The following is a 54,328-nucleotide window of genomic DNA, read 5'->3' on the forward strand; positions in this document are numbered from 1 at the left end:
GGGGGGGGGGGTACCCCGGGTGGCGGGGGGGCCCCCAACCCCCGTGGGCGGGGCCGGGCACTGTGCCCGGCCCCGCCGTCGTCGTTAATACGCGAAACTAGTCCGCGGCAGCGAGCTGGCCGCAGGCGCCGTCGATCTCCTTGCCGCGGGTATCCCGGACAGTGGTGGGGATACCGGCGTCGATCAGGTGGTTGATGAATTCGGAGATGACCTCCGGCTCAGGAGAGGTCCAGATGGAGCCGGGCGTCGGGTTCAGCGGAATGGGGTTCACGTGCACCCAGCCGCGGCCGCGGGCGTTGAGCTTCTTGGCCAGCAGGTCCGCACGCCAGGCGTGGTCGTTCATGTCCTTAATCAGCGCGTACTCAATGGACACCCGGCGGCCGGTGACGCGGTAGTAGTTGTACGCGGCATCCAGCGCCTCGTCCACCTTCCAGCGGCTGTTGACCGGGATCAGCTCATCGCGCAGCTCATCGTCCGGGGCGTGCAGGCTCAGCGCGAAGGTCACCGGGATGTTCTCCTCGGCGAGCTTCTTGATGGCCGGGACCAGACCCACGGTGGAGACCGTGATGTTGCGGGCGCTCATGCCCAGGCCCTCGGGGACCTCGGCGGCCATCCGGTGCACGGCGTTCATCACGCGCTTGTAGTTGGCCAGCGGCTCACCCATGCCCATGAACACGATGTTGGTGACACGCTCGGCGTCGTGGCCGCCGTCGCGCCGCTTGCCGCCCAGGCCGCCTTCCTTGATCACCCGGTTGGCCTGGACAATCTGGTCCAGGATTTCCGCGGTGGACATGTTCCGGGTCAGGCCGGCCTGGCCGGTGGCGCAGAACGGGCAGTTCATGCCGCAGCCGCACTGGCTGGACACGCACAGGGTGATCCGGCCGGGGTAGCGCATCAGCACCGACTCCACGAGGGAACCGTCGAAGAGCCGCCACAGGAACTTAATGGTGTCCCCGTTGTCCGTGGTCAGGCGCTTGACCTCGGTGAGCAGCGGAGGGAACATTTCCGCGGCGATCTCGGCCCGGCGTTCCTTGGGCAGGTCGCTCATGGCCTCGGGGTCGGTGGTGTAGTGCTGGAAGTAGTGCACCGAGAGCTGCTTGGCGCGGAAGCCGGGCAGGCCCAGGGACTTCACCTTCTCCTGGCGCTCGGCCAGCGTCATGTCGGCCAGGTGCGCCGGCGGCTGGGATACGCGCGGCGACTTGAACTGCAGCAGCGGGCGGCCGTCCGGTTCCTTGGCCTGTTCCCAACCCTCCGTGGCAGGGCGGACCTGGGGTCCGGTGGCGGTGGGAAGCGCGCGGGCAGTGCGCGGCTTTTTGGCGGGGGAAGTTTCGAGGCTTGACATCGCCACTATTCTCGCACGGTTCGCACGTCCGGAACATTCCTTTTGCCCGTCAGCCACATCACGGAAACACCGTGGAAACCAGCCGCTCCTAGCGTGGAGCCATACCCGTTGGCCGCTGGAGGCAGCATGTCGGATTTGCGAGATTTTTCGGGAGTTTCCGGTTTCCGTCCCTACTCAACCCCGCACCTGAGAATCCGCGAAGTGCCGTGGAGCAACCCGGTGGGAGCGGACCTGCGCGAGGCCCAGCAGGCGGAACTCGACGCACGCTACGGGACCGCGGCACATGACCCGCATCCGCCCGGCGCCGCCGACTCGGCCGTGTTCCTGGTGGCCTATGAGCGCAGCACCGGCCAGCCCCTGGGCTGCGGCGGGTTGCGGCACATGGATCCGGCGACGGCGGAAATCAAGCGGGTGTACGTCCTGCCATATGCGCGCGGGTCAGGGGTTGCGACGGCGATCCTCGCGGCTCTGGAGGCGCGCGCCAAACAGATGGGGTACGCCGTGCTCACGGCCGAAGCCGGCTCGGCTCAGCCCGACGGGCGGCGGTTCTACGAAAACGGCGGCTACAAGGTGGTCCCGAATTTCGGCCCGTACCTCCGCTCCGAGGGGTCTACCTGCTACTCCAAGACCATCGGCGCCAGGATGCCCCTGTAGGTACGTGCCGGCCGCACCGGGGCGGCCGGCACGTGGCCTGTCCTAGTAGTCGACGCGGTCGGCCGCGGCCGTCCACGCATTGAAGGGTGCCATGGCGGGCGCGTCCGCCACGTCCAGCTGCTTCACCTGCATGGAGCGCTGCTCCAGCGGTGTTTCGAAGTATTCATAAAACGCGGCGTCGTCGAAGCCGGCACTGGCGGCGTCGTGCCGGTCCGCCGCGAAGACCACGCGGTCCACCCGAGCCCACAGCGCCGAGGCCAGGCACATGGGGCAGGGCTCGCAGCTGGTGTACAGCACGGCGCCGGTCAGGTCGAACGTACCCAGGGTGGAGCAGGCGTTGCGGATCGCGGTGACTTCGGCATGCGCGGTGGGATCGTTGTTGGCTGTCACCCGGTTGACACCTTCAAAGGCGGCACCTTCCGCGGTGACAATGACGGCACCGAACGGTCCGCCGCCGTCCGCGACGTTGTCGGTGGCCAGGCGGATGGCCTGGGCCAGGTAAACGCCGTCCGAAGTGTTGTCCATGTGGCTTCTCCTTGGGTCCTGATGCACTGTGACGCAGGTCTGCCAGGTAGATAACCGGGAGTTCCGGCCCGCCTTCGCAGGTGCGAGATTAGCAGTTTTCCGCACACAGCGGACATGGGCGGCGTCACAAAGGCGTATCTGTTTCCGGGCGGCGGCCGCCGGCTTCCCGGGCCGTCGCCCTGCGTTCCCAGCGTGAACCGGCGCCTTCGGAGGCCGCTTCGTCGCCCGGATTGAAGATCCCGCACCGCTCCAGGGAAAGGCACCCGCAGCCTATGCAGCTGTCCAGGGAGTCCTGCAGCACCTGGAGGCCGCGGATCCGCGCGGCGACCAGACGGGACCACCCGGCACTCATGGCCGTCCATTCCGCCCTGCTGGGAGCGCGGTCTGCCGGCAGCTCCGCCAGGGCATCACCGACCTCCTGAAGCGAAAGCCCCATCCGCTGCCCGGCGGAAATGACGGCCAGCCGGCGCAGCACGTGACGCGGGAAAAGCCGCTGGTTGGTGCTGGAGCGCTGCGAGCGGATCAGGCCGCGCTCTTCGTAATAGCGCACCGCCGGCACGGAGATTCCCGCCCGACGGGCCACTTCGCCAATGGAGAGCATCGTGCGCGGAGTTGCTTCATTCACCGGTTCAGTGTGGCAGTCCGCTGCATGCCTCCGGTATCTGTGACGCCTGTTTGACCTCAAGCGCACTTGAGCACGTTGGCTGGTGTCCTGAGCTTCCGCCGGGAAGCAGGAAAGGACCACAAAATGAACCGCAGGCAGGCCCGCTCCCGTCAAAAGTACGCATCGATTCCCCGGACCGTTCCCGGATTGGAGCCGGCACGCCGCTCCATTCGCACCGCTGCCTTCGGACCGGCCACTGGCTTCGCCCCCGAAACCGGCCGTGACGCCCTGGCCGGGCTCCTGCCCGAGGCCGGGCACCTGTTCTTCCCCTTCCGCTGACGCCCGCTGCTCCGGCGGCGGCCGGGCGGCCGGGCGGCATCGGCACTGCTGCCGCTGCCCCCCTCCTCCCCCGGGAAGCAGGTGTTCCGGATACCCGTTGTCAGCGGCAGTCTGCGGTGGGAACGTAAAAGCACCCGCCTCTGAAAGGACCGGTCATGGCACGCATGATTTTTCCAAACCTCCCCGTAGCGGACCTGAAAACCGCAGAAAACTTCTATCTGGGTCTCGGGTTCACCAAGGATCCCCAGTTCAGCAATGACCAGGGCAGCGCCATTGTCATTTCGGACAGCATTGTGGTGATGCTCCTGCAGCAGGACTTTTACCAGGGCTTCCTCCCCTCGGGCGACACCCCCCACCTCGCGTCCTCCGGCAAGGAAGTGCTGAACTGCATCAGCTGCGAGAGCCGCGACGAAGTGGACCAGATCATGGCCGCCTGCCAAGCGGGCGGCGGTGCAGTGTACGCACCGGCCGAGGAACGGATGCCGGGGATGTACAGCGGCTCCGCCACCGATCCGGACGGGCACGTCTGGGAGTTCTTGTGGATGGATCCCGCCAGCGCGGAGGAACCGGAGCGGACCTTTGAGGTATCCTCCAATGCCACGGTCCAGGAACAGAACCAGGCGCTCTAAAAACCGCGCACGGCCACACCGGAACGCGCGCCGGGCCCGGGACGGCAAGGCCGCCTGACGCCTCCGCTACTTCACGGCGCCCATGGACAGGCCGCGGACCAGTTGCTTCTGCGCCACCCAGCCGGCCAGGACCACCGGCAGGGATGCCAGGACGGAAGCGGCGGAGAGCTGGGCGAGGAACAGGCCCTCGCTGGTCATCTGCGACACCAGGAACACCGGGACCGTAGCCGATTTCCCGGCCGTCAGGATCAGGGCGAAGAAGAACTCGTTCCACGCGAAGATCACGCAGATCAGGGCGGTAGCGGCCAGCCCGGGGGCGACCATGGGCATCAGCACCCGCCACAGCGTCTTCATCAGCCCGGCGCCGTCCATCTGCGCGGCCTCCAGCACTTCGCCGGGAACCTCGAGGAAGAACGAACGCATCATCCAGACGGCGATGGGCAGGTTCATGGAGGTGTACAGCACCACCAGGGTCCACACGTTGTCCAGGACCTTCAGCTGCCCGGCAATAACGTAGATCGGCATGATGACGGCCACCACGGGCAGCATGCGGGTCGAAATAAAGAAGAACAGCACGTCGGAGGTTTTCTTCACCGGCCTGATGCTCAGGGCATAGGACGCCGGAACCGCCAGGGCAATCACCAGGATGGTCGAGACCCCGGTGGCAATGGCCGAATTGGCGAAGTAGCTGCCGGCTCCGCTGCCCAGCACTGCCCGGTACTGATCCAGGGTGGGTGCGAAAAAGAAGACGGGCGGAGACGACGCCGCGGCGGACTCCTGCTTGAAGGAGGTCAGCACCATCCACAGCACCGGTGAGAAGAAGATCAGGGCCAGCACCCAGGTCACGGTGGTGATGACCGGACCGGCGTTGAACCTGCGGGCCGGTTTCCGGACGGTGCGCCCGGACGGGCCGGTTTCCTCGCCGGCGGGAGTGGGAGCTGCAGTTTGGGTAGCCACGTCCTTAGTCCTTTACGTCGAAGCTTCGGAAGATCAGGCGCAGGGCGAGGGTTGCCACGATCATGGTGGCGATGACCACCACCACGCCCATGGCGGCGGCCTGGCCGACGTCGAAGCCCAGGAAGGCCCGCTGGTAGATGTAGAACGGCAGGTTGGCGCTGGCCGTGCCGGGGCCGCCCGCGGTCATCAGGTAGATCTGGTCAAACGTGTTGACCACGTAGATCGCGCCCAGCAGGACGCCCAGTTCGATGTAGCGGCGCAGCTGGGGAAGGGTGACCGAGATGAAGGTCCGCCACCAGCCGGCGCCGTCCACCTGCGCCGCCTCCAGCACGTCCTTGGACTGCGCCTGCAGGCCGGAGAGCACCAGCAGCATCATGAACGGGGTCCACTGCCACACCAGGGCCATCAGGATGGAGGCGATGGGGTGCTGCGACGTCCAGTCCACCGGCGGGACCCCCACCAGCCCGATCACCCAGTTCAGCAGGCCGTAGCTGGGGTTCAGGATGGAGATGGACCAGAGCAGTGAGCTGGCCACCGGCATGATCAGGAACGGGGTGATCAGCAGGGTCCGCACAATGCCGCGGCCGGGAAAGGACCGGTCCAGCAGCAGCGCGAAAACGATGCCCAGCAGCATCGCGAAGAACACGCAGCCCACGGTGAAAATGACGCTGTTCAACGCGGCACCGCGGAAGGTGGAGTCGCCGAAGATGTCCGCATAGTTGGACAGGCCGACAAACTGGTTGCCTTCGGGGCGCAGGAGATTCCAGTTCTGCAGCGAATACCAGATGGTGAACAGGAACGGGATCTGCGTGACCACCAGGGTGAAGATCAGCGCCGGCAGCAGCGGCATCCGTCGCCGCCATCCCTCGGCCGAGGACATCCCGCCGTTCTGCCGCTCTTCGGCGGCCTTTCGTGCCCGGACCTGCTGGCGGGCTACCAAGGTGGACATCAGCCGCCTCCGTCCTGGTAGCTTTCGGCCACCGTCGATGCGTAGCTCTGGGACTGTTCCAATGCCTCCTGAACCGTCTGCTGGCCGGCAATGGCGGCCGAAATCTGCTGCGCCACCCGGGTGCCCAGGTCCTGGAATTCCGGGATGCCCACAAACTGCAGCCCGGTGTACGGCACGCCCTGCACCATGCTGTTTTCCTGCGAGGCCCCGGCCATCGCCTTCAGGGTGGGCTCCGCGTAGGCTTCGGCGATTTCGGCGTACTCGGGGATCTCGTAGGTGGAGAGCCGGCTGCCCGGGGGCACCCGTTCCCAGCCGATTTCCGAGCCGACCAGCTGGATGTAGTCCTTGTTCGTCATCCAGGAGACAAAGTCCCAGGCGGCATCCTTCTGCTCGCTGGTGGAGGGAATGGCCAGCGACCAGCTGTACAGCCAGCCCGCGGAGTCCGTTTCCTGCACGGGCGCGGGAGCGTAGCCGGTCTTGCCCACCACCAGCGAGGAGGATGGGTCCTCGATGGAGGACACCATGGCGGTGGCGTCGTACCACATGGCCGTATTCCCCTGGCTGTACAGGGTCAGGCAGTCGCCGTAGCCGCTGGTGGCCGGGCCCGCCTGCCCGTAGTCCTGGACCAGCTGCACATAGTCGGTGACTGCCGCCTCCACCTCCGGAGAGTCCAGCGTCGCGTTCCAGTCCCCATCGAACCAGCGGCCGCCGTAGGTGTTGATCATGGTGTCCAGCGGAGCCATCACCTCGCCCCAGCCGGCCAGCCCGCGGAGACAGACCCCGCTCCGCTCACCCGCCGGGTCGTCCAGTGCCTCGGCAAATCCGCGGATGTCCTCCCACGTGGGCTGTTCCGGCATCTGAAGGCCGGCCTCTTCGAACAGATCGGCGCGGTAGGCCAGGAATGAGGACTCGCCGTAGAACGGCACCGAGTACAGGTCCCCCTCATAGCTGAGCGCCTCGCGGATGGTGGGGACGAAATCTTCGGGATCGTAGCCTTCCGTGGAATCCGCATAGTCCTGGAGATTGGTGATCCATCCGTTTTCGGCCCACATGGGAGTCTCGTAATTGGAAATCATCACGACGTCGAATTCGCCGCCCTGGGTGGCTACCGAAGCGGTGATTTTCGCCCTCGCCTCGTTTTCCGGAAGCGAGACAAAGCTGACGTCGATATCCGGATATTGGGCCTTGAATTCATCTTGGAGGGAGATGGCGTCCTGCATCTGCGGATTGGAGACAATGGCTACGACAATTTCCTTGTTGCCGTCCGCTTCCGCTCCGCCGCAGCCCGCCAGCACCAGGCCGGCCACCGCTGCACATGCCAGGACCGACCGTGTCCGGGAGTGCCCCCGGCGGCGGATCCGCCTGCTGAATCTCATATGTCACCTTTGCTCATTTGAGATGCCGGTACCGCTTGCGTTGGCGCGACACTACGTCCAGCGGTCCTGCCCGGGCAAGGCAACAGGTGAGAAAAAGGGAAAAGAATACGCAGCTACCCGGAAATTCGGGTATCCATCACCACTTCCGTGGCACCGTCGGCCGTTTCGGCACTGAGCCGGACGGTAATTCCGGTGATATCGGCCAGCGAGGACAGGTGGGTGCCGCCGCAGGGAATGCTCACCGTGCCGTCCGGCAGGTCGCACACCCACCGGCGCATTCCCGTCAGCAGTTCGGACTCCCGTTCAATACGCACTTTGGCTCCGGATGCCACCCATTCGGCAAGGGTGGCATTTACTTCTGTCTCCACCGCTGCAAGGTCCGCCAGCAGCGCCTCGGGCAGGAAGCCCTTGCGCCGCAGGGATTTGCCCAGCCGGTACACGTCCCGGGAACCGGATTCGACGATCGTGGATGTTTCGATGGCCAGGGCGTCGAAGTCCGGGTTGCCCGCGGCGTCGGGCTGGACGTCCTTCTTCCAGGCAGCGGCAAGCTGCCGGTTCAGGGCCAGGGACGCCAGGTGGCAGGCAGTGTGCCCGGCGGACAGCGCTGCCCGGTAGTGGCCGTCCACCCGGAGCTGCACCCGGGAGCCCTCCGCCAGCACGCTGCCTGCGGGCAGGACGTGCACCGCGAAGAAGGCCCACCCTTCGGCGCCCTTGCGGACCGGGATGTCCCGGCCAATGAACAGGGTGCTGCCGTCCGCGGCGCCCACCACGCAGTCCTCCACCGGCACTTCGGTGCCGTCCGGCGTCGTGAGCGTTGCCCGGTCCGCGCCCTGGTCCGGCCAGCCGGCATCCACCGGATGCACAGGTGTGGAATCCAGCAGTACCGCCAGCCGCCGGTCCGGCAGGGTCTCGGTGTACAGCACGGTGGCGGAACCGGAAACGGCGCCGGCGGGGTAGGTCACAACGGTATCGGCAGCAGGCAGATTCATCCGGCCAGCCTACCGAAACCGGCATCCGGGAATGTGAGGGCCGCCACTGGATTACGCGGCACGGCCAATGTGCGGTAAAGTCGTAACCACGCCGCGGGGTGGAGCAGTTCGGTAGCTCGCTGGGCTCATAACCCAGAGGTCGCAAGTTCAAATCTTGCCCCCGCAACCAAAGAAGAATCCCGATCCGGATGACCGGATCGGGATTTTTTGTGCCCTCCGCCGGTTCCCCGCCGGAAGCGTCCCGATCAGCGGGCTTGGTTGTTTCCATCACACCTCCTCGGATAGGTTGCGAGGACAATCCCGTTGCGGAGAGGTGGCCAAAGCGCTGATGGAAGCCCGAATAACCCTGCAAGTAGACGGAACACCGCGCACGCTGACGGTAGACACCCGCACCACGGTGCTGGATGCACTGCGGGACCGGCTGGGCGTCACGAGCCCCAAAAAGGGCTGCGACCACGGCCAGTGCGGCGCCTGCACGGTCCTGCTGGACGGACGGCGTGCCAATTCCTGCCTGACGCTCGCGGTGGCGCACGACGGCGCGGACATCATCACCGCCGAAGGCCTGGCCAGCGGCACTCCCGACGGCGAACTGCACCCCGTCCAGCGCGCCTTCCTGGAGCAGGACGGGTTCCAGTGCGGCTACTGCACCCCCGGGCAGGTCTGTTCCGCGGCGGGCATCATCGAAGAGGCCGCAGCCGGACATCCCTCCACGGCCACCGAAGACCTGCAGGCCGAGGGCGGGGTAGATCTCACCGATGCCGAAATCCGCGAGCGCATGAGTGGAAACCTTTGCCGCTGCGGGGCCTACGCCAACATTGTGGCCGCCGTCCGGCAAGCCGCTGAAGCCGCCGGTGCCCGGCGCGGCGGCAGCCCGGATCCCGGGCAGGCTGCGGTGGAGGACTCCCCCACGGCCGAGTCCATGCCCTCCCACCCCGAGGAGCGGGCATGATCCCCTTCGAGTACCGCCGCGCCGACGACGCCGCCTCCGCTGTTGCCCTGGTCAGCGCCGCCCCGGACGCCGCCTTCCTGGCCGGTGGCACCAACCTGGTGGACCGCATGAAGCTGGGCATCGCGTCACCCACGATGCTGGTGGACATCAGCAGGCTGCCGCTGGACACGGTGGATGTGCAGGACGACGGCCGGGTACGGATCGGCACCAACGTCCGCAACGCGGACCTGGCGGCCAACACCTACATCCGCCGGCGGTATCCGGCCCTGGCGCAGGCGCTGCTGGCGGGCGCATCCGGCCAGTTGCGCAACCTCGCCACCACCGGCGGCAACCTGCTGCAGCGCACCCGGTGCGTGTACTTCCAAAACCCCACCACTCCCTGCAACAAACGCGAACCGGGCACCGGCTGCTCCGCCATCGACGGATACACCCGCTACCACGCCATCCTCGGCGCTTCCGAGGACTGCGTGGCCACCCACCCCTCGGACATGGCCGTGGCCCTCGCCGCGCTGGACGCCTCTGTGGTGGTGCTCGGCCCCGCCGGGGAACGGATCATCCCGCTGAGCGAATTCCACCGGTTGCCGGGCGGCGAGCCGCAGCGGGATACCGTCCTGGCGCACGGCGAACTGATCACCGCCGTCGAACTTCCGCCCGCGCCGCCGCATTCCGCGTACCGCAAGGTACGGGACCGGGCGTCCTACGCCTTCGCGCTGGTCTCGGTGGCCGCGGCGCTGGAACTGGAGGACGACGGCGCCAATCCCCCTGTGATCCGCGACGTACGGATCGCCCTGGGCGGAGTGGCGCACAAACCCTGGCGGGCCCTGCAGGCGGAGGCGGTACTGCGCGGAGCGGAAGCCACGGAAGCGAACTTCCGGGCTGCTGCGGATGCCGAGCTGGTTCACGCCGAGCCGCTGCGCGAAAACGGCTTCAAGGTGCCCATGGTCCGCAACACGCTCGCCGCCGTCCTGCGTGACCTTGCCGGCGTGCCGGCACCGGAGGTGAGCGCCCCCGGAACGGATCACCCGGAGGGACCGGATGGCCCGGACGACGCCGGCTGGGAGGAGCTGACCCCATGACCAACCTGATGCCTGCCTCGGCCATTGGCACCGCGTACGAGCGGCTCGACGGCGAACTCAAAGTCACCGGCACCGCCCCGTACGCCTACGAACAGCCAGCGGAGCACCCGCTGCACCTGTATCCGGTCCTGTCCACCATTGCGCGCGGCACGGTGCAGCGGGTGGACACCGCCGAGGCGGAGGCGATCGAAGGTGTTTTCACCGTCCTGACTGCGGAAACTGCACCCCGGCTGGCGGATGCCTCGGACCGGGAGCTGGCCGTCCTGCAGGACAACGCAGTGGGCTACCGCGGGCAGATAGTGGCGGCCGTGCTGGCCGAGACCCCGGAAGTTGCCCGGCAGGCTGCCGACGCCGTGCGGGTGAGCTATGCGGCCGAACCGTTTTCCGCCCAGCTGCGCGGAGACGACCCGGCCCTCTATGCACCGGAAGAACTCAACGCCGGCACCCCCACGGACAGCGGCCAGGGCGATGCTGACGCCGCTTTCGATACGGCTGCACTGAAGATCGAGCAAACCTATTCCACCCCCGCCGAACACAACAACCCGCTGGAACCCCATGCCACCGTGGCGCAGTGGGACGGGACCCTCCTGACGCTCTGGGACTCCACCCAGGGCGTCCACGCGGTCAAGGGCACCCTGGCCCAGGTGCTGGGTCTCGAGGAGGAACAGGTCCGGGTCATCGCCCCGCATGTGGGCGGCGGCTTCGGGTCCAAGGGCATGCCGCATGTGCACGTGGTGATGGCGGCCCTGGCCGCTCAGTGCACCGACGGGCGGCCGGTGAAGTTCCCGGTCAGCCGCCAGCAGATGTACAGCCTCACCAGCCACCGCACCCCCACCATCCAGCGCATCCGGCTGGGTGCCGCCGACGACGGCCGGCTGACCTCTATGTCGCTGGACATTGTGGAACACACCTCCCGCATCAAGGAGTTCGCCGAACAGACTCCGGCCCCGTTCCGGATGATGTACGCCTCCCCCAACCGCCGCACCACCACCCGGCTCGCACCCCTGGACATTCCCGTGCCGTCCTGGATGCGGGCCCCGGGCGAGTGCCCCGGGATGTTCGGACCGGAGGTGGCCATGGACGAACTCGCTGCCGCGGCGGGACTGGACCCGATTGAACTGCGGCGGCGCAACGAACCGGAGGTGGATCCGGAGACCGGCAAGCCGTGGTCCAGCCGGCACCTGATGGACTGCTTCGACCTGGGCGCCGAGCGGTTCGGCTGGAACCGGCGGGTCACCCGGCCGCGCTCGGTGCAGGAGGACGGCTGGCTGGTGGGCCTGGGCACGGCCAGCGCTGTCTACCCGTTTATGCGCCAGCCCTCCAACAGCGCCCGGATCAGCTACGAACAGGACGGCATCTACTCCGTGCAGATCGGTGCGGCGGACATCGGCACCGGTGCCTGGACCGCGCTGACACAGATTGCCGCCGATGCGCTGCGGGTGCCCGTCGACCGGATCCGGCTCGGCATCGGCGACACCAGGTTCCCGGCCGCCAGTGTGGCCGGCGGGTCTTCCGGCACCGCCAGCTGGGGCGGCACCATCATCGCCGCTGCCCGGGCCTTCCGGGCAGACCATGGCGAACACCCCTCCCCCGGTGCGGCCACCGAGGCCGACGCGCCGGAGGATCCCGAGGCGCAGAACCTGGCCCTGTACTCCTTCGGGGCGCACTTCGCCGAGGTGCGCATCCATGCGGACACCGGCGAAATCCGGGTACCGCGCATGCTGGGGGTCTTCTCCGCCGGCCGGATCATCAATCCCCGCACCGCCCGTTCCCAGTTCCTGGGCGGTATGACCATGGGTATGGGCATGGCCCTGCACGAACAGAGCGTCCTGGATCCGCGGTTCGGGATCTTCGTCAACCATGACCTGGCCGAATACCACGTCCCCACCAACTCCGACGTGCAGGACATGGAGGCCCTCTGGATTGAGGACGTGGACGAACATGCCGGGCCGCTTGGTGCCCGCGGCATCGGCGAGATCGGCATTGTGGGCAGCGCCGCGGCCATTGCCAATGCCGCTTACAACGCCTCCGGGGTCCGGGTGCGGGACCTGCCGCTGACCCCCGACAAGTTCCTGTCCTGACCGGCGGCTTAACAATCCGACCCCGGCCGGGCGGGAACCGAAGGGAACGGCGGCGGTATGCCAGACTGGCGCCATGACAGCCATGCGCCCCCTCCCGACCGTCTTGGAAGGGCGGTTTGTCCGGCTTGAACCGCTCACGGCGGACCTCCTGCCGGACCTGCACCGCGCCATCGCGGCACCCCCGGTGTTCGCCGGCGGCTACGGCGGCGGGCCTGCCGGTCTCCGCGCGGACCTGGACGCCTTCACCGAATGGGCGCGCACGTTCTACCGTTGGAACGAGTTGCCGTTTGCGGTCCGCCGGCTCGGCGGGGACGGTGCCGGGCCGGTAGTGGGCACCAGCAGCCTGGCCGACCTTGACCCGGCCACCGAGTCGCTGCAGCTGGGCTGGACGGCATATGCGCCCGCTGTGTGGGGCACGGCAGTGAACGCCGAAACCAAGCTGCTGTTGCTGGGATATGCCTTTGCCGCCGGGTTCGGACGGGTCACCATCCAGGCGGATTCCCGCAACGCCCGCTCGCGGGCAGCGATCAGCAAGCTGGGCGCGGCCTTTGAAGGTATCCGACGCCGGGACCGGCGGCGCGCCGACGGCAGCTGGCGGGACACCGCGGTGTACTCGATCCTGGCCGAAGAATGGCCGCAGGTACGCTCCGGCCTCGAAGACCGGCTGCACCGGTTCACCGCCCCAGCGGGTCGCGGCGGCGGGACCGGCGGCCGCGGGTAGCATTTCGGCCACAACAGCTTCCCGGCGGCGGCGCCGGGACGGAAGCGAGGGACGAAACGTGAGCGCAAACTTCGGCGACTACCAGCTCGGCATCTACATGAACGGCGCACGGGGCGTGGTGCCGGAACTGCCCATCGGCTTTGCCGCCACCGAGGAGCTGGCCCAAACCGTGATGGATGCCCGGATCCTGGGCTACGTGGCCGGCGGCGCCGGGGATGAACACACGCAGCGGGCCAATGTGGCAGCCTTCGACCGGCTCGGCATCATGCCGCGCATGCTGGTGGGCGCGGCGCAGCGCGACCTGGGCATCGAACTGTTCGGACACCGCTTCGCCTCCCCCTTGTTCTTTGCCCCCGTGGGCGTGCTGGGCGCAGTGGCGGACGACGGCGACCTGGCCACCGCGGCGTCGTCGGCCGCCCTGGGGATCCCCATGGTGGCCTCCACCCTGGCCTCCGCGCCGTTGGAACAGGTCCGGGCGGCGGCCGGGGACACCGCCGGCTTTTTCCAGCTGTATCCGCCGGATGACCGGGAACTGGCCGAAAGCTTGGTCCACCGCGCCGAAGCGGCCGGCTACAAGGGCATCGTCATCACCCTTGATACCTGGGTCAACGGCTGGCGGCCGCGCGATCTCACCGCCGCCTATCTGCCCATGCTCTCGGGTCAGTGCCTGGCCAACTACCTGGCGGATGACCGGTTCCGGAAGCTGCTTGCGGAGCAGGGCTCCGCCGATCCCGCGGCGGTGGTAATGCTCTGGGCATCCCTGTTCGGCAATCCCACCATGACCTGGGACGATCTGGCCTGGTTCCGGTCCCTGACGTCGCTGCCGATCATCCTGAAGGGCATCTGCTCCCCCGAGGACACCAGGCGGGCGCTGGACGGCGGCATGGACGGCATTTACTGCTCCAACCACGGCGGACGGCAGGCCAACGGCGGCATTCCGGCCATTGACTGCCTCCCGGGCGTGGTGGAAGCGGCCGACGGCGCCCCGGTTCTTTTCGATTCGGGCGTGCGTTCCGGCGTCGATGCCCTGCGGGCGATCGGCCTGGGCGCAACGGCGGTGGGCATCGGACGCCCCTATGTCTACGGGCTGGCGGTGGGCGGACAGGCAGGTGTTTCCCATGTCATGCGCAGCCTGCTCGCCGAGGCGGACCTGACCATGGCCGTCAACGGTTACCCGGACCTGGCCTCGCTGCGGGGGTCCCTGCACCGGCTCTGGGAATCATCTGGCCAGGGTGGCTCCGGCCGGTAAGGAGGCTTTCAGGGGGCCGGCGGGAAACCCTCCCGCGGCCACCAGTACGGGAGGAGGGTCCGCAGCGAGCCAAGCCAGGCCTCGACGTCGTCGTCGTCACTGATGACCCACTGTTCGAACCAGGAGGCGTAGGCCCCGCCGAGGTACCCCGCCGTGGCCTCGAGGTTCAGGTCGGGCAGCACACCGTGTGCCTGCCAGACGTCCAGCGCCAGGACAAACCGCATCCGCAGGTCCTCGACGAGGACGCCCAGGAACGTCTCGGTATGGAACAGGGCGCGGTAGACCCGTTGCTCCTCCTTGGTGTGCTGCAGGATCTGCCGGATGGAGTCGACGTACAGCTCGCCGATTTCCGCGACCGTCCGGCCGGTTCCGCGCTGGTCCAGATCCACGGTGCCCAGCCGGTCCACCAGGCCCGCGTAGACGGAGGCGGCAAAGTCGAAAATGTTCCGGTGGTGCCCGTAGAACGTGGTGCGGTGCACCCCGGCCTGCCGGCACAGCGCGGAAACGCTGATGTCGGCCAGTTCATGGTCCCGCAGCAGCTCCCACAGGCCCGTCTGCAGCGCTTGCCGCGTGCGTGCGGTCCGCGGTTCCTCCGGGCAGGGGCGCCGAAGGGGCCTGGGTTGTTCTGCTGGCATAAATCCAATCTTTGCAGATACACGGAAGGACCCTGCCGAAGCAAGGCCCTTCCGTGCCGCGGCGCTGGGGGACGCCGCAAGCTTTTGTAGATGCACTGGCTTAGTGGTTGGCCAGTCCTGCCGTTTCGCCGCCGTCGACCACGAACTCCGCGCCGCTGGAGAAGCTGGAATCGTCGCTGGCCAGGAACAGCACCATCTGCGACACCTCTTCCGCTTCGCCCATGCGGTGCAGGGCAACGTGGTTCATGGGGTTCTCCATACCCTCGGTCATCGGCGTCTTGATGACGCCGGGGTGCACGGAGTTCACGCGGATGCCGTACTTGCCCAGGTCCAGGGCTACCGACTTGGTCAGCCCGCGCACCGCGTACTTGGTGGCCGTGTAGCCCGGCAGCTCCACAAAGCCCTGCAGGCCGGCGGTGGAGGAGATGTTGATGATCGAGCCGCCTTTGGACTCTTTCAGTGCCGGAATGGCGGCCTTGATGCCTAGGAAGACGCCGTTGAGGTTGATGTTCACAATCGCGTTCCACTGCTCAACGCTGTAGTCCTCGATGTGCCCGAAGTTGGCGATGCCGGCGTTGTTGACCAGCACGTCCAGTCCGCCGAACTCGCTGACCGCGGTCCGGACCGCTGCGGCCCAGTCATCGGCCCTGGTGACGTCAAGGTGCACGTAGCGGGCATTGTCGCCGAGCTCTTCGGCAGTCTTTTTGCCGTGCTCGTCGAGGATGTCGCCAATGACTACCTTGGCGCCCTCTGCCACCAGCAGTCGGGCGTGTGAGGCACCCATGCCCCGTGCGCCGCCGCTGATGAGTGCTACTTTGCCGCTTACGCGTCCCATTACGTGTCTCCTTCTGAGTGGTTCTTATCCTGCCTTATTCAACACCTGTAGAAGAAATCCGCATTCCCGGGTGGGGCAAATGTGACTGAGGAGACAGATGCGCCGTCGGTGTCAGCGAAGGGCCGGCCGCGTCCGCTGCGGCAGGGGCACCAGCGCGGAGGTCCGCTGCTGGTAGCGGGCATACGCGGGATAGCGGGAGCGCGAAATACTCTCGGTGAACGCCGTGGAACCGGCAAAGAGGAGGGTCAGCAGGACGGCGCCCAGCACGGTCCAATGCAGCCAGGAGCCGGTTGCTGCAACGGCAAACCCGTAGAACAGCCACCACTGGGCAATTTCGAAGAAGAAGTTCGGGTGCCGGGAAAACCTGAAGAGTCCGGAGGAGAGGAAGCCCGGTTCAGGCGTGCGCCCGGCTGCCCGCTGGGACTTTTTCCACTGCTGGAAATTCCACTGCTGCTGGTCGGCAACGGTCTCGCCGGCCAGTGCGGCCAGGAACAGCACGGCCAGCACCCCATCCCAGGCCGTGAGGGGCCCGGGATGCCCGAATACCGTAAGCACGGGAAGCGTCATGAACCAGATGATCACGTTCTGGTAGATGCTGATGAAGCCCAGGTTGAAGGCCTGGAACTGCCACGGCCGCAGACGGGCCTGCAGGATCCCCCACCGGTAGTCCTCACCACCGGGTGCGTACCCGCCCTTCCGGGCAAAGTTGAAGGTGAGCCGGGCACCCCACAGCGTCACCAGGACAGCCATCAGCACCACGCGGGCATCCCCGCCGGAAGCGGCAGCGAACACCCACAAATAGACCGGCGGCGCCACTGACCAGATCCGGTCCGTCCAGGAATACTCCCGGGTGGCGAGGGAAAGCAGCCATGTGCCGGCGCAGGCGGCGGCACATATCCAAAGGCACACGCGGAGCGGGTCCATTGTTGGAGGATACGCAGGGCGCTGCTCCGTGCGGGAGCCTTGTCAGCCCATCAGGCGGTGTTCGTAGGCAAATGCCACCAGCTGGATGCGTGTGGCCAGACCCAGCCGGTCCAGGATCCGGCGGATGTGTGTTTTCACCGTGGCCTCGGAAAGGAAAACACCGGCAGCAATTTCCGCGTTGCTCAAACCCTTCGCCACCAGCACAAACACGTCCTTCTCGCGTGCCGACAGGCCGGCAATGGCTTCCAGATCCGGTTCGGGCGGCTCCGCGGAACGGGTCAGGTGGGCAAACAGGTCATGGGCGGAGCCGGGGGCAACCACCGAGTAGCCGGCGTAGACGGTACGGATGGCGGAAAGCAGGAATTCCGGCTCGGCACTCTTGAGCAGGTAGCCGCTGGCACCGGCACGGATCACTTCCACCACCGCCTGGTCCCGGTTGAAGGTTGTCAAAGCAATGATTTTCGGCCGGTCCCGTCCGTCCGCGTCGGCAGCAGCCATGATCCGCCGGGTGGCGGTGATCCCGTCCACCACCGGCATCCGCAGATCCATCAGCATCACATCCGGACGCGCGGTTTCGGCCAGTTCCACCGCCTCCATCCCGTTACCTGCACCGCCGCAATAGACAAGATCCGACTGCGAGCGCACCAGCATCTGGATGCCGGTACGGAACAGGGGCTGGTCATCCACCAGGGCCACACTGATCGGCGCGTGCGCGGCTTCCAAGGCAGCCTCACTCATCTGCGCCAACCAGCTCCGCGGCGTAAATCTCAGCACCGGGCGCGCTGACAGCCAGCCCATAGGGCAGAAACGCACTCACCCGGAAGCTCTCGCCGTCCGGTCCGGCCGTCAGCCAACCGCCGGCCAGATGGGCCCGCTCCCGCATCCCGGCGATGCCGCGCCCGGTTCCGGCCGTCGTCGGGCTCCCGTTGTTCCCGGCAGCGGACGATGCCGGGCGGGCCGCATAGGAGGCAAGCTGCAGGGAGAGCCCGGGACCGCTCCAATCCAGGTGCACCGTAACGCGAGTACCGGCACCGCCGTGGCGCAATGCATTGGTGAGGGATTCCTGCACTATCCGGAACACCGCAAGCTGCTGGCCCTCCGGCAGGTCCACCGGCGATCCGGATTCAGTGCGTTCCACCTGCAGGCTGTTGCCCTGCTGCTCCAGGAGCTCATCTATGTCCGCCAGCCGGGGCTGGGGCAGCGCGGAACCGCCGTCACCCACCCCTTCGATCACCCGCTGGGCGTCGGTCAGGGCGCGGCGGGCGGCCGAGGCAATGTTCTCCAGTGCATCCAGCACCGGCTGCGGCTGGTCCTTGCCCAGATACCGGGAGCCGTCCGCCTGCGCCGCGATCACGGCCAGCGAGTGGGCCAGCACGTCGTGCAGGTCGCGGGAGATGCGGGTCCGCTCCTGCTCCACGATCAGATCCACTTCGGTGGCCTTCAGGCTGTCCACTGCTGCCGTCCGTTCCGCGGACAGGGTGCGGCGTTCCTCCCAGCTGCGCGCTGCGTGTCCCGCCAGCCACGCCGCAGCGAAAATAACCAGCAGGAAAGAGGAATAAAGCATCCAGAAATCCCGCATGGTATCCCGCGAGGCATTGTCGACCGGCAGCCACCCGATTCCATGCGAATAGCTTCGGTTCAGCATCAGATAGGCCATGGCTCCGGCCAGGAAAGGCGCTGCGGCAATTCCTGCCACCCGCTGCCATTTATCTCCTGACAGCGCTACAAAAAAGAGGACAACGGCCCAGGCCAGGTAAATGGGCCAGCTGTTGGATTCCAAAGGCGGTACTGCCCGGAGAAGCTGTGCGGTGAGGACCAGTCCGGGAATGAGCAGAGCGGCGTAAGGCACGCGTGAAGCAAGCCCGATAGCCAACGTGAAGGCCAGCAACGGGAGCACACCGTGCCATTGGAAAAACCCGTCGTACATCCGGTGGCTTTGGGCTGTCGACCAAAGCACCAGGAAGAGAAGGGCAGCAGCAGGCGCACCCCAGATACGCGTGTTGTTCAGCAATTGAGTCATGGCACCGAAGCTATCCCGCCCCTTTACGGCTTTCGAGTGAAAGCGCAGTCTTTCATCCCGGCGGCTGGGAATCCTGTCCATTTGGCTGATTTCGCATTAACGCATCCAAAGAATCGGCCGTAGAATTCCCGAATGGCAAACCTGATTACCCCCGATGCCCGTTTCCGGAACAGCTGGCTGGCTGCGGCCGAAGAATTCCGCGGCGCGCACATGGACGGCTCAGGCGTGTACGGCGACAACCCGCTCGAACGCATCCGCACGGAAATTTCCGGGGATTTTGCGGCCTTCGTCGACGGGCTGGTAGCGGACCGGCTGCCGGAGACGCCCCGTCCGGAGGAGTTTGTGCCCTGCACCTATCTGTGGCTGGTGGAGGGTGAGGAGTTCCTCGGGTCCCTCGCCATCCGGCACACCCTGAATGACTTCCTCTTCGAGCAGGGCGGCCACATCGGCTACAGCGTGCGGCCCTCCGCACGACGGCAGGGACATGCCACACGTGCGCTGCAGCAGGCCCTGCCGGTGGCCCGCGGGCTGGGCATGTCACGGGTACTGGTTACCTGTGCCGAGGACAACGCCGGGTCCCGGGCCGTCATCGAGAAGAACGGCGGGGTTTACGAGGACAGCAGGGAAGGCGCCCGCCGGTACTGGATCGAGCTGGACTAGCGCCGGGGTCCGAAACCGGGCAGGGGCAACGCCGCGGTGAACCGGGTGCGCCCGGGGCGGCTTTCAACGTCGATGGTGCCGCCGTTGGCAGCAAGCAGCGCCTGCGCGATGGCCAGGCCCAGACCGCTGCTGGGCGCCCCGCGGGCGGTACCGGTCCGGGCGGAATCCGCCTTGCTGAACCGGGAGAACAGTGAGTCCATAAACTCCGGGGCGATACCCGGCCCGTTGTCGGTGACGGCCACGACCGCTTCGACCCCGGTGGTATGCAGGCTGATCTCCACACGGGTTCCCGGCGGCGTGTGCTTGTGGGCGTTGAAGAGAAGGTTGATCAGCACCTGGCGCAGTTCGGATTCGACGGCACGGACAAGCACCGGCTCATCCGGAAGCGCCAGGATCCACTGGTCCTCCGGCGCCGCCACCTGTGCATCGCTGGCGGCCTCCACCACCAGCTCGCTGAGGTCCACATCGGATGGTTCCCCCCGCTGTCCCTCGTCCAACCGGGCCAACAGGAGCAGGTTTTCCACCAGGGCTGACATGCGTTTGGATTCGCTGTCCACCCGTTCCAGGGCGGACCGCCCCGCCGGGCTGACCTGTTCACTGAGCAGGACCAGTTCGGTGTATCCCCGTATGGAGGACAGCGGCGTGCGCAGTTCATGGCTGGCATCCGCCACGAACTGGCGCACCTTCATCTCGCTGGCCTGGCGGGCCCGAAGGGCATTGGTGACGTGGTCGATCATCCCGTTCAGTGCCAGTCCCACGGTGCCTGTTTCGGACCCGGGCTGCGCTGCGGACGGCGGCACCCGGACGGGGATTTCCACCTCCCCCGAGGCCAGCGGAAGCTTCGAGACCGAGGTGGCCACCTCGGCGAGCTGGTCGAGCGGACGCAGCGAGCGGCGGATGATCACGGTTCCGGCCACGCCGGTCACCAGCAGTCCTATCAGGGACAGCACCGCCAAGGAGAGATCCAGGGAAGCCAGCGTGCTGTCGCGCTGGGCCGTGGAGAGTCCGGTCACCAGCACCGCGTCGGGATTCTCCGCACCGTGCGGCGCCGGGAACGCGTCCACCCGGTAGTGTCCCTGGGACAAGGCCAGGTCCTCGGGCCCGTGGTCAGGGTTTATGGCCGCCAGCATCGCCAGATCGTCCCCGGTCAGCGGTTCGGCCACCCCGTCCTCAAGCGCCAGGCTGGACCGGGCGGCCTCCCCGTCAACGAACACGGCGTTCAGGGACCCCGGGCGCTGGCCCACCGTCGGATTATCCGTCCTGGGTAGGTGCACCCGCGGGCCGCCGATCGCCCGCGTGGGCGCCGGCTTCTCCGCTGGTGAGGGACCCTCACGGAAGCCGGCCCGGCCCGCCGCCCGTTCCAGGCCGTCGTCGAGCACCCCCGTGAGGTACTGGCTCATGGCCAGGTGGCTGAACACCCCGATGGCCGCGCAGGTTACGGTCAGGAGAGCCAGGGTGGCCAAAATGAGCTTGGTGCGCAGGGGGTGCCTGCGGAAGCCGGACCGCCGCCGGGATGCAGCTTTCTGCAGCGTGCTCACGCGGGGGCCGGCTTGAGGACGTAGCCCACGCCGCGGACGGTGTGGATCATCGGCGGGCGTCCGGCGTCGATCTTTTTCCGCAGGTAGGAGATGTACAGTTCCACGATGTTCGCCTGTCCGCCGAAATCGTACTTCCAGACGTTGGCCAGGATCTGCGCCTTGCTCAGGACCCGCTTCGGGTTCTCCATGAGGTAGCGCAGCAGTTCCCATTGCGTGTGGGTGAGGGTGATCTCCTCACAGTCCCTGGCGACCTCCCGGGTTTCCAGATTCATCACCAGGTCCCCGACCACCAGTTCGGCAGAGTCCGACGCCGCCACCCCCGAACGCTGCACCAGCCGGTGCAGCCGGAGCATCAGTTCCTCCATGCTGAACGGCTTGGTCACGTAGTCGTCTCCACCGGCGGCGAGCCCGGATATCCGGTCCTTCACGGCATCCTTCGCAGTGAGGAACAGGGCCGGGACCTGCGGCGAAAAAGTCCGGATCCTCTTCAGGGCCTCCAGCCCGTCCAATCCGGGCATCATAATGTCCAGCACCAGGACGTCCGGACGGAACTCCCGTGCATCGGCAACGGCCCGGAGTCCGTCCGGTGCCGTGTGCACGTTCCACCCCAGCATCCGCAGGCCCATGCCGACCAGCTCGGCAAGGCTCGTCTCATCGTCCACCACCAGCGCCCGGATGGGACTGCCGTCCAGATGGGCCAGGCGCGGGAGGTTGCCTGCTGGCGAAGAGGAGGAAGCGTCTGCCATGGATGGTTTCCTTTGGCTCAGGTGGCCTTCAGCCGGCCCGGGTGGAGCCTGGCACCCACTGGGCATGCCGGGCGTTGACCGAACCTGTTCCGAAACTGTGCCGTACCTGAGCGCCCGGCGCAACATTTCCTCAGCAGGCTTATGGTTTTACCAGCACGCCCTCGGAAGGGAAGGACACCATGAGCGAGGAACGCCGCAGGGAAATCGGGGAATCCGAGGCACCGGTGGAAGACGAACTGCACGAATCGTTTGAAAACACGGTCACGGAAGGCGGCGAACGGCTGCACCGGACTTTCCGCACCATCCTGGTCACCGGCTTCTTCGGCGGCCTCGAAGTGGGACTCGGCGTGATGGCCTATCTGGCGGTGATGCATCAGACCGGTGACCATCTCCTGGCAGGCGTCGCCTTCAGCGCAGGGCTGATCGCCCTGTTCCTTGCCCACAGCGAGCTCTTCACCGAGAACTTCCTGATGCCCGTTGCCGCCGTCGTCGCGAAAGAAGGCAGCGTCAAGCAGCTGGGCAAGCTATGGGGCGGAACCCTGGTGGCCAACCTGGCCGGCGGCTGGATCTTTATGTGGATTGTCATGCAGGCGTTTCCGCAGTGGGAGCCGACCGTGGCCGAGTCGGCACGGCACTTCACCGACGCCCCCTTCTCGCTGCAGACGGTGGCCCTGGCTGTGCTGGGCGGCAGCACCATCACGCTGATGAGCCGCATGCAGCAGGGGACGTCATCGGATCCGGCCAAGATTGTGGCAACAGTGATTGGCGGCTTCCTGCTCGCCGGGCTGCAACTGTTCCACTCGATCCTGGATTCACTGCTCATTTTCGGGGCCATCCAGTCGGGCGCGGGGATCACCTATCTGCAATGGCTCGACTGGTTCGGCTATACCCTGCTGTTCAACATGGTGGGCGGCCTGGTCCTGGTCACTGCCCTGCGCCTCCTGCGTACCAAGGAGTTGCTTGTGCAGCGGCGCCGGGAGGCGCCCGAGGATCCGGACGCCGCACACCGCGATGCCTAGCGCCTGATTGTGGCTGCCGCTCCGCCGACGGCGCAGAGCCCGGCCGCCGCCGCGGCCAGGAGCACAGGATCCACGATTTCCAGCCCTGCACCCGCCGCGGCCGACCCCGCGGCCTGCCCGGTAGCCAGGGCGATAAACAGGACCGAGGTGCCCGCACCGGCACGCCGGGGCCAGGCCGAACGCGCCCACAGGATCAGTACGGCGGACATCGCCATATAGCCGGCACCGAAAACCGCCATGCCCCCATACGCCGCGGCCGCGTTGCCGGTGGCTACGGACAGGCCGACGACGGCGGTAGCCAGGGCCAGCGCGCCGGCACACGCGGCCCAGCCGCCGCGCAACCCGATCCGTTGCACCAGCCGGCCGGTGAGGGTGCCCAGCAGGCCGCCGGCGCCAAGGGCTATCCACAGCCAACCGACCCTGCCGCCGGACACGGCACCCGCCTCGCTGACCAGCAGCGGGCCGAAGGTCCAGGTCAGGGCGGATCCGGCTCCGACCACCAGGGCGGCGGCAGCCGGAACCAGCAGGGCCCGCCACGGAGCCGCCTGCCCGGCGGAATCCGGCCGCCCCTGAGGTCTCCGCGGGATCGTCCGCGTCCGTGCCGTGGAGCGTGAACGCACCGGATACAGTGCCGCCGCTGCCGACAGTCCGCAGATGACGGCCATCAGGACCCAGGCCGGACCGATGGACGGAACGGCAAAAACGAGCAGGCCGGCGCCGATCACGCCCACGGCAGTGCCGGCGTTGGCGATGGACTGCGCCGTCGCCGTCGCTTCGGGTTTCACCAGTGCATCCAGGACCGGCACCAGCGCCGGGGATGCAAAGCCTCCGCCGAGGCCGCCCACCAGCACGGCCAGCACAAAGACGGCCGGGTCCGTGGCCACGGCCACGCCCAGACAGCCGGCAGCGGCGGTAGCCCCGGCCAGCACCAGCCCCGTCCGGGGATGCCGGTCCACCAGGCGGGCCGCCGCCAGCGCGGCCACCGAATAGGAGGTGAACTGCGCTGCAGCGGCCCAGCCCAGCACGCCCAGCAGCTCCGGCCGGGAGGCAGCCAGCGCCGGGGCAAACAGCCCTACCCCGAACCGGGCCATCCCGTAGGTGGCAGCGATCAGCAGCATTCCGGCAACGGCGACGCCAGGGCCTGCGTCACCGCGTGTTGTGGTCATCTGGCTCATTTCACTCCCCGGGCTGGGTGTAACGTCCGTTTCAGTGTAACGGTCGTTACACTAATGGCATGCCAGTTCCCCAGCAAACCCGTGAACGCATCCTCGATGCCGCCGAACAACTGTTCTTCACCACCGGCATCACCGCGTCCGGGGTCGATTCAGTGGCCGCAGCTGCGGGCGTATCCGTGGTGACCCTCTACAAGCACTTCGGGGCCAAGGACAACCTCCTGCGGGAGGTGCTTTCCCGGCGGCTGGACGCCTGGACGGTCCATTGGGATGCCGCCATTGCCCGCGCGGACTCCGCCCAGGAACGCCTGCTGGCGATCTTCTCCGCCGTGGAGACCTTCCGCGCGGCAGCCGGACCGACGCAGTGGTGCTGTTTCCTCGCCACCGCCTCGGAACGGCCTGCCCCGGAGCCCGGCGCCAGCGACCCGGTCTTCGACCTGGTGGCCGCGGACACCCGGCTGGTCACCGGGCGCCTTGTCGAACTGGCCCGCGACGGCGGCTACCGGGATCCGGAGGGTGTGGCTGCCGCGCTTTTGCTGCTCTACAACGGCGTGTTGAGCAGCCTCCTACGCGGCCAACCGGCAGAACCGGTCCGGTACGCGCGTGCCGCCGCCCGGGCCGTCCTGGCCGCGGGCGGTTAACCCGGCACGGACGAAGGCCGTCCGTGCCGGGACCCGGGGTCTTTCCACAGGGGAGGCCCCGGGGGTTCCCTACTTTGCGAGAATGTTGCGCACAAACAGTTCCGTGCGTTCACGCAGTCCCGCGATCCGCTCCGCGATGACCGCGTCCGGATCCGGGTGGATGGGTGTGGGCGGAACGGGTGCGCGCACGTTCACGGAGCAGGTGAAGTCGGCGTGGATGAGCGTGCCGACGGTGTTGCCGTCCCGGCCCCGCTGGCCCGCGCGGCGAGCCACATAGAGGAAGACTTCCTCCTCTGAGAAAACGTCCTGGCAGAGCGCGCACAGCACCCGCCGGTTCTTCGGGGCGCTCAGTTCCGGCGCGCGGAGCAGTACGCCTACGGGTTTCCCGTCCAACGGAAGGACCAGATACGCCCGTTGCGGCATCTTGTGGTCACGCCAGCCAAGCTGGTCCAGGGTTTCCCAGGTGATGTTTTCAAAGCCGATAGGCAGGTTCATAGCGGCCACCTCGGAGCGGGTGGCATTGATAAAGGACTTGCGGATAGCGGATTCCGACAGGGGTTCCATGATGTTTATCTGTGCTTTCGTGAGCAGTAAAGGGCGCACCTCGGCGCGTCAGGGACGGAAGGCAGGGGACGGCGCAGTGCAGGGCACGCAGCCCACCTGCCCCTCCGCCACGCGGGCGCGCGCGCACATCATGTTGACCACCGCGCAATCTTAGCAACCGCAGGAGGCCCCCTCCCCCGCGGGCCCCTGCCGGACCGGACACGTGCCGGACCGGCCGCGCCGCAAACCCTGGATGAGTCCGTACCGCCCCGTTGGCCACCCGCTGCCCCGCGGCGGAACAGGGGGGACTTGCGCAGGGGGGATATGCTGGCGGCACAGCGTGGAGGCCACGGTCTGCCCGTGTTGGCCGTATGTCAACCCCTTCCGGCAGTTCAACGCCCCCTCGCCTGGAACCCGACTCCTTCTCGATTGCCCGTCTGCCCGCACCGCCAGGCAGTTATCCCGGTCTTTGGAGCCCGCTTCCGAACGAGCTCGGAACCATCTGAACAGAGGGACGTCATCTTGAATTTCACCGTTGGGCAGACCCTGGTGTATCCGCACCACGGCGCCGTCACCGTCACCGATATCTCACCCATGACCGTTAAGGGAGTTGAGCGCGAGACCCTGACGTTCCGCGTGCACGCGACCGAACTCACCATCAAGCTGCCGGTGGACAATGCCGAAGACGTAGGCGTGCGCAGCGTCATCAATGACGACGGCGTCCAGGCCGTGTTCGCCGTCCTGCGCGGCCCGGCGGGCATGGAGCCGGATAACTGGTCGCGCCGGTTCAAGGCCAACGAAGGCAAGATGGCCACCGGCGAACTGCACCTGATTGCCGAAGTGGTCCGCGACCTGTGGTGCCGTGAGCGGACCCACCCGCTGTCCACCGGAGAAAAGCGGATGCTGCTCAAGGCCCGGCAGCTGCTTGTGTCCGAACTCGCCCTGGCCCGCGCGGCGACCGCGGAGGAAGCCGGCGACCTCCTGGACTCAGTACTGATGGAAGCCGCCGGAGAGCCGGAGCTGGCCAGCAGCTAGCCGTTCGTCGTCCCCGGCGCGGGAGACGGGGTCCTGCTCACGTCCGACCGGACGGCGCGGGGCCCCGTTTTGGTCTCTGCGCGCCTCCGGTTGTATCAAGGAATGAGAACGGATTTCCGGCATCTCTACGGAAACCGTTCCTTGCGGATCGGAAGACATTCGAGGGTCCTGCTGCTTCCGGGGCCCGGAAAGGCGGCCGTGAACTTTCCCTGCACCTGCTTCTGCCAACCTGTGCCTGGCACCGGCCGGCTGGGGATCGAAATGTATGACCCGTTCTGTCTGGTCCGCCAGCACCGCGTGGCCGGTTCCACCAACCGGGAGCCCACTTACGGCCAGGGCCAGGGCCGGCGCTGACCTGCGGTGCGGCTGCGGCCGGACGGAACCTGAGAAAAACCTTGGAACGCCTTCCAGCGAGTTCCGGTATTATTCCTTGGACTATGGATGACCCTCCTTCACATAAACCCATGCCCCTCCCCGTCTTAACCGAATTGCAGACCGTGTTTACTCCGGCTGCACCGGCTTTTATGAGAGAGGGGCAGCCCCATGTATGAATGGCTCATGGTCGGCGTAGGATTGCTCCTCACCGTCGGCACCGGACTGTTTGTCGCCTCCGAGTTTTCACTCGTCAACCTGGACCGCGCGGAGCTGGAAGCCCGCTGCGACAAGGGTGAAAAACGGCTTAATCCCACCATCAACGCACTGAAGATCACCTCTACCCATCTGTCCAGTGCCCAGCTCGGCATTACGCTGACCACCCTCCTCACCGGCTACACCTTCGAACCGGCAATCAGTTCCATGCTGCGCTCCCCGCTCACCGCGCTGGGCGTCCCGGAAAGCGTAGTGCCCGGCGTCGGGGCCGTGATCGGCATCTTCCTGGCGACCATCTTCTCGATGATCATCGGTGAGCTGGTCCCGAAGAACTTCGCCCTGGCTCTGCCGCTGGCCACTGCCAAGCTGGTGGTTCCCTTCCAGACCGTCTTTACCGCAGTGTTCAAGCCCGTGATCCTGCTGTTCAACAACACGGCAAACGCGATCATCCGGTCCTTCGGCATCGAGCCCAAAGAGGAGCTCTCCGGCGCCCGCAGCGCGGAAGAGCTCAGCTCCCTGGTCCGCCGGTCGGCACTGGAAGGCGTCCTGGACCTGGACCACGCCGTGCTGCTGAACCGCACGCTCCGATTCGCCGAGCACAGCGCGGCGGACGTTATGACACCCCGGGTCCGGATGCGCACGGTGCATGAAACGGACACTGCCGAGCAGGTGGTGGCGGTAGCCACCGCCACCGGCTATTCCCGTTTCCCGGTGATCGGCCGCGATTCCGACGACATCCTCGGCGTGCTGCACGTCAAGCAGGCCTTCGGAGTCCCCCTGTCCGGCCGCGGTTCCGTTACCGCTGCCGAACTGATGGTGGAGCCGCTGCACGTTCCCGAATCCATGGGCGTGGACACCCTCCTGGGGCTGCTGCGCGCGCAGGGCCTGCAGGTGGCCATTGTCTCCGACGAGCACGGCGGCACCGCCGGCATCGTGACCCTGGAAGACCTCGTCGAGGAAATCGTCGGCGAACTTGAAGACGAGCACGACCGAGCCCGGGTGGGCGTGGTCCGCACCGGCCGCTCCATCACCTTTGACGCCGCACTGCGGCCGGACGAGCTGCTGGAACGCACCGGCGTCCAGGTGCCGGACGGCGAGGAGTACGACACGATCGCGGGATTCGTCACCGACCAGCTGGACCGCATTCCGGAACTGGGTGACGAAGTGGAGATCGACGGCGGCACGCTCCGTGTCGAGCGGGTGGTCCGGAACCATATCGAACGCCTCCAGTTCACGCCCTCGGGCTCCCTGGAGGTACCCGTGAGTGCCCATGACCGCATTGTCGACTCGCTGACCAAGGACCTGACCCATGAGTGAATACCTGCCCGGAATCATCTGGCTCGTAGTACTGCTGGTGGTTAACGCGTTCTTCGTCGGCGCCGAATTTGCCGTCATCTCGGCCCGCCGCTCCCAAATCGAGCCCAAGGCCGAAGCCGGAAGCAAGGCCGCCAAAACCACCCTGTGGGCCATGGAGCACGCCACCCTGATGCTGGCCACCAGCCAGCTGGGCATTACCGTCTGCTCCCTGGTGATCCTGAACGTCTCCGAACCGGCCATCCACCACCTGCTGGAAATCCCACTGGGCCTGACCCCGCTGTCTGCTGACGCCATCGGGATCATCGCCTTTGTGGTGGCGCTGCTGCTGGTGACGTTCCTGCACGTGGTGGTCGGTGAAATGGTGCCGAAAAACATTTCCTTCTCGGTGCCCACCCGCGCCGCCCTGCTGCTGGCACCGCCGCTGGTGATGGTTTCCCGCGTTGTCCGTCCGGTCATCTGGACACTGAACGGTATTGCGAACGGCGTGCTGCGCCTGTTCAAGGTGGAACCGAAGGACGAGGCCACCAGCGCCTACACCTTGGACGAAGTGGCCAACATCGTGGAGCAGTCCACGCGTGACGGCGTGCTTTCGGACCGCAGCGGCACCCTGACGGCGGCCTTCGAATTCACCGAGAAGACGGTGGCCGACGTCGAGGTCCCCATTGACCGGATGGTCCTGCTGCCCCGGACCGCTGCACCGGCGGACCTGCAGCAGGCCGTGGATACGCACGGCTACTCGCGGTACATCCTCACCAACGAGGATGGGGACCCGGACGGGTACCTGCACCTTAAGGACGTGATGGACCTGACCACGCCGGACGAGTTCACCGCCTCCGTGCCGGCCAAGCGGATCCGCCGCCTGGCCTCCGCCTACCGGGGCGGCGAGCTGGAGGACGCCCTTGCCACCATGCGCCGCACCGGCGCGCACGTGGCCCGGGTCTTCGACGCCGAGGGCAACACCACCGGCGTGCTGTTCCTGGAGGACATCATCGAGGAACTGGTGGGCGAAGTCCACGACGCCACCACGGTCTAGGCGTACTACGCCTGGCGCCGGCCACGCCGCCGGAACCACGGCCGCCGCTGCTCCGCTTCCGGGGCGGCGGCGGCTTCCTTTTCGGCGGTTTTCCGGGCGGCAGCGGCCTTCCGCTCACGCCAGCGCTGCACTTCCTGCCCGACGTCGCGCGTGCGCGTCACCACCGGCGGACCGCCTTCCAACTGGCGGCGGGCGTTGATGACCCGGGCGTTGAAGTCCTCGACAATCTCGCGGACCTGTTTTTCGCTCCACTTGGTGTCCAGCCGGGCATCCAGTTCCGCATCCTCGGTACGCAGGAGGATTGCGGCGGGACCCAGCCCGGTGACGTTCTCGCGCTGCAGCAGTCCCTTGATCCACCAGTCCGGGTCATGCCCGTCGCCCAGGCCGGGGATGGGTTTCCCGGCATACTTCAGGTTGTCGAAGTCGCCCCGCGCCATGGCGTCGCGGACCAGGTAATCCGCCCGGGCGGCGTCGTCCACCTGCCGGCGCTTGCGCTGCAGTTCCTCTTCGGCCGCGGCCTGCTCTATGTCCTCGCTGTCCAGCCCGCCGCCGGCACCGGCAGCACGCAACTGTGCCGCACGTTCCATCCGGCGCCGGTACTGCTCAACGCCCCTGCCGTCCATGACCCGACACCGCCTTCCGGCTTGAAAATACGTCCCCACCAGTATTCCGGCCGGCGGCTAAGGCAGGCAATACGGCCGCCAATGCCTACCGGCGCAACCGCCGCAGGAGAGCACCCGCAGCGGCGGCCAATCCAGCGCCGGCAAGCAGCCACGGCCCGCCGACCAGGATCGGATCGATCCACTGGTGGTTGACGTCCGCGCGCTTGCGGCCAGCCCGCGAGGAATACCCGTGCCGGGAAAACTCGCTGAGCACGCCGGTTTCGGTGATCGGATTATCCGGATGCAGGGTAGCGAAGGAGGCGAGATGGCTCTCCACGGCATCCACCCGGTCGGCGGCGATCAGCAGCAGCCAGTGCATGGCTTTGGCCTCGCTGTGCCGGGCATAGGCGTAGCGGCGGATCACTCCGGAGAGACCCTTGGGCGGGGCGGAAGTACCGAAGACCGGCGTCAGGAACTTGTGCTCGATCGAGCGCTCCCGCGGATACTTTTCCTCCTGCCGCTCGGGAAACTCCCAGTGTGCGCCGCTCAGCGTGGGGTCGAACTGCAGCTTGGGCACCTGCGGGCGGTCCTTGGGATCCAGGTCCGCGCCCCAGCCCGGGATGCGGGCACGGAGTTCCTCGCTCGTGGGGGTCAGGGTGGGCTTTTGCGGCGTGTAGGCCATGGCGGTCCTTTCCTTAGGAGCCGGGAATGATGATGGGCTTGATGCAGTTATCCAGCTTGGCCGAGAACATGTGGTACCCCTCGGCAATATGCTCCAGCGGTATCCGGTGCGTGATGATTTCGCTGGGTTTGAGGTAGCCGTTGCGGATGTGCTCGAACAGGCGCGGCCACTGCCGTTTCATCGGCGCCTGGTTCATGTTCAGGGTCAGGCCCTTGTTCATGGCGTCACCGAACTTGACCGCGCTGAAGATCGGCCCGTAGGCACCCATCACGGAAATGGTGGCACCCTTGCGTACCGAGTCGATCGCCCAGTTCAGCGCCACCGGTGAACCGCCCTGCAGCTTCAGCTTGGCACTGGTCACGTGCTGCAGGAGGTTCCCGTCCGCTTCGGCGCCCACCGCGTCAATCGCAACGTCGGCGCCCAGATAGTCGGTGATTTTCTTCATGTGGACCACAATGTCGTCGTACTCGGTGAAGTTGTAGGTCTCGGCGTGGGCGAACGACCTCGCCTTCTCGAGCCGGTAATCCAAGTGGTCAATCACGATCACCCGCCCGGCTCCCATCAGCCAGGCGGACTTGGCCGCGTACAGGCCCACCGGCCCGGCTCCGAAGACCACCACGGTGTCGCCCTCGGTGATGTCGCCCAGCTGGGCCCCGAAGTAGCCGGTGGCCAGGGCATCGGTCATCATCAGCGCGTCCTCGTCATCCAGCCAGTCCGGGATGATGGAGGGCCCGACGTCGGCGAACGGCACGCGCACGTACTCGGCCTGGCCGCCGTCGTAGCCGCCGGTGGTGTGCGAGTACCCGTAGAGGGCACCGACGGCGGTGGCGTTGGGGTTGACGTTGTGGCAGTTGGAGTAGAGCCCGCGCGCGCAGTAAAAGCAGGAGCCGCAGTAGATGTTGGCCGGGACCATCACCCGGTCCCCCACCTTGAGGTTCTGCACCGAGGAGCCCACCTCTTCGACCACGCCGATGAACTCGTGCCCGAACGTGTGCCCGACCCGGGTGTCCGGCATCAGCCCGTGATACAGGTGCAGGTCCGACCCGCAGATGGCCGCACGGGTGACCCGGACAATGGCATCGTTGGGATGCTCGATGCGCGGCCGGTCCTTTTCTTGCACCCGGACCTTGTACGGTCCTCGATACACCATTGCTCGCACTGGGGCGCCTCCTTGCCGGAATGATTAACGTCAGGGGTGCACCCCCGGGCACGTTAACCATAAGCAGACTTAGTAGCTTTGCAACCCCGTGTCGGGCCCGCCCACGGGCAGGCTGACGGTAAAGGCCGTGCCGCTGCCCTTTTCGCTGCGGACCAAGAGGCTGCCCCCATGGTCCTCCACGATCCGGCGGCTGATAACCAGGCCCAGCCCGGCTCCGGGAATGGCTGCGGTGAGGGCCCGCCCCGAACGGTAGAACGGCGTGAAGGCCGCTTCCTGCTCCTCCGCGGTCATTCCCATGCCGCTGTCGGCCACCTCAATGATCACCCTCCCCGCCGCAAGTTTGCCGCTGACCTCTACCGTGCCGCCGTCGGGCGAATACTTCACCGCATTCGAGACCAGGTTTTCCAGCACCTGCCGGATCCGCTTCGGGTCGGCCACGGCGGGAAGGACCGGTGGCAGCTCCACTTTGAAATCCACCCCGTTCACCCGTGCCCGCGGTCCGAAGGAATCGACGGCGGCCCGCACTACCGGCGCCAGGTCTGCTTCCTCCGCCTCCAGGGACGCACTGCCGGATGCCACGGACAACAAGTCGGTCACCAGCTGCAGCAGCCGTTCGGCGTTCCTCACCGCTGTACCCAGGGCAGAGCGGACCGGATCCGGCAGCTCCTCACCGCCGTCAAGCGCAATGTCCAAATAGCCCAGGATGGAGGTCAGGGGGGTGCGCAGTTCATGGGAAACGTTGGCGACAAACTCGCTTTGGGCGGCCAGCGCCCGGACCAGCTGGGTGACGTCGCTGAACACCAGGACGGATCCCTTGAAGTCGCCGCCGCCCCGGACGGTCCGGGCCGAGACGCTGACCGCCAGCTGTCCCTGGCCGGTGCCCACCCAGAAAATCTCCTCGGAGAAGGACTCGCCTGCAATGGCGCGGCGGATCGGCCGCCGGCTGTCCGGCAGCGGCGTAGTCCGGTCCGGACCGTACACGGGCCACGCGGAACCGGCCGGGCCGGCCATCTCGCCCGTCCCCGCCCCCGCGCGGCTGCTCTCCATCAGGGCGTTCGCCATGATTTCCCGGCCGTCCCGGTCCACCACCAGCACGCCGACGTCGACCGTGTCCAGCACCGCCTGCAGCAGCGATTCCCGCTCCCGGGCACGCAGTTCGGCTGCGCCGCGGGCCGCTTCGGCGGTCTCGGCCTGCCGGCGGGCCTGGACCAGGTTGCTCTCCTGCAGCGGCCGTCCCGGGTCGGGAAGAATGCTGATCAGGTCCAGGTTTCTCCGCGGGCTGCGGGCACCGGCCAACAGTGCCGGAAGCAGCTGGCCACCGGGGCTCTGGAAGTCGACGGGAAGGGTGGGAACAACCCCACCGCCGGCCTGCAGTGCCGCCGCCCACCGCCGGTATTCATCCACGCTGTCCGCAGCGAGCAGGTCTGAGAATGCGGTTCCGGCCAGGGCACTGCGGGTCCTGCCCGCCCAGGCGGCGAAGGTGTGGTTGGTTTCCTCAATGACCCCCTGCGCGGAGAGCACCGCATAGCCGGACGGGGACTGGTGGAAAAGCGTGGACGCGTCCGGAACTGACCGCCGCCGCGGGCCACGAGGCGGGAAGCAGCGGGAAAGAATGTGCATGTGGACCTTTGGGGGAGGAACAGATAAATAGCCTGATGATTTACTGGCCGGGAAGTACTTTCCCGGTTTCGCAATTCACCGGTAAGTGAACTTATCAGCCGGCTCCTCGGCGGCATGGATGTGACGCGCCTTTCACGGCCTTTTGTTGCTGTTGTTTGCTGCTGTGGCGCCGCGTTTTTACTGCACGGCACAGGCGGACGCCGACGGGCCGGCGGCCCGGATTCGGTGTCTGGCAGACAGGAGATGGTACCCCAAAATCTGTCACGTGGCAGAGGGTAGGACAGTCTTCGGCGAGAGGTTCCCCGGGCAGTGGACACGGCCCTCCGGAGTGGGAAAGACTTCCTTCCCGGGACACGCTGAGAGCAGGCGTCACCGGCAGGGGTGGTCCAGCATGAACCGCGCACCGAAAGGATGGCCATGAGCCAGCCAACCTCACTCCGCATCCCTTCCCGACACTCCCCCCAGCTGCTGTGGTGGAACCTTTCCGTTGACGCCGGCAGCTTCGACCTCGCTGACCGGATCATCGGCGAACTTGTCACTCCCCTTGTCGCCCAGGCCCGGCTGTGGGGGACCCAACGATGGTTTTATACCCGGCGAATGCAGCCGCCCAACGCGCAGGTGCGGTTGCGCGTGCTCGGTCCGCCGGAGACGCTGGACCGGCTCAAGTCCCTGCTCGGCGCCCTGCAGGAGCAATCCGGGGACCCGGTCCGGAGCATGGCCCAGGAACAGGAGTTCAGCGAGCCGGTGCTGGAACGGACGGTTGGCACGGAGGCCCTGCTTCCCTGGGTGGAGGCGGATCTGGCTCGGTACGGCGGAGTGGAAGGGCTCGCCCTGGCGGAAGAGGTGTTTGAGCTGTCCTCCGATCTCTGCCTCTGGGCAACGGCTCGTTTCCCGAAGGCGCAGAACCGATCGGCCCTGGCCTCGCTGCTCCTCTTCGATTCCGCGTACGCCATGATGAGGGGTCCGCGGGCCTCCACCTGGCCGGACCGCCGCAGGGTCTCCTGGGAGTACTACTGGGACAGCCACCTGCACAGCTGCACTGCATCGGACCCGCGGGCGGCAGGCGTGCAGAAAGCCACCGGCGCGCAGGCCCAGGCCCAGCTGATGCCCGTCCACCGCCTGATGATTGCCACCGCCTCCGAGTCCGCCGTCGCCAACTGGCGGCGCCGCTGGTTGCGGGCCATCGACACCTACCTGTACCGGGCGGACAAGGCCGGCGCCAGCCGCAGTGCCCAGCACCTGACCGTCTACCAGGCGCACGGCCTGCTCAACCGGCTCGGGTTCACCCTCCGCCAGGAAGCCCTGATCGGCGTTTATGCGCGGACCTGGAGCCGGGAGAAGGAAGCGGAGCTGGCTGATTCCCTCTGACCGGATGCCCGTAACCGCGGAACCGGCCGCAGCCCGGGCCGGTTCCGCACGGAAGAGGGGCACGCAACGATAGAATCTGCTCATGAATCTTGTCCCGGAGCAGCACTCCGTCGCTGCCGAACTTCAGCAGATTATCCTGCAGACAGAGTCGGTGGAGTTGTTCCTCGAAGCCCTGGCTTCCCACGCCGCCGAGCTCTTCAGCACGGATACGGAGGTGCTGGTGGGGGTGACGCTGTTGCGGAACAAAGAGGGCGCCACCGTTGCCAGCAGCAGCGAGACCGCCCGGGCCCTGGACGAGGTCCAGTACGGCTTTGGGGACGGGCCGTGCCTGCGGGCGTCCCGCACCGGCACAACCATCGTGGTGGAGGATGTCCGGACGGATCCCCGCTGGCCGGAATACGCCGAGGCCATCCAGGATCGCGGAATCTACTCAATCCTGGGCGTTCCCTTGATCCTGGGCAACGACGGCGGCGCGGCACTGAACCTGTACGCCCGCGACCCGGGCTACTTCACTCCCGAAGTGGTTTCCGCGGCGGAGGCCTTCGCCGCGGGTGCGGCCACCACGCTGCAACTGGCCGTCCAGATCAGCCGGCACAAAAGCACCGCCGACCATCTGCGTTCCGCCATGGAAGCCCGCACCGTTATCGATGTGGCGGTGGGCATCATGATGGCCCAGAACAAATGCAGCCAGGAGGAAGCTTTCAGCATCCTTCGCCGGGCCTCCAGCAACCGGAACATCAAATTGCGGGAGCTGGCCACCCGCGTGATCAGCTCGGTCACCTCCGAGACCGTGGAAACCCACTTCGTCGATTAGCCTCGCGGCGAGGGCCTACCCGCCGTTCACCAGGTGCGCCACCGCGGCCCGAGCTCCGTCCCGGTGCAGCGTCTCCAAAGCAGCCAGATAGGGGCCGGTAAACCGGGGGTCGCCGGCGAGGTCGGCGAAGAACTGCGGCTGGGAAACGAAGGCCAGGGGATCCTCCCGGTTTCGGGAAGCAGCCGCCATCACTTCCTCCCGCCGGCGGTCCACCACCTCAATGGGTTCACCCGCTTCATCCGTCCCCTCGGCGTAGCGGGCCCAGGCCGCGATGATCGCCGCGGAACGGGACACTTCGCCGTCGTGCGCCAGGTTCTCCCGCACCACGGGCACCAGCCACTTGGGAATCCGGTCCGAGCTTTCCGCGCACAGCCGGGCAAGGGTGTCGCGGACGTACTCGTTGCCGAACCGTTCCAGCAGCCGCTGCTTGTAGGCGGGCAGGTCCACCCCGGGAACGGGCAGCAGGGTGGGGGTTGCTTCCTGATCCATGTAATCCAGCAGGAACCGTGCCAGCTCCGGATCCCCGACGGCTTCGTGCGCATAGCGGTAGCCGGCCAGGTAGCCCAGATAGGCGAGTCCCTGGTGGCCGCAGTTCAACAGGCGCAGCTTCATCCGTTCAAACGGTTCCACGTCCGCCGTCACACTGACGCCTGCGTCCTCCCAGGGCGGCCGGCCCAGCCCGAAGGTGTCTTCCAACGCCCACTGCACAAAGTCCTCGGAGACTACCGGCCAGCCGTCCTCCACCCCGAACTCCCGGGCCAGCAGCGCCCGGTCCTCATCCGTTGTCACCGGCGTGATCCGGTCCACCATCGAGGAGGGAAAGGACACGTTCGCCAGCACCCACTCCCCCAGCGCCGGATCCTTGAGCCGCGCAAACTCTCCGAAGGCCTTCCTCGCCACCTCGCCGTTGCCGGGAATGTTGTCGCAGGACATCACGGTAAACGCACCCAGCCCCCGGTCCCGGCGGCGGCGCAAGGCCTCCGTCACCAGACCGAAAACCCCCGACGGCACCGCCCCGGAAGCCAGGTCCGCAGCAACCCCGGGCGTAGCGGCGTCGAATTCGCCCGTGGTGTCGCTGATGCTGTAGCCGCCCTCCGTAATGGTCAGGGAGACGATGCGCGTGCCGGGCAGTGCCATCTTTTCGATAACGGCTTCCGGGTCCTCCGGAGCGTAAAGGTACTCGGCAATTGAACCGATCACCCGGGCTTCCCTGCGGCCGTCCGGATACTTCAGCATCAGTGTGTACAAACAGTCCTGGCCGTCCAGCACACTCTTCATGGCTGCGTCCTGGGGCAGCACCCCCACGCCGCAGATCGCCCAATCCAGCGCCTTGCCCTGGTTCATCAGGGTGTCCAGGTACATCGCCTGGTGCGCCCGGTGGAAGCCGCCGACTCCGAAGTGCACAATGCCGGTGCGCAACTGCGACCGGTCGTAGCCGGGACGCGCCACGCCCGGCGGGAGGTCGGGAAGGGACTCTTCGCTGAGTTTGCTCATAACGCCGCCTTAGGCCGGAGGTCCGGCCAATCTAGCAGGTCCCTCCGGTGCTTGGCACGGGTCCGAACGGCGCGTACTGCCCGGACGGAACCAGGGCGGCTGTGCCCCCGTTCGCCCTACTCCACCGTCTGGGCATCGAGTTCGATGAAGGCCCAGTCCGGTTCGGCAAGGATCGGGTCCATGACCGGCCCGCCTGCTTCGGCAATCCGATCCTGTATTTTCGGCGGCAGTCCGTCCTGCCGGATGTTGTGCCTCAGCCAGTCCTTGGCCGACCCGTCCAGGTACGGCCACCAGCGTTCGATGCGGATGGGTTCCACAGCAGCCCCCTTCAGCGTTGCGTAAATCCACGGTGACACCGGCCGGAAAGGGGCGCAAGAGGGTACAGCAAGAGCAGTTGCGGGGGCAGGGCCCTACTTGGCGGTACGGCGCCGCCGCCCGATGACTACTTTCGGACGGTGATGGATTCCATGGCGTCACGGGCCTGTTCGGCCAGGGATTCGGGCAGCGGGGCGCTCTTGGCTGCGTCTGCGGATGCCTGCTGGCCTTCCTCGCTGACCACGTACTCGCCGAAGGTCCGGACGCGTTCCACCACGCCGGCGTCCTCATAGGAGCTGCAGTAGATCTGGTAGGACACCAGTACCAGCGGGTAGGCGCCGGGCGCCGTGGTCTTGCGGTCCAGCTGCAGCGCAATGTCATGCTCGCTGCGTCCCGGGACCCGGGTGGATTGTTCGACGGCGGTGCTGGCAGCCTCGGCGCTGATCGGTACGAATTCCCCGCCTACCTGAAGGTTGGCGGTGCCCATGGACTCGTCGATTACCGAGTCATCGGCATAGGTCACCGCACCTTCGGTACGCGTAACGGTGCTGACGACGCCGGCACTGCCCTGCGCGTTTTCGCCCTGCAGGCCGCCGGGCCAGGTGCCGGAGGGTGCCTCGGGCCAGGCCTCCGGGTCCACCTCGTGGAGGTATTCGGTGAAGTTTTCGGTGGTACCGGAATCATCTGCTCGGCTGACCGGGGTAATCCGGGTTGCCGGCAGGTCCACGCCCGGATTGAGGGCCGCGATGGCCGGGTCGTCCCAGGCCTGGATTTCGCCGCGGAAGATCCGTGCAATGGTGCCGGCGTCCAGGTTCAGGCTCGTGATGCCCGGCAGGTTGAAGGCCACGGCTATCGGGGAGATGTAGGCCGGGATGTCCAGCGCGCCGCCGGGTCCGCAGGCGGCCCGGGCCTCCGCTTCTTCTTCGTCCTGCAGATAGGCATCGGAACCGGCAAAGTTCACGGCCCCGGCAAGCAAGGCACTGCGCCCGGCGCCGGAACCGTCCGGGGAGTACTGCAGCTGGACCTTGGGGTGCAGCGTGCCGAAGCCGGCGATCCACGCGTCCATGGCCGGGCCCTGCGCACTGGATCCGGCGCCGGACAGGACACCGCTGAGGTTCGAGGTGCTGTTTTCGGCGGCTTCCCGCTGCGCATCGCCAAGCGGGTAGTCGGATCCGCAGGCGGTGAGGGCCAGCGTGGCCAGCAACACCGTAGCCATGGAACGGGCGGGAACGATTGGGCGCAAAGGGTGTCCTTCCGAGGGAAGCGGCTGCGGCGTCCAACGCCGATAGGTGCAGGCCGAAATCCGGCCTCTACAAGGCTAGCTGGCTTTTGTCCGCCCCCGCCAACCGATTGTCCCCCTCCCCCTTGAGGGCGGCACGGCCGGCTGTCAGGATTGACCGCACTGCGGGGATACCCGCACGGTGCGGGAGTGCCGCGCGGCTCCACCTGCGCATCGCCGCCTGCACATCGCCGAGGGAGCACCCGTGCTGATAGCCGCAGCCATTCTGACCGTGGTGGCCGCCGCTGTGGCCTTTTACTTCTTTGTGCTTGAATCCCTGCGCTGGACGGAGCCGGAGACGGTGGCCATCTTCCAGCTCAGGGGGTCGGGGACCGCTGCCGCCACCGCGCAGCTGGCCTACAACCTGGGCTTCTACAACCTCTTCCTGGCGGTGGGAGCCGGCTTGGGTGTGGTGCTCCTGGTGGCCGGCAATGCGGTGGCAGGCCTGACCCTGATGACATTTGCCACAGCCTGCATGCTGCTGGCCTCCGTGGTGCTTGTCCTCAGCGACCGGCGGCTCGCGCGTCTGGCCCTTGTCCAGGGCGGGCCGGCGGCGTTTTCCCTGGTGTTCTCCCTGCTCGGAACCTGAGCCGCCCGGCTCTGCGCCTCAGGAGGCATCGGCCGGGGAACAGGCCGCCCCGGTCCAGGAGATGGAACAACGCGTAGGCCCGCCAGGGGCGCCACGGTTCGGACAGGGTGGCGGCAACGCGTCCGCTCTGCACGTCCAATGCACGTTTGAGCACCAGGTCATCCACCGGGCAGGCGTCCCGGTCACCCAGGACGCGGACGGCAAGATAGTCCGCTGTCCACGGTCCGATGCCGGGCAGGGCGAGCAGGCCGGCCCGCACGGTGCCGCTGTCGGCCCCCCGGTGCAGTGGCAGGCCGCCGGCTACGGCGGCCGCGAGCGCGGCCACCGTCCGTGCCCGGGAATGCGTAATCCGGACCGCTGCCTGGATGTCGGAGGCCGGTACCGCGGCGAGGTGTTGCGCCGTCGGGAAGCTGCTCAGACCCGACGGCCCCGGCCGCCCGAACGCGGCACCCAAACGGGCGCCGAAGGTGCGTGCCGCAGCCAGGGAAACCTGCTGGCCCAGGACGGTCTGGACTGCGGTCTCGAAGCCGTTGAGGGATCCGGGCACACGGAGTCCCGGGTGCCGCCGCACCAGCGGTTCCAGCCGCTCGAAGCCGGCCAGGAACGGATCTACCAGCGCAGGGTCAGCATCCAGGTCCAACCAGCTCCGAACCGCAGCAGTGAGCGCCAGGTCCTCAGGCTCCGGCAGCACGGGGGTTTCCAGCACTACCTCCTGCGGACCCAGGCGCACCGTGACGGGCACCGCGCCGGAAGCGGTCTCCAGCAGCCTTTCCACGGCAGCCCCGCCGGGGTGCCGGGTTACCCGTTCGAGGCCGGGCACGGCGTGTGCGGCCAGCGCGTTGGCCAGCGGTTCCCATGCCAGCGGTCCCCGGAACGGCAGCCGGCGCCGCCGCAGGTTGTCCGGTGTTACGGCCACGCCGTCTTCGGCCGGCCTCAACCGCTGAGCCCGGTCATGCGCAGGGTGATGTTGATCCGCCCGGTAGCCAATCCCGACTCCGGATCGGCCGTGCCGGCCAGCGTTCGAGGCACCGCGTGGTAGGCAAACCGGGACGGTCCGCCGAAAACAAACAGGTCACCGGATTCCAACTCCAGGTCCGTGTAGGGGCGGTTGCGGGTTTCGGTATTGCCGAACCGGAAAATGCAGGTGTCACCGATGCTGAGGGACACCACCGGGGCGCTGGACTTCTCATCCTTGTCCTGGTGCATGCCCATGTGCGCACCCTGTGCGTAGTAGTTGATCAGGGCGGTGTCCGGGGTGTAGTTCTCCGGACGGTAGTCTTCCCGCGCATAGCTGCCGTCCGGCTGCCGATAGGCCTCCCGCAGCGCATCACGGCCCAGCTGCACCAACCAGTCCGGCAGCTCCGCCACCCGGCCGCCGCCGGCGTCGTCGGCCGTCCGCGTGTACTTATACGGCTGCCAGTGCCAGCCCAGGCACACTGTCTGCACGGACATGGGATGCCCGCCGGGCAGCACCGCGGCACGCATGGGCACCGGGCCGATGGCCCACTGCCGGCACGCCTGGACAATGGCGCGCTGCCGTTCGGCGGTCAGCCAGCCGGGTACGTGGACGGCGCCGACGGCGGGTTCGGAACGTTCGCGCGGGAAAAGGGAGGAACTCATGCTGCGGCTTCCAGGTCGAGGAGGGTTTTCTTGGCAGCGGGTCCGCCCCGGTAGCCGCCGGTGGTGCCGTCGGAGCGCAGCACCCGGTGGCACGGGATCACCAGCGGCAGCGGGTTGCGGCCGCAGGCGGTGCCCACGGCCCGGACGGCACCGGGGTTGCCGGTCAGCGCGGCGATGCCCGCATAGGTCGCGGTGTGCCCGTAGCCGATGCCCTGCAGGGCCTGCACCACGGTCCGCCGGTACCCGGAGGTCAGCCGCAGATCCAGCGGCAGGTCGAAGCTGCGCCGGGCCCCGGCGAAATACTCCGCCAGCTGGGCCGCGGGAGCCGCCAGCCGTTCCGGGGCTTCCAACAGCCGGGGGCTGATCCGGGTGCTGAGGTCCTGCAGGACGGCATCCACCCCTTCGCATTCGAAGGCTACCCGGACCAGGCCGGCATCGGTGGCAGCCAGGATCAGCTTGCCCACGGGACTGTCGATCACCGTGTACGCCACGTCCAGCAGCCCGGCGGACTGCGCGTCAGCGGCCAGGCGGGAGTGCAGGGCGGCGAGGGCTGCGGTGCTCACGCGCATGCCGGCCGGGTCCGTCGCCCCCGGCAGGAAACCGGCATCACCGGGCAGGACGGACTCCCTTGGGCTAATAGACGCCATTGCGGTCCTCCTTATACAGGGCACGGAGTTTCTTGATGCCGTCTGCGGCTGAGCGGCGGCATGCCGCCTCGCTGCTGCCGAGCACCCGGGCCACCTCGGCGTACGGCAGCCCGGCCAGGTGATGGTAGGCAAGCGCTTCCCGCTGGCGGACCGGGAGGGTCTTCAGGGCCAGCCATAATCCGTCGGTGTCCGCCGGCACGGCCACGGAGCGTTCCGGCAGATCCTCCACCGGCAACGGACTGCGGGCCGCGGAACGGTGCTGGTCAACGGCCTTGCGCTTGGCAATGGTCACCAGCCAGGCCTGCACGTTGGCCCCCGCAGGCAGGTCCGGATAGGCGCGCAGGGCGGCCAGGAACGTTTCCGACCACGCGTCCTCGGCCTGGTCCGGGCCCAGCACGGCGCGGCAGACCCGCAGCACGGCGGCTCCGTGCTCCCGGACAATCTGCTCAAAGGGTTTCACTTCCACATACGGTAGACGGTTTCGGCGGATGGTTTGTGAGCCGGGTACCGGAAAAAGATCCACGGACTGCCGGCGGTGGCTAGACTGCCTCCTACGCCGCAGCGATCAGTCGCCGGGATATGTCGCAAAGATCAAAGGAGATCCTTATGCAGAACCTCGCCGGAATCCTCACCGACACCGCCGCCCGCTCTCCGGAGCGGACGGTCCTGAAACTCGATGACACCGTGGTGTCCTACGCGGCTCTGGATGCCATGAGCGCCAAGGTGGCGGGCCTGTTGTCCGCCCGCGATGTGCAGCCGGGTGAGCGCGTGGGACTGGTGATGCCCAACATCCCGCAAATGGCTGCCGTGTACTTCGGCGTCCTGCGCCACGGCGCCGTCGTGGTGCCCATGAACCCGCTCCTGAAGGCGCGTGAGGTGGCCTACCACCTGCAGGACTCCGGCGCCCGGCTGGTCTTCGCCTGGGAGGGAGTGGCCGGCGAGGTCTCCGCAGGCGCTGAAGAGGCAGGCGGCGTGGAAGTGGTAACCGTGGATGCGACCGAGTTCCCGGCGCTGCTGGCGCAGGCCGAATCCCGGCCGGAGGTCGCGGAGGTGACGGGTGAGGACATTGCGGTGATCCTCTACACCTCCGGCACCACCGGGCGCCCCAAGGGGGCTGCGCTGACACACCGGAACCTGCTCACCAACGCCGACGTGGCCCGGTCCCTGCTGAACACCCTGGAAACCGATGTGATCTTCGGCGGGCTGCCGTTCTTCCACGTCTTCGGGCAGACATCCGCCTTGAACTCGGCGGTGCTCTCGGGTGCGTCGATCAGCCTGCTGCCCCGGTTTGATGCGGGTAAGGCCCTGGAGATCATTGAACGTGACGGTGTCACCATCTTCGAGGGCGTCCCCACCATGTACGTGGGCATGCTGCGCCACCCGGCCGTGAAAAACACCAACGTGTCCTCGCTGCGGGGCGCCATCACCGGCGGATCCGCAATGCCCCTGGAAGTCCTGCGTGAGTTTGAGGACGTGTTCGGCATCCAGCTGCTCGAGGGATACGGGCTCTCCGAAACGTCGCCGATCGTCTCCTTCAATCTGCCCGGTGAAGACCGCCGCGCGGGTTCGATCGGCAAGACGGTGGCCGGGATGGAGGTACGGATGCTGGATCCCGACGGCCTGGACGTTCCGGTGGGCGAGATCGGGGAACTCTCCGTGCGGGGCGACGGGGTCATGAAGGGGTACTGGCGGAACGAGGAAGCGACCGCAGCGGCCATTCCGGACGGCTGGTTCCGCTCCGGGGACCTGGCCCGCTTCGACGAGGAGGGGAACATCTACATTGTCGACCGCAAGAAGGACATGATCCTGCGCGGCGGCTACAACGTGTATCCGCGCGAGGTCGAGGAAGTGCTGTACGAGCACCCCGCCGTGGCCGAGGCGGCCGTGGTCGGCGTCCCGGATCCCCTGCACGGCGAAGAGATTGTGGCGGTCGTCGGCCTGCGGGAGGAGGCGGCGCCGTCCGACGACGCCGCCCGGGAAACCCTCATTGCGGACATTGCCCAGTTCAGCAGGGACCGGCTGGCGGCCTACAAGTACCCGCGCCGGATTGTCCTCACGGACGCCCTGCCCAAGGGCCCCACCGGCAAGATCCTCAAGCGGGAAATCAATGTAGCCGCCCCGCAGCCCCTAACGGACGAGGCAACGCCGGCATAGCCCGAAGGAAGACGGGCACCAACGGCCGGACCGGAGGGGCCTGGAGGAAGGCGGCTTTAATATTCCCCGCGAGCTCTGCGAGCGCGGGAATTTCGTTGCCGCCGTTCCAGGCCCCGCAGGCCCGGCCCCCGCCCGGCTCAGGCCCGGCTCAGGCCCGGCTCAGGCCCCGCAGGGGCTACGCGTAAGGCTCGACGTCGGCCGTTGCCTCACCGGGCAGGCCGGCCGGGTCATCCGAGCGGACCAGGACGACGCCCGCGACGATCAGGGCACCGCCGGCCAGCTGCACCGGGCGCGGCAGTTCGGCCAGCAGCAGCCACGCCCACAAAACGGCGAAAAGCACCTCGGTCAGGGACACGAAGGAAGCCACGCGGGAGCCGAGGGACCGGGCGGCAATGATGCCGGTGACATAGGCAACCACAGTGGAGAACAGCACCAGGCCTGCCACCGGCACCCACCAGGCGGTGTGCCAGTCCGCCAGCTGCACGGAGGAGGTGCTGAAGCCCAGCGGAAGGATCCCCGTCAGGCCCAGCGCCGCCATGGTTGCCCCGCCCACGAGCATCCCGCCGGTGGCGAGAACCAGCGGCGGCAGCGAATCATTCTGTTTGGCGGTAATAAAAAAGTAGATGGCGAGGCAGACTGCTGCCGCCAGCCCCCACAGCACACCCACCGGGTCAATCCGGACACTGCCGCCCAGATCGAGTACCAGCACCAGCCCGGCAACGGCTGCAACAGCGCCCAGGATGGTGCGCAATCCCGGGCGGCGCCGGGTGGCGGCCCAGATCCACAGCACCATCAGCACGGGGGCCAGGAATTCAAGCAGCAGTGCAACGCCCACGGACAGCCGCTCAACTGCGTTGAAATAGAAGAACTGGCAGCCGGCCACCCCGATGAACCCGAACAACAGGATGGTCCGCCAGTTGCCCCGCACCTGTCCCCAGCGGCCGCGGAGTGCGATGAGTGCCGGAACGGCCAGTACCGCGGCCGCACCGAGCATCCGCACGGCAACTGCTCCAGCAGTGGTCCACCCGGTTTCCAGCAGTGACTTCGCAAATGATCCCGACAGGCCGAACACTGCCGACGATGCCAGGGCGACGACCAGTCCGGATACGCTGGCGGGCAGTCCAGCCCCTCCCGCAACCTGCTTCTGCGCCATTTCTCTCCTCACGGGACTCAGGGTATCCGACAGGGTTCCCGCGAATAAGGACGGCGGGCCGCTCCTGCAATGGAAGGCGATATGAGCCGAAGACACGGGTGCTGTTGCCAATTGGGAAACCCGTGAGTATTCTCTCGGATGCCGCGGTTTGTGACTGTGGTCACAACCCGCGTCCTGTTTGAGCAGTTGACTTAGTTCTGATCTCCAACCAATGAGTTTTCATCACTAATTGTTGATATCCGATGACAGTCTCGTTCCTCCGCAGCCCGGGCACCACGCATGCGTCCGCAGGGACACGGAGAGCGAATAATTTATGGGGGAAAATTTCATGCAGGAAAAATCACGCCCAATTTCAGCACGGGTCGGCGCCCTGAGCGCCACCGCCCTTCTGGCCCTCAGCGGCACCTTCATCGCAGGTCCCGCTGTCGCCGACACGACGGATGAAACGTCGAACGCTACCAACCAGGCCGACTCCACCGCCACTATCACGGCAGAGGAAGGGGGTCCGACACCGACGGAGGAGGGATCGGGGGAAGAGGCCCAGTCACCCGGTGAGGGCACCGGAACCCCGGGTGATGATGCCGGTACCGGGACCCCCGGAAATGATGCCGGCACCGGGAATGACGACACCGGGGCTCCCGGTACCGTCACCCCGCCTGTTTCCGCTCCGGGCAGCGTTCCGCCCGGACAGCCCGCACCCGCTGCCGAGCTGTCGCGGCCGGCCCTGATCACCACCTCCCCCATCCGCACCAGCCAGGCCATCGAGGGCACGGCGCCCGGAGCCACCTCCCTGGAAGTGGTTTTCGCCGGCCAGCAGCCTTTCACTGTCCCGGTAGCCTCGGACGGATCGTTCTCATTCACCGCACCCCACCTGGTGACAGATGACCAGAGGCTCCAGTTCATCCTCTCGGGTATCAACGGGACCCAGCGGTCCGAGCCGGCCACCTTCAGCCTTGACTTCCTGGACGCACCGCTTCCAGCTCCGGTCTTTACCGGCACGGACGGCAGCACGCCCACCTCATTGGACACCCTGCTGGGCACCGGCGTGCCGGGAGCCACCATCACCGTGATCATTCAACGTGACGGATCTGGGACAGAGGATGCACCGGCATCCACCACTGTGGGAGAGGACGGCAACTGGCGCCTGGCCCTCGCCGAGCCACTGCCCATCGGCGTGCACGCTTTGGCGGCCGTCCAAAGGGGCGTTCCGGACAAGGAAGATTCTGAGCCCGTACTAACCACAATCACCGTGTTCCCCGGTGCCGCCGTGGTGCTTTCCCCGAGTGACGGCGAACGGATTCCGGTCAACAAGCTGCCGGCGGCAATCACCGGTGCCGCGTTGCCGGGAGCCGAAATCGAAGTTGTCATCGATCCGGAGTCGGGCGGAGCAGAAGACCGCGTGGCTGCCATGGCCACGCTGACCACAGTGGCCGACGAGAACGGCAACTGGTCCGTCCCGCTGGGGGCCCTCTCCGTGGGCGAACACCAGATTGTCGCCACCCAGGTCTATAACAACGTTCGGTCCCTCGACGCGGCACCTTCCACCTTCACAGTGACGGAAGCCGTCGTCGAACCTCCGGTCGCGGTCAACCCTGTACCCGCAGGCAACTCCGGACAGGGCGGCATCATCACGACCACCGGCAATACGGGCACGGGCACCGGCACCGGCACCGGCACCGGCACGGGTACGGGTACCAACCTTGCCGAAACCGGCGCCCGGAACGTTGGCCTGCTGGCCGCAGGCGGAGCGACCCTGGCCGCCGTCGGAGCAGCAGCCCTGTTCCTGAACCGGCGTCGCCGGACGGTTGCCGATTCCTAGGAGTCCACACAACGTGAAGCGGGTCCCTGGCATTGCCGGGGACCCGCTTTCGTTTGGGCGGGCCTGCGGGTCGGAGACATGCGCGGGGAACTGTGGCCTACTCTGCGTTGTCCCTTGCGGTGCCACGTCGCTCCAAAGGACATGAGGCTTCAAGGGTTATGTGGCACCAGGGGCATTGTGGAGGCAGCACAGGGGATGGCAACCCTCCGGTCCCCGAACCGGAACAATCGCCCTCAGAACCCGGACGGGCACACCGCCGGCGCCTAGGGTTGACGGGTCACGAAACAGCACCCTCCTCCTACCGCCTGGATGGACCGCCATGGAGCAAAAGCTGCTTTCCCTTGTCAGCCGCCGTACCGCCTGGCTCCTGCTGGCCGGCTGCGTGGCATTCTGGGTGGTCCTGGCCCTCGGGTTGCTTGAAGCGCCCCTGGGCACACCGGCCACCCTGATGTTCCTCTGGATGTACTGCGCCCTCATGGGTGCCCTTGCCTGCACCTTGCTGGCGGCTGCCGCCGTCGCCGCCCTGGTCCTGCACCGTTCCGCCCGCCGGGTCCCGGACGGCGGGACGGACGCCGACGCAGACGGCGCTCGCCCGGCGGAACCGGAAGACTCCGGGGACGACGACGGGTCGGCTGCCCTGATCCGGAAGCTGCTGACCCGCCGGCGCTGAGCGCTGCCCGCACGGGAGGACCGCGACGCGCGGCATCTTATACCTTCTGCTACGACCGCAGTTCAAGAAGCAGCAGCAAGACAGGTGGTCCGGACTATTGATTACCGGCATCTGCTCTGGTGTTCTGTGGAAGCGGTCCAGCAGAGGGCCGCTCCTGCGGCCGAAATACCTGCCCGCCCATGAGCGCTTCCAAGAGTTCGTCCCTGTCCCAGCTCCACTTTGAAAAAGCCCGCCAGGCCCGCGGAGACCTGCAACAGGCCCTGCACAATGAACTTGTCCTCAAGTACCGCGACATCGCCGAATCGGCTGCCGCCGCCTATGCCGGGCGCGGCCGTGAACTGGCAGACCTGCGCCAGGTTGCCTACATCGGCCTGATCAAGGCCGTCAGGCGGTTCGACCCGGCCGTCGGACCGCACTTCCCTGCTTTCGCCGTGCCCACCGTCCATGGAGAACTCAAGCGGTACCTGCGCGACCATTCCTGGATGGTGCGGCCGCCGCGCCAACTGCAGGACCTGCGGACCGCCATCGCACGGCTGCAACCGGACCTGCTCCAGTCGCTGGGCCGCGATCCGTCACTGAGTGAGTTGTCCGAGGCGCTGGGGACGAACACCAAAACCGTTTCCGAGGCGTTGAACTGCCAGAGCAGCCTGCGCCCCGACTCCCTCGACGCCCTCGCGGACACCACCGGTGCGGAACAGTGGGCCGTAGCCGACGGCCGGCTGGAACACGCGGAAAACCTTGCCATGCTCCGCCGGGCAGTACGGAACCTGACGGACACGGACAAGGAACTGCTGTTCCTGCGCTATTTCCACGAGGAATCCCAGCAGGCCATCGGCACACGGCTGGGCCTGACCCAGATGCAGGTCTCCCGCCGGCTCGCCCGGATCCTGGTGCACTTGCAGCACGAAATCCTGGGACCGGCAATTGCACCGCGCCAGGGAACCTGTACCGCAACGGCCTAGCCGGAACGGCCGGCGGGCCCCTGCAGGGCATCAAGCTTTTCGGCGGCGGCCAGGACGTCCTCCACGGTAACGGCCAGCAGCGCGGGGTCCGGGTCCGCGGCAAAGGTATCCCCGCGGCGCCGGCTTTCCTCCGTGAGGGCAATGTGCGGACCCGGCGGCGGACCCCACTCGCTGACCGGGGCCGGGCCGAACAGGACCACCGAGGGCCGCGCATAGGCCGACGCCAGGTGCGCCGCCCCGGTATCGGCGGAAACCACCAACCGGGCCCGGGCAATGACACCCGCAAATTCCGCCAGTCCCAGTTCTCCTGCCACCACCGACTCTTCCGGCATGCCGGCGCGCTGCGCCACATCCAATGCCCGCCGCCGCTCGGCGCTGCTGCCGGTGAAAAGGACACGGTTGCCCGCCGCACCAAGCTCCCGGGCGACGCCGGCAAACCGGTCTGCGGGCCAGAGGCGGCTGCCGTAGGCCGCGCCCACGTGCAGCACAACGGCCTCGGGGACCTGTTCCGCCCCGGGCGGCGGATCCAGCCGGTAATCCAACGGGTCCGCGGGAATGCCGTGCCAGGACAACAGTCCCGCCCACCGCTCCCGCTCATGGACCCCGTCCTTCCACGGCGGACCGTCCCAGCCGGGTCCGGCATGGCCGATCAGCCGGGCCGGCCGCAGTGCTTCCAGCCGGCCGCAGCTTTCCGGTCCCCGGCCGTGGAGGTTCACCGCCACGTCCAGCTGTCCCGGCGGGACGTCGATGGGCACATCGAGGCCGTGCAGCGGCAGCAGGTCATCCACGGCGCCGGTCAGGGCCAGCACCGGGCGCAGCCACTCCTGGGCCGCGTACCGGATGCGGTGCCCGGGAAAGGCCCGGCGCAAGGCCTTCAACGCGGGAACCGCCACGAGCAGATCCCCCAGCTTCAGGGCCCGCAGGACCAGCAGTTCGGGTCGGTCTTCGGCCGCTGCAGGCATGGGTGGGCCCTTTCTCCTCGGGGAACGGATGCACATCCTGCCAGATCACCGCGCCCGCCGGTACAGGTGGGACGCACGTGCCCTTTCGGGCACGACGGCGAAGAAGTGGCCGCTGAGCTGTTTGGGTGCACCGGAGAAGGGGAACAGAGCCGGTATGGGATTTTTGCCGCCGCCGCGCGCCGTCCTCTTTGACCGGGACGGCACGCTGATAGTCGATGTGCCGTACAACGCGGATCCGGAGTTGGTGCAGCCGATGCCCGGTGCCGCCGCCGTTTTGGCGCGGCTGCGGCGGGACGGCGTTGCGGTTGGGGTGGTAACGAACCAGTCCGGCATCGGGCGGGGACTGCTGTCCGCAGAACAGGTGGAGGAAGTCAACGCGGCCGTGGAAAACCTGCTGGGGCCGTTCGATGTCTGGGAGATCTGCCCGCACACACCGGAGAAGGGATGCATCTGCCGCAAACCGCGGCCGGGAATGGTGCTGCGGGCCAGCAGCCGTCTCGGCCTGGATCCGACCGAGGTGGCGGTGATCGGGGATATCGGCGCCGACGTCCGCGCGGCCTCGGCGGCAGGGGCACGCGGGGTGCTGGTGCCCACCCCCGTCACGAGGCCTTCCGAAACCGAGGCGGCGGCCCTGGTGGCGGCCGATCTCTCCGAAGCGGTGGATTTGCTGTGGAGCGGCGCATGAACCGCCGGGTCCTCGTGGCACGGCTCGACGGCGCGGGGGACGTCCTGCTTGCCGGTCCGGCTGTGCGCGCCGTGGCATCGGCGCCGGGGGTGGAGGCCGTCCTGCTGTGCGGGCCGGACGGCGCACCGGCCGGACGGCTGCTCCCCGGTCCCGCCCGGGTGCTTCAGTGGAGGTGCCCGTGGATCGTGAATCCCGCCCCGGAGCCGACGCCCGCGCTCCTGGCCTCGCTGGCGGAGATGGTCCGTGCCGCGGGCACCGAGGAGGCGGTGATCCTCACGTCCTTCCACCAGTCGCCGCTGCCGTTGGCCCTGCTGCTGCGGGAGGCCGGTGTGCGGACGATCACCGGTGCCTCCACGGATTACGCCGGGTCACTGCTGGACCGGCGGCTTCGGCCGGGTGAGGACTTCCCGGAGGACCAGCCGGAAACCGAACGCGCGCTGCGGATTGCCGAAGCCGCCGGGTTCCGGCTCCCGCCGGGCGACGACGGACGGCTGCGACTGGGTCCGCTGCCGGACGTTGCCCACCTGGTGGGGCAGGAGCCGTACGTGGTGGTGCACCCGGGCGCCGCCGTCCCCGCCCGGGCCTGGCCTGCGCTGCACCATGCCGCCGCCGTCGAACTGCTCACCGCTGCCGGTTTCCGGGTGGTGGTGACGGGAGGACCGGGCGAGAAGGCACTGACCGCCACCGTGGCGGCCGTGGCCGGCCTGGACCTGGGCGGCCGCACCGATCTGGCCACCCTGGCGGCGGTCCTGGCCGGGGCGCAGGCCGTGGTGGTGGGTAACACCGGTCCGGCGCATCTTGCCGCTGCCGTGGGCACCCCCGTGGTGAGCCTGTTCGCCCCGGTGGTTCCGGCCGTCCGCTGGGCGCCGTACCGAGTGCCGCTGGAATTGCTCGGCGACCAGCAGGCACCCTGCCGCCTCTCCCGGGCCCGGATCTGCCCCTCTCCGGGACACCCCTGCCTCGCCGGCGTCTCGCCCGAGCAGGTGGTGGAAGCGGTGCAGCGCCTGGTGCACGGGGTGCCGTCCCTTCAAGCGCACCGGGAAACCAGGCACCGCGAATTGAAGCACCGGGAAATGGGGACGCGATGAAAATCCTGCTCTGGCATGTGCACGGAGGGTGGATGGAGGCCTTTGTCCGCGGCTCCCACCAGTACCTGTTGCCGGCCACCGGCGCCCGGGACAGCTGGGGGCTGGGCCGCGGCGGCAGGGCCTGGCCCCGGTCGGCGGTGGAAGTGGCACCGGAGGAGCTGGCCGGGCAGGAGATTGACGTAGTGGTGCTGCAGCGGCCGGATGAACTGGAGGCCTGTGCACGCCTGCTGGGCCGCCGTCCCGGACGGGACCTGCCCGCCGTTTACCTCGAACACAACACCCCGCGCGGCAGCGTGCCCGAAACCCGGCACCCCCTGGCGGACCAGTCCCACATCCCCGTAGTGCACGTAACGCACTTCAACCGGCTCTTCTGGGATACCGGGCAGGCACCGGTGCATGTGATTGAGCACGGGATCCCGGACCCGGGGTACCTCTACACCGGCGAGCGCCCGCACCTCGGCGTGGCCGTCAACGAGCCGGTCCGGCGCGGCCGGGTCACCGGAACCGACCTGCTGCCGGCATTCACCCGGGCCGCCCCGCTGGAAGTCTTCGGGATCGGAACCGAGCAGCTGCCGGATGCCCACGGCCTGGGCGGGGACCGGCTCCTGATCCGCGGAGACCTTTCCGCTGCCAGAATGCACGCGGAGCTGGCCGGCTGCCGGGCCTACCTGCACCTGATGCGGTGGACCTCCCTGGGCCTGTCCCTGCTCGAGGCGATGCACCTGGGGCTGCCGGTCCTGGTGCTGGCCACCACCGAAGCGACCCGTGCGGTGCCGCCGGGAGCGGGGCTGGTCAGCAACGACCCCGAAGAACTCCTTGACGCGGCCCGGGGCTTCGTGGCGGATCCGGAGTCCGCACGGGCCTGCGGCCTGGCCGCCCGGACAGCGGCCCTGGCCCGGTACGGACTGGGCCGGTTCCTGTCCGAATGGGACGGGCTCCTCAACGACGTGGTCTCAGATCGGGTTGCCGCCGCGCCGCTCCGTGCGGCGGCAGGACCCATAACGGCATCAACAGGAGGGGGACAACAGTGAAAATCTCAATGGTGTCCGAGCACGCAAGTCCGCTGGCGGCCCTGGGCGGGGTGGATGCCGGCGGCCAGAACGTCCATGTGGCCGCCCTCTCCGTGGCGCTGGCCACCCGCGGCCACACGGTGCAGGTCTACACCAGGCGTGACGATCCCGGCCTGCCGGACCGGGTCCGGGTGCAGGAAAACCTGGAAGTGGTGCACGTGGCGGCCGGACCCGCCCTGCCGCTGCCGAAGGATGACCTGCTGCCGTACATGGGGCAACTGGCCGAAGGACTGGTGGCCGACTGGGGCGGGGAACCGCCCGACGTCGTGCATTCACACTTCTGGATGTCGGGCCTGGCTGCGCTGGAGGCTGCCGAAACCGCCGCGGAGGAAGGCACCCGGGTTCCGGTGCTGCATACCTTCCATGCGCTGGGCACCGTGAAGAAGCGGCATCAGGGCGCCGAGGACACCAGTCCGCCCGAACGCACCTGGCTGGAACCCTCGGTGGGCCGCCGGGTGGACCGGGTGCTGGCCACCTGCTCCGATGAGGTTTTTGAACTGAAGGCCATCGGGGTGCCGGGCGGCCGCATTTCGATTGCCCCGTGCGGGGTGGACCTCTCCCTCTTCTCCCCGGCTGGACCCGCCGAACCGCGCGGCAGGCGGCACCGGATTGCCGCCGTCGGGCGCCTGGTGCCGCGCAAGGGCGTGGACCTTACCATCCGCGCGCTGGCACTGCTGCGGGACGCGGGACGCACTGATGTGGAGCTGCTCATTGTCGGCGGCTCCAGCGACTGTGCCGGGCTGGAATCCGATCCGGAGGCCCGGCGCCTGCTGGCCCTGGCCCGGTCCCTGGGCGTCCAGGACCAGGTGGTGCTGCGCGGGCAGGTGCCGCGCGAAGACATGCCGGCGGTGCTGCGCAGCGCCGACGCGGTGGTGTGTGCCCCGTGGTACGAGCCGTTCGGCATTGTCCCGTTGGAGGCCATGGCTTGCGGAGTTCCGGTGGTGGCCTCGGCTGTGGGCGGACTGATCGACACCGTGGTGCACGGGAAAACCGGACTGCACGTCCCGCCGCGGGATCCGGGCGCGCTGGCCGCCGCCCTCGCGGACCTGCTGGGCAACCCCGCCTACGCGCGTCGGCTGGGCGCGGCCGGCAAGCAGCGGGCGCAGGCGCGGTACTCCTGGGACCGGGTGGCCCTGGAAACGGAAAAGGCCTACCAGCTGGCGCTGGGGCCGGTGGCGCGCGGCAAGACCGGCAGGGGCAGCAAGACCGGCACGGGTGCGCGGCTGCAGCCGATGGGCGGGCAGGCGCTGTGAGCGTCGAATGGACCACCGCGCGTTCCCCCGGGACGGATGCCGCGCAGGCCGCGGTGCTGGCACATCTGGCCAACACCGGGCCGGCCCTGCACTCCCTGCAGCGGCAGGCCGCGCGGCTGGCGGAGTGGGGCATCGAGCTGGCCGGACGGATGCTGGACGGGCACCGCCTGCTGACCGCCGGCAACGGCGGGTCCGCGGCCGAGGCGCAGCACCTCAGCGCGGAGCTGGTGGGCCGGTTCGACGGCGAGCGCCGGCCCTTTTCCGCCATTGCCCTGCACACGGACACCTCGGCCGTCACGGCGATCGGCAATGACTATGGGTTCGAGCAGCTGTACGCCCGCCAGGTCACGGGCCACGGCCGGCCCGGCGATGTGCTGCTGCTGCTCTCCACCAGCGGCGCCAGCCCCAATCTGCTCGCGGCCGAGCAGGCCGCCCGCCGGGCGGGACTGCGCACCTGGGCCCTGACCGGCCGCGCACCCAATCCCCTCGCCGCGGCCTGCGAGGAAGCCGTCACCGTGGATGCCCCCGCCGCCAACGCGCAGGAGGCCCACCTGGTGGCGCTCCATGCGCTTTGCCGGTCCTTTGACGCCGAAGTCGAGCGCCGCACCTCTTTGGAGCGGAGCACAGCAGGAGGAATACCGTGAAGACGATCGTAGTGGTGGGCGACACCCTGCTGGACACCGACATTTCCGGTTCCGCCCAGCGCCTCTCCCCCGACGCCCCGGTGCCGGTGGTGGACGTGGCCGACGTCGGCAGGCGGGCCGGCGGCGCGGGCCTGGTGGCCCGGATGCTGGAGCGGGACGGCCGGCAGGTGCACTTGGTCACCGTGCTGTCCGACGACGACGCCTCCGGGCTGCTGCGCAGCGCCCTCGCCGGGATACCCCTGACCTTCGGACCCTCCGATGCGCCCACGCCGGTCAAAACCCGGATCCGCGCCGGCGCGCAGGCGGTGGTCCGCTTCGACGAGGGTTGCGCTCCGCCGCCGGTCCCGGCCGTGACCGCCCAGATGCTGGCCGCGGTGGCGGAAGCGGATGCGGTGGTGGTGGCTGACTACGGGCGGGGCCTGGCCGCCAACCCGGCCCTGCGGGAACTGCTCGGCGCCCTGGCCCGGCGGATCCCCGTGGTGTGGGATCCGCACCCTGCCGGCGCGCAGCCGGTCCCCGGCGTCGCAGCCGTC

The 54,328-nt window shown here is 67.8% G+C and carries 56 protein-coding genes and 1 tRNA gene; 28 read left to right on the plus strand and 29 right to left on the minus strand.

Annotated features, from left to right (window positions below; translation table 11 throughout):
• Nucleotides 1-97 precede the first annotated feature (97 nt).
• The gene (gene rlmN / locus AC5RUF_RS11300) at nucleotides 98-1,342 is read right to left on the minus strand and encodes a dual-specificity RNA methyltransferase RlmN (RefSeq protein WP_493998045.1); all 1,245 of its coding nucleotides are present in this window, start codon (nucleotides 1,340-1,342) and stop codon (nucleotides 98-100) included.
• 126 nt (nucleotides 1,343-1,468) lie between these two features.
• Here rlmN and AC5RUF_RS11305 point away from each other — a divergent pair, with 126 nt between their 5' ends.
• Complete coding sequence (locus AC5RUF_RS11305; protein ID WP_493998044.1) at nucleotides 1,469-1,996, plus strand: GNAT family N-acetyltransferase; 528 nt, start codon at nucleotides 1,469-1,471, stop codon at nucleotides 1,994-1,996.
• 42 nt (nucleotides 1,997-2,038) lie between these two features.
• Here the strand turns inward: AC5RUF_RS11305 and AC5RUF_RS11310 are convergent, their stop codons facing one another.
• A complete protein-coding gene (locus AC5RUF_RS11310; RefSeq protein ID WP_493998043.1) occupies nucleotides 2,039-2,521 on the minus strand; it encodes a nucleoside deaminase in 483 nt (160 codons plus the stop codon).
• 124 nt (nucleotides 2,522-2,645) lie between these two features.
• Nucleotides 2,646-3,146 carry a redox-sensitive transcriptional activator SoxR gene (gene soxR, locus AC5RUF_RS11315; protein WP_494130622.1) on the minus strand — a complete coding sequence of 167 codons (501 nt, stop codon included), beginning with the start codon at nucleotides 3,144-3,146 and terminating at the stop codon, nucleotides 2,646-2,648.
• Nucleotides 3,147-3,269: 123 nt separating this feature from the next.
• On the opposite strand from soxR, the gene AC5RUF_RS11320 reads away from it, so the two are divergent.
• The gene (locus AC5RUF_RS11320) at nucleotides 3,270-3,464 is read left to right on the plus strand and encodes a hypothetical protein (RefSeq protein WP_494130623.1); all 195 of its coding nucleotides are present in this window, start codon (nucleotides 3,270-3,272) and stop codon (nucleotides 3,462-3,464) included.
• Nucleotides 3,465-3,619: 155 nt separating this feature from the next.
• Nucleotides 3,620-4,093, plus strand: a complete 474-nt coding sequence (locus AC5RUF_RS11325) for a VOC family protein (RefSeq protein ID WP_494130624.1) — start codon at nucleotides 3,620-3,622, stop codon at nucleotides 4,091-4,093.
• Between the two features lie 66 nt (nucleotides 4,094-4,159).
• Here AC5RUF_RS11325 and AC5RUF_RS11330 read toward each other — a convergent pair whose 3' ends face one another.
• The 4 genes from AC5RUF_RS11330 to AC5RUF_RS11345 form a co-directional block, all read right to left on the minus strand.
• Nucleotides 4,160-4,948 (minus strand): carbohydrate ABC transporter permease, encoded by a 789-nt coding sequence (locus AC5RUF_RS11330; RefSeq protein ID WP_494130659.1) that lies wholly within the window; start codon nucleotides 4,946-4,948, stop codon nucleotides 4,160-4,162.
• A gap of 106 nt (nucleotides 4,949-5,054) precedes the next feature.
• Nucleotides 5,055-5,999: a carbohydrate ABC transporter permease gene (locus AC5RUF_RS11335; protein ID WP_493997668.1), complete on the minus strand. Its 945-nt coding sequence runs from the start codon at nucleotides 5,997-5,999 to the stop codon at nucleotides 5,055-5,057.
• Complete coding sequence (locus tag AC5RUF_RS11340; protein WP_494130625.1) at nucleotides 5,999-7,375, minus strand: ABC transporter substrate-binding protein; 1,377 nt, start codon at nucleotides 7,373-7,375, stop codon at nucleotides 5,999-6,001. The genes AC5RUF_RS11335 and AC5RUF_RS11340 overlap by 1 nt, the downstream gene beginning before the upstream one ends.
• Before the next feature lie 113 nt (nucleotides 7,376-7,488).
• Nucleotides 7,489-8,364: an alanyl-tRNA editing protein gene (locus tag AC5RUF_RS11345; RefSeq protein WP_494130626.1), complete on the minus strand. Its 876-nt coding sequence runs from the start codon at nucleotides 8,362-8,364 to the stop codon at nucleotides 7,489-7,491.
• A 92-nt stretch (nucleotides 8,365-8,456) separates the two neighbouring features.
• Between AC5RUF_RS11345 and AC5RUF_RS11350 the strand changes: the two genes are divergently transcribed.
• From AC5RUF_RS11350 to AC5RUF_RS11375, 6 genes are all read left to right on the plus strand, one after another.
• Nucleotides 8,457-8,533: transfer RNA gene (locus tag AC5RUF_RS11350), tRNA-Met, on the plus strand.
• A 159-nt stretch (nucleotides 8,534-8,692) separates the two neighbouring features.
• The gene (locus AC5RUF_RS11355) at nucleotides 8,693-9,313 is read left to right on the plus strand and encodes a (2Fe-2S)-binding protein (RefSeq protein WP_494130627.1); all 621 of its coding nucleotides are present in this window, start codon (nucleotides 8,693-8,695) and stop codon (nucleotides 9,311-9,313) included.
• Nucleotides 9,310-10,389 carry an FAD binding domain-containing protein gene (locus AC5RUF_RS11360; protein ID WP_494130628.1) on the plus strand — a complete coding sequence of 360 codons (1,080 nt, stop codon included), beginning with the start codon at nucleotides 9,310-9,312 and terminating at the stop codon, nucleotides 10,387-10,389. The genes AC5RUF_RS11355 and AC5RUF_RS11360 overlap by 4 nt, the downstream gene beginning before the upstream one ends.
• Nucleotides 10,386-12,470: a xanthine dehydrogenase family protein molybdopterin-binding subunit gene (locus AC5RUF_RS11365; RefSeq protein WP_494130629.1), complete on the plus strand. Its 2,085-nt coding sequence runs from the start codon at nucleotides 10,386-10,388 to the stop codon at nucleotides 12,468-12,470. Before AC5RUF_RS11360 ends, AC5RUF_RS11365 begins: the two co-directional genes overlap by 4 nt.
• A gap of 73 nt (nucleotides 12,471-12,543) precedes the next feature.
• The gene (locus AC5RUF_RS11370; protein ID WP_494130630.1) at nucleotides 12,544-13,191 is read left to right on the plus strand and encodes a GNAT family N-acetyltransferase; all 648 of its coding nucleotides are present in this window, start codon (nucleotides 12,544-12,546) and stop codon (nucleotides 13,189-13,191) included.
• A 58-nt stretch (nucleotides 13,192-13,249) separates the two neighbouring features.
• Nucleotides 13,250-14,440: an alpha-hydroxy-acid oxidizing protein gene (locus AC5RUF_RS11375; protein WP_494130631.1), complete on the plus strand. Its 1,191-nt coding sequence runs from the start codon at nucleotides 13,250-13,252 to the stop codon at nucleotides 14,438-14,440.
• Nucleotides 14,441-14,448: 8 nt separating this feature from the next.
• Here AC5RUF_RS11375 and AC5RUF_RS11380 read toward each other — a convergent pair whose 3' ends face one another.
• The 5 genes from AC5RUF_RS11380 to AC5RUF_RS11400 form a co-directional block, all read right to left on the minus strand.
• Entirely contained in the window at nucleotides 14,449-15,075 is a 627-nt protein-coding gene (locus AC5RUF_RS11380) for a TetR/AcrR family transcriptional regulator (RefSeq protein ID WP_494130632.1), read from the minus strand.
• A 100-nt stretch (nucleotides 15,076-15,175) separates the two neighbouring features.
• Complete coding sequence (locus AC5RUF_RS11385; protein WP_493996964.1) at nucleotides 15,176-15,910, minus strand: glucose 1-dehydrogenase; 735 nt, start codon at nucleotides 15,908-15,910, stop codon at nucleotides 15,176-15,178.
• 111 nt (nucleotides 15,911-16,021) lie between these two features.
• Nucleotides 16,022-16,834 carry a DUF1295 domain-containing protein gene (locus AC5RUF_RS11390; protein ID WP_494130633.1) on the minus strand — a complete coding sequence of 271 codons (813 nt, stop codon included), beginning with the start codon at nucleotides 16,832-16,834 and terminating at the stop codon, nucleotides 16,022-16,024.
• Nucleotides 16,835-16,876: 42 nt separating this feature from the next.
• Complete coding sequence (locus AC5RUF_RS11395) at nucleotides 16,877-17,572, minus strand: response regulator (RefSeq protein WP_493996966.1); 696 nt, start codon at nucleotides 17,570-17,572, stop codon at nucleotides 16,877-16,879.
• On the minus strand, nucleotides 17,565-18,854 hold the full coding sequence (locus AC5RUF_RS11400) for a sensor histidine kinase (RefSeq protein ID WP_494130634.1): 1,290 nt from the start codon (nucleotides 18,852-18,854) through the stop codon (nucleotides 17,565-17,567). The genes AC5RUF_RS11395 and AC5RUF_RS11400 overlap by 8 nt, the downstream gene beginning before the upstream one ends.
• Before the next feature lie 132 nt (nucleotides 18,855-18,986).
• On the opposite strand from AC5RUF_RS11400, the gene AC5RUF_RS11405 reads away from it, so the two are divergent.
• Nucleotides 18,987-19,514, plus strand: coding sequence for a GNAT family N-acetyltransferase (locus AC5RUF_RS11405; protein WP_494130635.1), 528 nt, complete (start codon nucleotides 18,987-18,989; stop codon nucleotides 19,512-19,514).
• On the opposite strand, the gene AC5RUF_RS11410 is transcribed toward AC5RUF_RS11405, so the two are convergent.
• Complete coding sequence (locus AC5RUF_RS11410) at nucleotides 19,511-21,052, minus strand: sensor histidine kinase (protein WP_494130636.1); 1,542 nt, start codon at nucleotides 21,050-21,052, stop codon at nucleotides 19,511-19,513. The two genes, AC5RUF_RS11405 and AC5RUF_RS11410, sit on opposite strands and share 4 nt — an antisense overlap.
• A complete protein-coding gene (locus tag AC5RUF_RS11415; RefSeq protein ID WP_493998587.1) occupies nucleotides 21,049-21,798 on the minus strand; it encodes a response regulator transcription factor in 750 nt (249 codons plus the stop codon). The genes AC5RUF_RS11410 and AC5RUF_RS11415 overlap by 4 nt, the downstream gene beginning before the upstream one ends.
• 179 nt (nucleotides 21,799-21,977) lie before the next feature.
• Here AC5RUF_RS11415 and AC5RUF_RS11420 point away from each other — a divergent pair, with 179 nt between their 5' ends.
• Complete coding sequence (locus AC5RUF_RS11420) at nucleotides 21,978-22,817, plus strand: formate/nitrite transporter family protein (protein ID WP_494130637.1); 840 nt, start codon at nucleotides 21,978-21,980, stop codon at nucleotides 22,815-22,817.
• Here AC5RUF_RS11420 and AC5RUF_RS11425 read toward each other — a convergent pair.
• On the minus strand, nucleotides 22,814-23,983 hold the full coding sequence (locus AC5RUF_RS11425) for an MFS transporter (RefSeq protein ID WP_494130638.1): 1,170 nt from the start codon (nucleotides 23,981-23,983) through the stop codon (nucleotides 22,814-22,816). The two genes, AC5RUF_RS11420 and AC5RUF_RS11425, sit on opposite strands and share 4 nt — an antisense overlap.
• A 68-nt stretch (nucleotides 23,984-24,051) precedes the next feature.
• On the opposite strand from AC5RUF_RS11425, the gene AC5RUF_RS11430 reads away from it, so the two are divergent.
• The gene (locus AC5RUF_RS11430) at nucleotides 24,052-24,630 is read left to right on the plus strand and encodes a TetR/AcrR family transcriptional regulator (protein ID WP_494130639.1); all 579 of its coding nucleotides are present in this window, start codon (nucleotides 24,052-24,054) and stop codon (nucleotides 24,628-24,630) included.
• 69 nt (nucleotides 24,631-24,699) lie between these two features.
• Here AC5RUF_RS11430 and AC5RUF_RS11435 read toward each other — a convergent pair whose 3' ends face one another.
• Nucleotides 24,700-25,194, minus strand: a complete 495-nt coding sequence (locus tag AC5RUF_RS11435) for an FBP domain-containing protein (protein WP_494130640.1) — start codon at nucleotides 25,192-25,194, stop codon at nucleotides 24,700-24,702.
• A gap of 501 nt (nucleotides 25,195-25,695) precedes the next feature.
• Here AC5RUF_RS11435 and AC5RUF_RS11440 point away from each other — a divergent pair.
• From AC5RUF_RS11440 to AC5RUF_RS11450, 3 genes are all read left to right on the plus strand, one after another.
• A complete protein-coding gene (locus tag AC5RUF_RS11440) occupies nucleotides 25,696-26,208 on the plus strand; it encodes a CarD family transcriptional regulator (RefSeq protein WP_493997928.1) in 513 nt (170 codons plus the stop codon).
• A gap of 543 nt (nucleotides 26,209-26,751) precedes the next feature.
• Nucleotides 26,752-28,113 carry a hemolysin family protein gene (locus tag AC5RUF_RS11445; RefSeq protein ID WP_494130641.1) on the plus strand — a complete coding sequence of 454 codons (1,362 nt, stop codon included), beginning with the start codon at nucleotides 26,752-26,754 and terminating at the stop codon, nucleotides 28,111-28,113.
• On the plus strand, nucleotides 28,106-29,146 hold the full coding sequence (locus AC5RUF_RS11450; RefSeq protein WP_493997926.1) for a hemolysin family protein: 1,041 nt from the start codon (nucleotides 28,106-28,108) through the stop codon (nucleotides 29,144-29,146). Before AC5RUF_RS11445 ends, AC5RUF_RS11450 begins: the two co-directional genes overlap by 8 nt.
• A 5-nt stretch (nucleotides 29,147-29,151) precedes the next feature.
• Here the strand turns inward: AC5RUF_RS11450 and AC5RUF_RS11455 are convergent, their stop codons facing one another.
• The 4 genes from AC5RUF_RS11455 to AC5RUF_RS11470 all read right to left on the minus strand — a co-directional run bounded on the left by AC5RUF_RS11455 (nucleotide 29,152) and on the right by AC5RUF_RS11470 (nucleotide 33,209).
• Nucleotides 29,152-29,769 (minus strand): DnaJ family domain-containing protein, encoded by a 618-nt coding sequence (locus tag AC5RUF_RS11455; protein WP_494130642.1) that lies wholly within the window; start codon nucleotides 29,767-29,769, stop codon nucleotides 29,152-29,154.
• An 85-nt stretch (nucleotides 29,770-29,854) separates the two neighbouring features.
• Nucleotides 29,855-30,430 carry a hypothetical protein gene (locus tag AC5RUF_RS11460; protein ID WP_493998013.1) on the minus strand — a complete coding sequence of 192 codons (576 nt, stop codon included), beginning with the start codon at nucleotides 30,428-30,430 and terminating at the stop codon, nucleotides 29,855-29,857.
• A 13-nt stretch (nucleotides 30,431-30,443) separates the two neighbouring features.
• Nucleotides 30,444-31,589 (minus strand): zinc-dependent alcohol dehydrogenase, encoded by a 1,146-nt coding sequence (locus AC5RUF_RS11465; RefSeq protein ID WP_494130643.1) that lies wholly within the window; start codon nucleotides 31,587-31,589, stop codon nucleotides 30,444-30,446.
• 69 nt (nucleotides 31,590-31,658) lie between these two features.
• Nucleotides 31,659-33,209, minus strand: a complete 1,551-nt coding sequence (locus tag AC5RUF_RS11470) for an ATP-binding protein (RefSeq protein WP_494130644.1) — start codon at nucleotides 33,207-33,209, stop codon at nucleotides 31,659-31,661.
• Between the two features lie 417 nt (nucleotides 33,210-33,626).
• Here AC5RUF_RS11470 and AC5RUF_RS11475 point away from each other — a divergent pair, with 417 nt between their 5' ends.
• Both AC5RUF_RS11475 and AC5RUF_RS11480 read left to right on the plus strand, forming a co-directional pair.
• Entirely contained in the window at nucleotides 33,627-34,577 is a 951-nt protein-coding gene (locus AC5RUF_RS11475; RefSeq protein WP_493997160.1) for a lantibiotic dehydratase C-terminal domain-containing protein, read from the plus strand.
• An 82-nt stretch (nucleotides 34,578-34,659) separates the two neighbouring features.
• Nucleotides 34,660-35,391 carry an ANTAR domain-containing protein gene (locus tag AC5RUF_RS11480; RefSeq protein WP_493997159.1) on the plus strand — a complete coding sequence of 244 codons (732 nt, stop codon included), beginning with the start codon at nucleotides 34,660-34,662 and terminating at the stop codon, nucleotides 35,389-35,391.
• Nucleotides 35,392-35,406: 15 nt separating this feature from the next.
• On the opposite strand, the gene AC5RUF_RS11485 is transcribed toward AC5RUF_RS11480, so the two are convergent.
• From AC5RUF_RS11485 to pstS, 3 genes are all read right to left on the minus strand, one after another.
• A complete protein-coding gene (locus AC5RUF_RS11485; protein ID WP_493997158.1) occupies nucleotides 35,407-36,885 on the minus strand; it encodes a mannitol dehydrogenase family protein in 1,479 nt (492 codons plus the stop codon).
• 116 nt (nucleotides 36,886-37,001) lie between these two features.
• On the minus strand, nucleotides 37,002-37,202 hold the full coding sequence (locus AC5RUF_RS11490) for a hypothetical protein (protein ID WP_493997157.1): 201 nt from the start codon (nucleotides 37,200-37,202) through the stop codon (nucleotides 37,002-37,004).
• A 125-nt stretch (nucleotides 37,203-37,327) separates the two neighbouring features.
• Nucleotides 37,328-38,416 (minus strand): phosphate ABC transporter substrate-binding protein PstS, encoded by a 1,089-nt coding sequence (gene pstS / locus AC5RUF_RS11495; protein ID WP_494130645.1) that lies wholly within the window; start codon nucleotides 38,414-38,416, stop codon nucleotides 37,328-37,330.
• 268 nt (nucleotides 38,417-38,684) lie between these two features.
• On the opposite strand from pstS, the gene AC5RUF_RS11500 reads away from it, so the two are divergent.
• Nucleotides 38,685-39,068, plus strand: coding sequence for a DUF1304 domain-containing protein (locus AC5RUF_RS11500; RefSeq protein ID WP_493997156.1), 384 nt, complete (start codon nucleotides 38,685-38,687; stop codon nucleotides 39,066-39,068).
• Here the strand turns inward: AC5RUF_RS11500 and AC5RUF_RS11505 are convergent.
• From AC5RUF_RS11505 to AC5RUF_RS11520, 4 genes are all read right to left on the minus strand, one after another.
• On the minus strand, nucleotides 38,983-39,984 hold the full coding sequence (locus AC5RUF_RS11505) for a DNA-3-methyladenine glycosylase family protein (protein WP_494130646.1): 1,002 nt from the start codon (nucleotides 39,982-39,984) through the stop codon (nucleotides 38,983-38,985). The genes AC5RUF_RS11500 and AC5RUF_RS11505 overlap by 86 nt on opposite strands.
• Nucleotides 39,985-40,001: 17 nt before the next feature.
• The gene (locus AC5RUF_RS11510; protein WP_493999023.1) at nucleotides 40,002-40,688 is read right to left on the minus strand and encodes an alpha-ketoglutarate-dependent dioxygenase AlkB family protein; all 687 of its coding nucleotides are present in this window, start codon (nucleotides 40,686-40,688) and stop codon (nucleotides 40,002-40,004) included.
• Entirely contained in the window at nucleotides 40,685-41,257 is a 573-nt protein-coding gene (locus tag AC5RUF_RS11515; protein WP_494130660.1) for a methylated-DNA--[protein]-cysteine S-methyltransferase, read from the minus strand. The genes AC5RUF_RS11510 and AC5RUF_RS11515 overlap by 4 nt, the downstream gene beginning before the upstream one ends.
• Before the next feature lie 64 nt (nucleotides 41,258-41,321).
• The gene (locus AC5RUF_RS11520; RefSeq protein WP_493998430.1) at nucleotides 41,322-41,795 is read right to left on the minus strand and encodes an RNA polymerase sigma factor; all 474 of its coding nucleotides are present in this window, start codon (nucleotides 41,793-41,795) and stop codon (nucleotides 41,322-41,324) included.
• Between the two features lie 146 nt (nucleotides 41,796-41,941).
• Here AC5RUF_RS11520 and AC5RUF_RS11525 point away from each other — a divergent pair, with 146 nt between their 5' ends.
• Nucleotides 41,942-43,489, plus strand: coding sequence for a long-chain-fatty-acid--CoA ligase (locus AC5RUF_RS11525; RefSeq protein ID WP_494130647.1), 1,548 nt, complete (start codon nucleotides 41,942-41,944; stop codon nucleotides 43,487-43,489).
• A gap of 175 nt (nucleotides 43,490-43,664) precedes the next feature.
• Here the strand turns inward: AC5RUF_RS11525 and AC5RUF_RS11530 are convergent, their stop codons facing one another.
• Nucleotides 43,665-44,642 (minus strand): EamA family transporter, encoded by a 978-nt coding sequence (locus AC5RUF_RS11530; protein ID WP_494130648.1) that lies wholly within the window; start codon nucleotides 44,640-44,642, stop codon nucleotides 43,665-43,667.
• A 328-nt stretch (nucleotides 44,643-44,970) separates the two neighbouring features.
• Here AC5RUF_RS11530 and AC5RUF_RS11535 point away from each other — a divergent pair, with 328 nt between their 5' ends.
• The 3 genes from AC5RUF_RS11535 to AC5RUF_RS11545 all read left to right on the plus strand — a co-directional run bounded on the left by AC5RUF_RS11535 (nucleotide 44,971) and on the right by AC5RUF_RS11545 (nucleotide 48,093).
• Complete coding sequence (locus tag AC5RUF_RS11535) at nucleotides 44,971-46,461, plus strand: Ig-like domain-containing protein (RefSeq protein WP_494130649.1); 1,491 nt, start codon at nucleotides 44,971-44,973, stop codon at nucleotides 46,459-46,461.
• A gap of 319 nt (nucleotides 46,462-46,780) precedes the next feature.
• A complete protein-coding gene (locus tag AC5RUF_RS11540) occupies nucleotides 46,781-47,131 on the plus strand; it encodes a hypothetical protein (RefSeq protein ID WP_494130650.1) in 351 nt (116 codons plus the stop codon).
• A 179-nt stretch (nucleotides 47,132-47,310) separates the two neighbouring features.
• Nucleotides 47,311-48,093 (plus strand): sigma-70 family RNA polymerase sigma factor, encoded by a 783-nt coding sequence (locus AC5RUF_RS11545; protein WP_494130651.1) that lies wholly within the window; start codon nucleotides 47,311-47,313, stop codon nucleotides 48,091-48,093.
• Here AC5RUF_RS11545 and AC5RUF_RS11550 read toward each other — a convergent pair.
• On the minus strand, nucleotides 48,090-49,055 hold the full coding sequence (locus AC5RUF_RS11550; RefSeq protein WP_494130652.1) for a glycosyltransferase family 9 protein: 966 nt from the start codon (nucleotides 49,053-49,055) through the stop codon (nucleotides 48,090-48,092). The two genes, AC5RUF_RS11545 and AC5RUF_RS11550, sit on opposite strands and share 4 nt — an antisense overlap.
• A 154-nt stretch (nucleotides 49,056-49,209) precedes the next feature.
• Here AC5RUF_RS11550 and AC5RUF_RS11555 point away from each other — a divergent pair, with 154 nt between their 5' ends.
• The 6 genes from AC5RUF_RS11555 to AC5RUF_RS11580 form a co-directional block, all read left to right on the plus strand.
• Nucleotides 49,210-49,740 (plus strand): D-glycero-alpha-D-manno-heptose-1,7-bisphosphate 7-phosphatase, encoded by a 531-nt coding sequence (locus tag AC5RUF_RS11555; protein WP_494130653.1) that lies wholly within the window; start codon nucleotides 49,210-49,212, stop codon nucleotides 49,738-49,740.
• Nucleotides 49,737-50,828, plus strand: coding sequence for a glycosyltransferase family 9 protein (locus AC5RUF_RS11560; protein WP_494130654.1), 1,092 nt, complete (start codon nucleotides 49,737-49,739; stop codon nucleotides 50,826-50,828). The genes AC5RUF_RS11555 and AC5RUF_RS11560 overlap by 4 nt, the downstream gene beginning before the upstream one ends.
• Nucleotides 50,825-51,859: a glycosyltransferase gene (locus AC5RUF_RS11565; RefSeq protein WP_494130655.1), complete on the plus strand. Its 1,035-nt coding sequence runs from the start codon at nucleotides 50,825-50,827 to the stop codon at nucleotides 51,857-51,859. Before AC5RUF_RS11560 ends, AC5RUF_RS11565 begins: the two co-directional genes overlap by 4 nt.
• Nucleotides 51,856-53,151: a glycosyltransferase gene (locus AC5RUF_RS11570; RefSeq protein WP_494130656.1), complete on the plus strand. Its 1,296-nt coding sequence runs from the start codon at nucleotides 51,856-51,858 to the stop codon at nucleotides 53,149-53,151. Before AC5RUF_RS11565 ends, AC5RUF_RS11570 begins: the two co-directional genes overlap by 4 nt.
• Complete coding sequence (locus AC5RUF_RS11575) at nucleotides 53,148-53,795, plus strand: D-sedoheptulose-7-phosphate isomerase (protein ID WP_494130657.1); 648 nt, start codon at nucleotides 53,148-53,150, stop codon at nucleotides 53,793-53,795. Before AC5RUF_RS11570 ends, AC5RUF_RS11575 begins: the two co-directional genes overlap by 4 nt.
• Nucleotides 53,792-54,328 (plus strand): PfkB family carbohydrate kinase (locus AC5RUF_RS11580; RefSeq protein WP_494130658.1); only part of this gene is annotated, 537 nt, incomplete at its 3' end. The genes AC5RUF_RS11575 and AC5RUF_RS11580, both read left to right, overlap by 4 nt.

It is taken from the genome of Arthrobacter sp. Y3224198 (assembly GCF_059090025.1).

Excerpts from the sequence above, each read along its gene's own strand:
- AC5RUF_RS11310 (WP_493998043.1), bottom strand. The coding sequence starts at position 2,521 with ATGGACAACACTTCGGACGGCGTTTACCTGGCCCAGGCCATCCGCCTG.
- AC5RUF_RS11510 (WP_493999023.1), bottom strand. The coding sequence starts at position 40,688 with ATGAGTTCCTCCCTTTTCCCGCGCGAACGTTCCGAACCCGCCGTCGGC.
- AC5RUF_RS11485 (WP_493997158.1), bottom strand. The coding sequence starts at position 36,885 with ATGAGCAAACTCAGCGAAGAGTCCCTTCCCGACCTCCCGCCGGGCGTG.
- AC5RUF_RS11515 (WP_494130660.1), bottom strand. The coding sequence starts at position 41,257 with ATGCGCGTGAGCACCGCAGCCCTCGCCGCCCTGCACTCCCGCCTGGCC.
- AC5RUF_RS11340 (WP_494130625.1), bottom strand. The coding sequence starts at position 7,375 with ATGAGATTCAGCAGGCGGATCCGCCGCCGGGGGCACTCCCGGACACGG.
- AC5RUF_RS11540 (WP_494130650.1), top strand. The coding sequence starts at position 46,781 with ATGGAGCAAAAGCTGCTTTCCCTTGTCAGCCGCCGTACCGCCTGGCTC.
- AC5RUF_RS11405 (WP_494130635.1), top strand. The coding sequence starts at position 18,987 with ATGGCAAACCTGATTACCCCCGATGCCCGTTTCCGGAACAGCTGGCTG.
- AC5RUF_RS11420 (WP_494130637.1), top strand. The coding sequence starts at position 21,978 with ATGAGCGAGGAACGCCGCAGGGAAATCGGGGAATCCGAGGCACCGGTG.
- AC5RUF_RS11320 (WP_494130623.1), top strand. The coding sequence starts at position 3,270 with ATGAACCGCAGGCAGGCCCGCTCCCGTCAAAAGTACGCATCGATTCCC.
- AC5RUF_RS11480 (WP_493997159.1), top strand. The coding sequence starts at position 34,660 with ATGAATCTTGTCCCGGAGCAGCACTCCGTCGCTGCCGAACTTCAGCAG.
- AC5RUF_RS11390 (WP_494130633.1), bottom strand. The coding sequence starts at position 16,834 with ATGGACCCGCTCCGCGTGTGCCTTTGGATATGTGCCGCCGCCTGCGCC.
- AC5RUF_RS11460 (WP_493998013.1), bottom strand. The coding sequence starts at position 30,430 with ATGGCCTACACGCCGCAAAAGCCCACCCTGACCCCCACGAGCGAGGAA.
- AC5RUF_RS11370 (WP_494130630.1), top strand. The coding sequence starts at position 12,544 with ATGACAGCCATGCGCCCCCTCCCGACCGTCTTGGAAGGGCGGTTTGTC.
- AC5RUF_RS11455 (WP_494130642.1), bottom strand. The coding sequence starts at position 29,769 with ATGGACGGCAGGGGCGTTGAGCAGTACCGGCGCCGGATGGAACGTGCG.
- rlmN (WP_493998045.1), bottom strand. The coding sequence starts at position 1,342 with ATGTCAAGCCTCGAAACTTCCCCCGCCAAAAAGCCGCGCACTGCCCGC.
- AC5RUF_RS11325 (WP_494130624.1), top strand. The coding sequence starts at position 3,620 with ATGGCACGCATGATTTTTCCAAACCTCCCCGTAGCGGACCTGAAAACC.
- AC5RUF_RS11430 (WP_494130639.1), top strand. The coding sequence starts at position 24,052 with ATGCCAGTTCCCCAGCAAACCCGTGAACGCATCCTCGATGCCGCCGAA.
- AC5RUF_RS11425 (WP_494130638.1), bottom strand. The coding sequence starts at position 23,983 with ATGACCACAACACGCGGTGACGCAGGCCCTGGCGTCGCCGTTGCCGGA.
- AC5RUF_RS11415 (WP_493998587.1), bottom strand. The coding sequence starts at position 21,798 with ATGGCAGACGCTTCCTCCTCTTCGCCAGCAGGCAACCTCCCGCGCCTG.
- AC5RUF_RS11535 (WP_494130649.1), top strand. The coding sequence starts at position 44,971 with ATGCAGGAAAAATCACGCCCAATTTCAGCACGGGTCGGCGCCCTGAGC.
- AC5RUF_RS11450 (WP_493997926.1), top strand. The coding sequence starts at position 28,106 with ATGAGTGAATACCTGCCCGGAATCATCTGGCTCGTAGTACTGCTGGTG.
- AC5RUF_RS11305 (WP_493998044.1), top strand. The coding sequence starts at position 1,469 with ATGTCGGATTTGCGAGATTTTTCGGGAGTTTCCGGTTTCCGTCCCTAC.
- AC5RUF_RS11550 (WP_494130652.1), bottom strand. The coding sequence starts at position 49,055 with ATGCCTGCAGCGGCCGAAGACCGACCCGAACTGCTGGTCCTGCGGGCC.
- AC5RUF_RS11385 (WP_493996964.1), bottom strand. The coding sequence starts at position 15,910 with ATGGGACGCGTAAGCGGCAAAGTAGCACTCATCAGCGGCGGCGCACGG.
- AC5RUF_RS11555 (WP_494130653.1), top strand. The coding sequence starts at position 49,210 with ATGGGATTTTTGCCGCCGCCGCGCGCCGTCCTCTTTGACCGGGACGGC.
- AC5RUF_RS11560 (WP_494130654.1), top strand. The coding sequence starts at position 49,737 with ATGAACCGCCGGGTCCTCGTGGCACGGCTCGACGGCGCGGGGGACGTC.
- AC5RUF_RS11380 (WP_494130632.1), bottom strand. The coding sequence starts at position 15,075 with ATGCCAGCAGAACAACCCAGGCCCCTTCGGCGCCCCTGCCCGGAGGAA.
- AC5RUF_RS11335 (WP_493997668.1), bottom strand. The coding sequence starts at position 5,999 with ATGTCCACCTTGGTAGCCCGCCAGCAGGTCCGGGCACGAAAGGCCGCC.
- AC5RUF_RS11395 (WP_493996966.1), bottom strand. The coding sequence starts at position 17,572 with ATGAGTGAGGCTGCCTTGGAAGCCGCGCACGCGCCGATCAGTGTGGCC.
- AC5RUF_RS11360 (WP_494130628.1), top strand. The coding sequence starts at position 9,310 with ATGATCCCCTTCGAGTACCGCCGCGCCGACGACGCCGCCTCCGCTGTT.
- AC5RUF_RS11525 (WP_494130647.1), top strand. The coding sequence starts at position 41,942 with ATGCAGAACCTCGCCGGAATCCTCACCGACACCGCCGCCCGCTCTCCG.
- AC5RUF_RS11435 (WP_494130640.1), bottom strand. The coding sequence starts at position 25,194 with ATGGAACCCCTGTCGGAATCCGCTATCCGCAAGTCCTTTATCAATGCC.
- AC5RUF_RS11475 (WP_493997160.1), top strand. The coding sequence starts at position 33,627 with ATGAGCCAGCCAACCTCACTCCGCATCCCTTCCCGACACTCCCCCCAG.
- AC5RUF_RS11345 (WP_494130626.1), bottom strand. The coding sequence starts at position 8,364 with ATGAATCTGCCTGCTGCCGATACCGTTGTGACCTACCCCGCCGGCGCC.
- AC5RUF_RS11445 (WP_494130641.1), top strand. The coding sequence starts at position 26,752 with ATGTATGAATGGCTCATGGTCGGCGTAGGATTGCTCCTCACCGTCGGC.
- AC5RUF_RS11400 (WP_494130634.1), bottom strand. The coding sequence starts at position 18,854 with ATGACTCAATTGCTGAACAACACGCGTATCTGGGGTGCGCCTGCTGCT.
- AC5RUF_RS11365 (WP_494130629.1), top strand. The coding sequence starts at position 10,386 with ATGACCAACCTGATGCCTGCCTCGGCCATTGGCACCGCGTACGAGCGG.
- AC5RUF_RS11565 (WP_494130655.1), top strand. The coding sequence starts at position 50,825 with ATGAAAATCCTGCTCTGGCATGTGCACGGAGGGTGGATGGAGGCCTTT.
- AC5RUF_RS11470 (WP_494130644.1), bottom strand. The coding sequence starts at position 33,209 with ATGCACATTCTTTCCCGCTGCTTCCCGCCTCGTGGCCCGCGGCGGCGG.
- AC5RUF_RS11530 (WP_494130648.1), bottom strand. The coding sequence starts at position 44,642 with ATGGCGCAGAAGCAGGTTGCGGGAGGGGCTGGACTGCCCGCCAGCGTA.
- AC5RUF_RS11355 (WP_494130627.1), top strand. The coding sequence starts at position 8,693 with ATGGAAGCCCGAATAACCCTGCAAGTAGACGGAACACCGCGCACGCTG.
- pstS (WP_494130645.1), bottom strand. The coding sequence starts at position 38,416 with ATGGCTACGGTGTTGCTGGCCACGCTGGCCCTCACCGCCTGCGGATCC.
- AC5RUF_RS11545 (WP_494130651.1), top strand. The coding sequence starts at position 47,311 with ATGAGCGCTTCCAAGAGTTCGTCCCTGTCCCAGCTCCACTTTGAAAAA.